Below are 57671 nucleotides of genomic sequence, written 5' to 3' on the forward strand. Positions count from 1 at the left end.
ACTGGCGCAGTTATCACTGTACCGGCTTACTTCAACGACTCTCAGCGTCAAGCTACTAAAGATGCGGGTCGTATCGCAGGTCTTGAAGTTAAGCGTATCATCAACGAGCCAACTGCTGCTGCTCTTGCTTACGGCATGGACAAGAAGCAAGGCGACAACGTTGTTGCGGTATACGACTTAGGTGGTGGTACGTTCGATATCTCTATCATCGAAATTGATGAAGTAGATGGCGAGCACACGTTTGAAGTACTAGCGACTAACGGTGACACACACCTTGGTGGTGAAGACTTCGATAACCGTGTTATCAACTACCTAGTTGAAGAGTTCAAGAAAGATCAAGGCATCGACCTTCGTAAAGATCCGCTAGCTATGCAGCGTCTTAAAGAAGCGGGCGAGAAAGCTAAAATCGAACTTTCTTCTTCACAACAGACAGAAGTTAACCTGCCTTACATCACTGCTGATGCAACAGGTCCTAAGCACTTAGCGATTAAGCTTACTCGTGCGAAGCTTGAGTCTTTGGTTGAAGACCTAGTGAAAAACTCGCTTAACCCGCTTAAGCAAGCACTAGCTGACTCAGACCTATCTGTAGGCGACATTAACGACATCATCCTAGTTGGTGGCCAAACTCGTATGCCGCTAGTACAGAAGTATGTAACTGAGTTCTTCGGCAAAGAGCCGCGTAAAGACGTTAACCCTGATGAAGCGGTAGCAGTAGGTGCGGCTATTCAAGGCGGCGTACTTTCTGGTGACGTTAAAGACGTTCTACTTCTAGACGTTACGCCTCTGTCTCTAGGTATCGAGACAATGGGTGGTGTAATGACTGCGCTTATCGAGAAGAACACGACTATTCCTACTAAGAAGTCGCAAACCTTCTCAACTGCTGAAGACAACCAGTCTGCGGTAACAGTACACGTACTACAGGGTGAGCGTAAGCAATCAAGTGGCAACAAGTCTCTTGGTCAGTTCAACCTTGAAGGCATTCGTCCAGCAGCGCGCGGTGTACCGCAAATCGAAGTTACCTTCGACCTAGATGCTGACGGTATCCTACACGTGTCTGCGAAAGATAAAGACACTGGTAAAGAGCAGAAGATCACCATCAAAGCTTCTTCAGGCCTAAGCGATGAAGAAGTAGAAAGAATGGTAGCAGACGCTGAAGCGAACAAAGAAGCGGATGCGAAGTTTGAAGAACTAATTCAAGCGCGTAACCAAGCTGATGGCATGATCCACGCTACGCGTAAGCAACTTGAAGAAGTTGGCGATGCACTAAGTGCAGAAGACAAAGCGCCAATCGAAGAAGCTCTTACTGCGCTAGAAACAGCGTCTAAAGGCGAAGATAAAGCGGAAATCGAAGCGAAAACGCAAGAGCTTATTCAAGCGTCTAGCAAGCTGATGGAAGCTGCACAGGCACAACAAGCAGCCGCTGGTGGTGCTGAAGGTGCAGAACAACAAGCGTCTTCTGGTAAAGCAGATGATGATGTTGTTGACGCTGAATTCGAAGAAGTGAAAGAAGACGACAAGAAATAAACTGTTGTGTCAGGCCCGTTGCGAAAACGTACGGGCCGTTTAAGCAGTTCAGGCGCATCAGGAATATCTTGTTGCGCCTTTGTTGTGTAAATGACTTGGTACATGCAACATGACGTAAACGAATGTTTAGTCAGGTTATTTTCACAACATTCAGATGTAGATTCGGTAAGTATGAAATGCTTATCGACAAAAAGTAGGATATGTAAACGATATGTCGAAACGAGACTACTACGAAGTACTCGGGGTAGATAAAAGCGCAGGCGAACGCGAAATTAAAAAGGCGTACAAGAAGCTCGCTATGAAGTATCACCCTGATCGTACGCAAGGCGATAAAGGCCTGGAAGATAAGTTTAAAGAAATCCAGGAAGCCTACGAAATTCTGTCAGATTCGCAGAAGCGTGCAGCATACGACCAATACGGCCACGCGGGCGTTGATCCAAACCGTGGTGGCGGCGGCTTCGGTGGTGGTGCCGACTTCGGTGACATATTTGGCGATGTTTTTGGCGATATTTTTGGCGGCGGTGGTCGCGGTGGACGTCAATCACGCGCACGTCAAGGTTCAGACTTACGTTATAACCTAGAGCTTAGTTTAGAAGAAGCGGTTCGCGGTAAAAGCGTTGATATTCGCGTACCAACTTTGGTTGAGTGTGACGTTTGTGACGGTTCTGGTGCGAAAAAAGGTTCTTCACCTAAAACCTGTCCAACCTGTCATGGCAACGGCCAAGTGCAAATGCGACAAGGGTTCTTCGCTGTTCAGCAAACATGCCCAACGTGTTCGGGCAAGGGCAAAATTATTGAAGATCCTTGCAACAGCTGTCACGGTCATGGTCGTAAAGAAAAGACCAAAACTCTTAACGTTAAGATACCTGCAGGTGTTGATACCGGTGATCGCATTCGTTTATCTGGTGAAGGTGAAGCAGGAGAGAATGGAGCGCCAGCAGGAGACCTTTACGTTCAGGTTCACGTTCGCGAGCATGACATATTTAAACGTGATGGCAATAATTTGTACTGCGAAGTACCGCTGAGCTTCTCCACAGCAGCCCTTGGTGGAGAACTGGAAGTACCTACGCTTGATGGAAAGGTTAAGCTTAAGGTCAGTCCAGAAACGCAAACTGGTCGCATGTTCCGCTTGCGTGGAAAAGGCGTTAAGTCAGTGCGAAGCGGCGCTATGGGTGACTTAATGTGTAAAGTGGTCATTGAAACACCTGTAAACTTGTCTTCGCGCCAAAAAGAGCTACTTCAAGAACTTGAAGAGTCGATGGGTAAAGCATCAAGTAAACACAGCCCGAAAGCCCAAGGCTTTTTTGACGGCGTTAAAAAGTTCTTTGATGATTTAACGAATTAATTATTGAAAACCTATTATGTTTCAAAAGCCCTCATTTTGAGGGCTTTTTTGTATCTGTAGTCTCTTCACTGTGCCTCTTAACACAATTATGTTTAGTGTCTGTCCAAACCTGTACTCTATCAGCTTACAGCGACAATAAAGTTGGACTTTCTACAATTGGGGTTTAGTCTCTTGAATGGGGTGTTTCACCGATATATTTGTTGCGCTGGCTCAAACTATTCGTCACGATGACACTATAAGTAAATAATAATGTATCCGCTTGTCGAACGGTGGATAAAACGTATATAAAAAGGGAACAGGCATGAGACTATTCAATAAAGCGATAATCGTAGCAGCAACCGTTGGTGCAGTGATTTCAGGTTCAGCGACAGCTGAGGTAACTGAGGCTTCTTCTGAAAAGCACGCTAAAGCAGCAACGCAGTACCGCCAAGCGGTGTTTCAGTTAGTTCGCAGTAATATGGGGCCACTAGGCGGCATGGCAAAGGGCGCGCTGCCGTTTGATGAAAGTGTAATGCAAACAAACGCGGTACGTTTAGAACAGCTTGCCGATATGATGGGTGATTACTTGTCTGTTGATACACGAAAATTTGATGTTGATACGGGCGCAAAAGACAACATTTGGGAAAACTTTTCTGACGTTGAAAAGAAAGTAATGGCCCTAAAAACCGCGGCCAAAGGCCTACAAGCTGCGGTTGCCTCAGGCGATGAAAGTGCGTATCGAGGAGCTATTGGTAAAATAGGTGCAAGCTGTAAATCTTGTCACGACGACTATAAAAAAGATTGATAATGTTTGTTGGTGGTGTCGCAGTGAAGTGTAAGCCACCGGCGGAAATTTTCTCTTAAAACGATACAGAAAACGGCTGGCGCATTTCGCTCAGCCGTTTTTTGTTGCCACAATAATTTTATTCGACAATTCAATTGCTTGATTCATCTAAGCCTGAAGTCTTATACGTGAAATTACACAATCTAGCGTAGTGTTTTACTGTAAACCTACATTGGATACTGAAATGAATTATAAGAACGAATACTATGCCTCTACACAATCACCCGATGTATTTTGGTTAGATAAGGCCAAAGAAATTAATTGGTTTAAAACACCATCGACTGGCTGTACACGCGCTGATAATGGCTATTACGAGTGGTTTAAAGATGGTGAGCTTAATACCAGTTACCTTGCACTTGATACGCATGTTAATGCAGGTAAGGGTGATAAGGTCGCACTCATTTACGACTCTCCCGTTACCGGTATAACGCAACGCTTTACCTACAGCGAATTGCTAGAATGTGTGGCGAAATTTGCGGGTGCACTGTCGCAACTAGGTGTCAAGAAAGGTGACCGAGTAATTATATACATGCCAATGATACCACAAGCTGCCATCGCAATGCTGGCTTGTGCACGCCTGGGGGCAATTCATTCTGTAGTGTTTGGTGGCTTTGCGGCAAATGAGCTTGCCGTGCGTATAGATGATGCTCAGCCTACGCTTATTGTGACTGCTTCATGTGGTATCGAAGGTACAAAACTATTGCCCTACAAGCCGCTTATCGATGAGGCTATTTCTATTGCTAAATTCAAACCAAAAGGGTGCGTGGTGTTTCAGCGTGAGCAACTGGAAGCCGAGCTTGTGCCAGGTTTCGATTACAATTGGGCAGACATAATTATTAATAGTCAGCCGGCGGTGCCAACCCCTGTCGGTGCGACCGACCCGCTTTATGTACTTTACACGTCAGGAACCACGGGTAAACCAAAAGGCGTAGTGCGAGATAACGGCGGGCATGCTGTTGCGCTGCATTATTCTATGCAAGCTATTTATGGTATTGATGAGCAAGATACCTTTTGGGCAGCGTCTGATGTCGGATGGGTAGTGGGTCATTCATATATTGTATATGGGCCTTTAATCAAAGGCGCGACATCAGTTATGTATGAAGGCAAGCCTGTAGGTACACCGGATGCAGGCGCTTTCTGGCGCATGATAGAAAAGCATAGCATTAATGTATTGTTTGCAGCGCCTACAGCCTTCAGGGCTATCAGGAAGGAAGATCCTGATGCTAAATATTTAACCCAATATGATACATCGAGCCTGCGCACACTGTTTATGGCGGGAGAACGATTAGACCCTCCGACCTACTATTGGGCCGCTGAAAAAGTTGGTGTGCCTGTAGTGGACCATTGGTGGCAAACCGAAACAGGTTGGCCAATTTGTGCTAACCCGATGGGAATAGAGCCCATGGAGGCAAAACCAGGTTCATCAAGCTTACCTACGCCTGGGTTTAATGTTCAGGTTTTGCAAAGTGCTCAAAGTCAGCAGGCAGCAGGCGTACAAGGCGCAATAGCTATCAAATTACCGCTGCCGCCTGGGTGTCTTACCACAATTTGGCGTGACCACGAGCGGTTCGTTAGCGGTTATCTAGAAGAGTTCGATGGCTACTACAGCACCGGTGATAATGGTTATATTGATAACGATGGATATGTTTTTATCATGGGGCGTACTGACGACGTAATAAATGTTGCAGGTCATCGGCTTTCTACAGGCGAAATGGAAGAAGTGTTAGCTGCGCATCCGGCAGTAGCAGAGTGCAGTGTAATTGGCATTCATGACGAGTTAAAGGGACAGCTGCCGGTGGGGTTAGTATTGTTGAAAGACGGCGTTTCTATTGCAGAAAGTGAGCTTGAAGGCGAGTTAATCGAACGAGTAAGGAATACCATTGGCCCAGTAGCGTGCTTCAAGCGCGCTATCGTTGTCGAACGGCTTCCAAAAACACGCTCGGGCAAAATTTTAAGAAAGCTTTTAAGACAGATTGCAGCAAATGAGTCAGTTTCAGTCCCATCAACCATCGACGACCCACAGAGCGTGCATGAAATAACGCATGTTATGCAAAGAAAAGGGTTAGTAGCACAACGGGACGTTCGCTAGCCCTTATTATTTTTAAGCGCGCAGCGATGTGCGCTTTTTACTTGTTTTCCTTTTTCTTATTGCATACTTTAAGCGAGCACCACATAACATAAACGAAGAATAAGGAATAAAAAAATGTGGAAATGGATCGTTGGAGTCATTGCAGTAATATTTGTAGGCCTATCGGTGTTTTGGTTTAACATTGACAAAAATGTACGATATCTCCTTCTAAACCAGCCAGAAAATCAAAACGTTTTGCAGTGGACTACGGCGCAACGTGACGCAGGCTTTCAAGCTATAGAAAAACTTGGCATTTTGCCTTATCGCACTGTAAAAAGTGGACAATCAGGCCCTTCGTTAGAAAAAGGTCCTTTACTAAATGTAGATAAAGACGTAGTTGATACGTTTTTTGACGAACAAAGGCTTGCCAGTGTTGTTGTCCTTCAACATGGTAAATTGCGCTATGAACGTTATGGGTTAGGGTTCAGTCATCAGGGAAAGTGGACAACGTTCTCGGTAGCCAAGTCATTCACTTCAACCTTAGTGGGGGCGGCATTAAAAGATGGCTACATTAAAAGCCTCAACGACAAAGTCACTGATTATATCACCGACATGAAAGGCAGTGCATACGATGATGTCACTATTGAGCAGCTGTTAACTATGACTTCAGGTGTGAAGTGGGATGAAGACTATAGCGACCCAAACTCAGATGTTTCAAAGTTTAATTTTCATGTTGCAGAAGACGGCATAGACGTTACGGCTAGCTATATGCGAACGCTAGAGCGGGCCCATGCGCCGGGAACGCAGTTTTTATACAGTACGGGTGAGACAAACCTTATCGGCTTATTAGTGTCTGAGGCAACGGGTAAGACACTGGCAGAGTATCTTTCAGAAAAGGTATGGCAGCACATTGATGCGCATCAGGACGCGTCTTGGCTATTGGGCCCTACAGGCCATGAGATAAGTGGTTGCTGTATACAAGCAACGACAAGAGATTTTGCATTATTTGGCGACTTTATTTTAAATGGCGCTGTAGTTAACGGAGAATCTATTGTTCCAGATGGTTGGTTTGAAAAGGCGGTTACAGCGCAAGTCAAATTTGACGACAAAGGTTCTGGCTACGGTTATCAATGGTGGGTATCGGCAAATGACATTTATCAAGGTAAAGGGATCTTTGGTCAAGCCATCTATATTGATCCGAACCGTTCGTTAGTAATTGCTGTCAACGCAAACTGGGAGTCGGCCTCGCATCGTGAAAGCGCGAAGTCTCGCGCCCGTATGTTTGACTATATCACTGGTTTAATTGACAAGGAATAAGCTGCATAGCGTCGAGTTAAGCACGCGTTAGCACGTGTGCTTTTCTTCGCATTATACCTTCCCATTTAATACTCGCTGACGTTTTCACAGGAGTGTTTTCCAAAACAGTTTGCAAAGAAAAACTGATGGTGCTAGCTTATGTTGCACAAAAAATGATCAGCTAGGCTTTCGTACGTCATAAAAGGATTGATGGACGCAGTATCTTTATTTTCGCAAAGTTTAGTTAATTCGAACTTATACGTGAGGGATAATGTATGTCGTACGATGTGTTTAAATTTGTAGCGTTGCGCCCGCCTGAAGCCACAGTACCCAAAAATAACAAAAATTCGCTTACGCTTGCTGCTGTTTCTTCATCTGAAGCATTTAGCATATTTTCTCAACTTAATAAGCTAAAACCGCAGTCAGCTGATTTCAAAGCAACTGTAACTGAGATAGGCGCCGAAAAGGTGCTGTCATCGTTGATGATATCAGGGGCTGACGCTGCGCTTATCAATAAAGTAATAACCGTTTCAGAATTAGACCCAGAAAACGTTGTTGTTATGAGCAGCGAACCCTCTGCTGCAAAGCCGAATGATATCAATCCAATAGCCAATAGTTTGCAGCCAAATACTGTACTTTCAGCCTCGTTAAACCCTAATCTAGCGCGATTTTTTCGTAATAATGGCTCACACATTGTTCGTGGTAATGGTAGCCATGCACTGAACGAAGGCGTGAATGAAAACGTGCTAGACGAGGGCGCAGATAGAGTGCTTGTACCAGGTCCGGCAACCCCAGGGATAGATAGCGCATTTAACGAAGGGCCCATTATCGCCGACAAAGTAAGTGAAGAACACATCGACATGACCTCAAGCTTCTTCCGTCCAGTAGGGGTTGGTGACCTTCAGGTTGTTCAACAAGAATTACAACGTTATGAGTTAGGCGAAATTGCCTACATCGAAAACGTACTCGCTAGTGAATTCAGAGAACGTTCGCATTTACAAACAAACGAACAAGAAGTGTCTATCTTCGAAGAGGAAGAATCTGAGCATTATATGGAGACTAATCTTCAAACCTCAGAACGCTTTGAACTGCAGCAAGCTTCAAAAGAAGAGCTAGAAAAGAGAACGAAAAACGAGCTTAGTATGAATATATCAGGCTCGTATGGACCCACTGTGGAAGTAAAAGCAGGAATGCAGTTTTCCCTAGAAAATGCTAAGCGCTTTTCTAGCGAGCGCTCTAGTCAGTTTGCACAAGAGGTAACAGAAAGCGCAGTTCAGAGAACTCAGACTAGAATTAAACAATCTCGCAATGAAATCCAACGTTCAAGAACAGAGCAATCTAATATTCATCGCTTTGATAATACGCAAAGCAGTGAACATATAGCGGGTGTCTATCGATACGTGGATAAAATTTACAAGATGCGAGTGGTAAACCGGGGTGTACGATTTTTTTATGAGTTCTATATTCCATCGCCAGGTGCATATCTACGACAATTGAGTGACATTCAAAGTCGAAAACCACAAGCGAACTTTCCGCGAAAACCGGCGATAAAAATTAGTGACATTACCCCGTCCAACTATCAAACCTTTGTAGAGCGGTGGGGAGTAAGAAACGCGCCCATTCCCCCTGAACCTAAAGGTGAAACGATGACCGAGGCAGCCTCAGATGCTGATTCCGGTTTAAATGGTGCGCAAAAGGTAAGAAAAGAAGGCGCTTTATTGATAGAGCGTGATTACGAAATTTCTTCTGTAAAGGTATCTGTAATAGCGTTCAAACAGCACTCAACCGATCCTGAGGTATGGGTAACTATCGGAAGCGAGACGCAGCAAAAATCGGGCGGATGGCCCAAATTAACCGGTTCTGATGATGCTACTGTGTTTGAGTTCAAAAGTGCCAAACGGCAACGTGGAACACTTGGTTTTTCGCTCTATGCACGACATGATGCCACCGTTCAGTTCTTGATACAGGTGAATACTCAGCCTACTGAGCGAGCCATGACAGCGTGGAAACATAAAGTCTACGACGCCATCATTGAAGCGTATCAGGCGCAACTCTCCGCAGCTAAAGCCGAATATGCTGAAACGTTAGCAAACCAGACTGTAGGAGACTTAGTTGATGCCTCTCCTGATCGATTAAGAGAACTGGAGCGCGACGAATTAAAACGCTTGTGTTTACAACTTATGGGCGGAGAAGCCAAACGTGCGGAAGAGCGAGTAACCAATGAAAGCATAGATGGAACGCCGCTTGTAATGGACCCTAAAGAGGGGCCAATGACAGAGGGACATTTGCCCATTGACAGAAAACGTCTAGACCCACTTGCCGTTGAAGTGCGTTTTGCTGAACAAGCGTTTGAGTGGGCTAATATGTCATTTACCCTATATCCCTATTACTGGAACGAACCAAACCAGTGGGCAAATTTAGTGTCACTCAAGCATGCCGATCCTCTTCATGCAAATTTTTTACGTTCTGGCATTGCAAGAGTACTTGTACCTGTAAGACTTAATTTTGAGGAAAGTGTACGCGATTTCGTTTATCGCGGGCGTCCCGCATTATATTCGACTGAGCCAGCTAACATAACCGACGATAGGTGGTTGCCGTTACATCAAGAAATGAGAGAAGCGACACAACGTCGCCAGAAAGGTGATATTGAAATAGATACGTGGTCGACGCGACTCTCAACGCCCTTAGTTATGCTCGATACGAAGGTTCAGGTTGATGAGCACGGGCAAATGATGAAGCGAGAGAGTGAGTAGCGTGACTCGCTCACTCCCACTTCTAGTGGGTGTAACTGGCACCAATGGGAAAACCTCAGTAACAACGATGTTGGCGTCGTTATTAAATAAAATAGGTGTTCCATCTGCAGCCATTGGACAGCGTGTCGAAACACCTATTGATGTTAGAGACCGTGCAGAGATCCCAGCTGGTGTGAAAGGGTTACCACAATATATTTCATGGCTTACGCAAAAATACAATTTAAGCGTTATAGCTATTGAGGTATACAGTGCGGCACTGGCGAAGGGGTTACACGAGCACGTCAGCTACAACGTGGTGGCATTCACTAACATCACTGAAGACCATATCAATGTGCATGGGTCATTTGATGCTTATGTTCATGCCAAGTTGCGCATATTTTCTCACATGGCAAGAGATGGCAGTGTGGTCTTAGACCCCTCTGCCGAAGGTATGCAACCAGTGCTGTCGCGATGCGACCAACTAAAGCTTACTTACACAACACCTAAAAAGCACAACACACCATTTCATTTGAGCTACCAACAGCGAAATTGCCACCTTGCTGTTGCATTGGCAAAACAGCTCTTTCAATCCAACAACAACAGTGTCTTGACTGAGCGTGTATCTTACGAACATCTATTAGAAAAAGCGATGGAATTGCATTCGCCCCCTGGCCGTTATGAAAGATGGAGAATGCCCAATGGTGTAATAGCCGTGGTTGATTTTGCGCATAACTCAGGTGGTATAACTACAGTGATTGACGACACTCGTAAAGCGCTAAAAAACAATGAAAAAGTGGGTTTTTTGTTAAGTTCTAAAGGTGGGTGGGGAGAGCAAAAGCGAGCGTCAATGGCTTGTGCTGCTCAACGTGCCGATATCGTGATTGTTACCGATGACGATCCAAGACAAGAAGACCCAGCCATTATTCGTTTTCAGCTTGCTTATGCACATGGTTTTCAAGAATATTCACCGCGCAGTCATGCTATCTATCAATTGTGTTCAGCAATGAAAAAAGACGACGTTGCTATTATTGCAGGTAGGGGGGCAGATGAACGTTGGGAGAGCGTTGTAGGAAGGTATGCGTATAGTGACGTTCGCGTTTTGCAACAGTTAGGTGGTGTAAAAATAACATGAGTAAGGACGCTCACTTTTTTAGTGTATCAGGCTACAATTTCAACCTACCTAAGCGAAAAGACAACACGTACAATGTTGATTATAAGCATCGAAATGCGACAAATCACGATGCGCTTGCAATTAATCGGCTTAAAATGCTTTTTCAAAAAGATGGCTTTTTATTTGAGCAAAGTTGCAGAGAAATAAGTAACTCCAGCACCTTTAACGTTCATGCACACATCATATTCTTCGCCGATCGTAGCTTCGATTTTAAACAAGGAAAGAGGTTTAAAAGCCTTCCTAAAGACCTGCCGCCGGCGAACCCAGGTGTCACCCTTAGTTTTAGTGGCGCAGACTTGCACAAAGGTACGGTTCGTATTCCAGATGTTGAGACTTTGCGCCGGGTCGCGTTAATGCAAATTCCTCCTTTCGACCCCACAAGTAAAATGTCTGGTGCCCAGTATTCGCAACAGGTACTTAAATTCATTAAAAAGAAAACGGCCTACTACGACAAAGTTTATAAAGAATTTGGTGTGCGCCCGTCAGACTGTCAGTTTACGCATGGGAAGACGGGTGTGAACCTTTACCACTATTACTACAAAACTAAATATAATCGTTTATACGAAGAATATGGTGGTATATCAGATTTACCTAAAACGTTTGGTGGATTCCTGCGATTGTTCGATTGGTTTGTTGAGGAAAAAGACATCAAGCTTAGTCCGCTGGCTAAAGCGTTTGTGGATGATGTTTCCGCCCACATAGATAGTGGAGCGCTAGCGAAGGTACTGAATGTCCTCTCAATTTCGGACATTTACACGGCTATCGAAACAATAGGGAAAGACAAATCTACGGTTATAGAGCTGTCCATATTCTCTCATGCGTGGTGGGGAGGGCCAGTTTTAGTTAATAGCTTTGATGAGCGTTCAGATAGCGAGGTTGGCGTATGGTTTAAATACGACAGTAACAGTGCTAAACCAAGTCAGTTTGCGAAAACGTTAAGCAATGATGATTTTATTGCTGCACCAATAAGAAGTCCGTATGACAAAGATGCTAGAACAGATTATGATTTTGTGTCATCAGGCACACGCCTGCTTGAGTGGATAAAAAACACTTTTACTAAACACCCTAAAGGTGTTCACGCTACGCTTAACGACGACCAATTAAAATGGTTAATGACCCGCAATTTTGTTAAAAATAACGTTCTCACAGGGCGCAATAAAGAAGCGCAAAGCGGGTTCTCAGAACATGCTAGGGTTTTGTTATGGGGTTGTAGTGCAGTAACCATTTACAAGAAACTAATCGATGCTTTTTTACGAAGTGATGCTAGGTCATACCGGAAATTGCATGCTAATAAAGTTAAAATAAAGCAAAGACTTATAAAATATTGGTCTCAGGAAATCTCACTTTGGTCGGGGGATTCAGATGGCCCGAAAATTGGCGATATCATTGAAAATAAAGCACGTGGTGTAGCAGCGTATCACGCTCATACTAATCAAGTGAAATTGGAAAAGATTCCATATTCTCGAGCGTACCATCAACCCCTGGCTTTACCTACTTCCAGGCTTCGTTTGAAACAAGGTTATGCTTCTCCTTGCGATTCATTTCCTATTCCAAATAACGACCCGAAAAGTAGCGATGAAATGTTTACTTTGGTTTTCAAGCCCAGCGATGCGCCAACAATTTATGATTTACCACACCCACCAAAATATTCAGATTGGCAGGAACTAAAAGATAATTCTGCTTTTATTAAAGCGTTAGGTATATTTGGTCCGTTTCCTGATGATGCGACGCCCCTGAAAAGTACTTCAGATGACAAAGCGTATTGGAAGAGGTACGTTGATGAAAACGAGAATGATGATGACATATTCACCGAAGAGCAAGTGCGTAAAATTCTAAAAGGTGTAGCACAGCGATTTAGGCATTCATGGACCGTGCAGCTATCTCCAAACCTTATTGCTGAATTTATGGAAATTCAGCAGTCATTTAACTGGCTGTTAGCGTTATCTTGGGGAGTAAAGGTTCATTCGGCACCTCCGGGTACCGGTACACTATTTCAGAATCAACGCAGTGATAGTGTTTTTAAATCAAGAAAGGCGAAGGCGAAAAAACAGACGCCACAAAAAACATTTTATCCTCTCAATGATATAGGCTACCAGCATAAAAATTATCGCGGTTATACTGAAAAGAACCACGGTCGAATTAATTTTTACAGAGAGTTATTTGGCGTAGATACCGCGCGAGACGATATACTCGATGAAACAATAGGTTATTTCGTGCTAGACCCTAAAGATACCAGTTTTTGGAATTTTGTGTCGTGGCCTGCTGTGCGTGATGTGCTTAGGCTTGAGTGGTTAGACAGAAGTGAAAGTCTTACTACCCAGAAAAGGGTAACCTAATATCGAGATCGTTGCTCTAGCTGTCTAAACCCATTTTTTTCCTCGCATTCTTTGCCCATCGTGGCCGAGTGAGGGTAATACCTGTCGGCATAGATACTTCCCCACTCAGCGAGAGTTAAAATGTTCGTAATCGCGGCGTGTTACCGCAGGTATAGTGGTTCTACATCAAGGTGACACAACAAAGAGTACGGACCTTTTAAACTCGCCCTTCTGAGTGGGCAATTATCTGTGTGGACTGGTATAAGCCCATATACCCTCGGGCAGTTCAATTTTACTGTTAGCTTTTTTAAGTGCATCGAACATGGCACGTCTATCGACATTGAAGTTTTGATACATTAATTCGTGGACGCTGCCATCTTTCAATCGCAATAAATTGCGCGATGTTCCATTGGTTGCACTTCGTATTTGTTCAAGAGCGATGATCTCGTTCACAGAAAACGTAAGCGCTTTGCCACCAAATAAAGGGTCATGATAGTAAAATTCATTGGGTGAGATTCGAATTTCTACCTGTTCATTAAGTTTCCACAAATAAATGGCAACGCTAACAAGAGCAATCTCTACGAGGATAACGGCCGCAAACACAAATACGTTGACCTCACCGTCCAGAAAATAAACCTGACACGCCCAGTATATAAAAGGAAGCAAACATGCATTCATTAATACTATTAAGCTAAAGCGACGTGTCTTGCGCACGAAGTGGTAGTAACTCACCATAAAGCATCCCTTCTTGTTTCGGCTGTGTTTGGCGTTTGCTGCACAAGCGGTCTGAAACCGCCAACCCGTTTATATAGTTATAGCATTTCTTTGGCTACATCCGTCCTTTTGGCTTGTTACCGTTCGGATGCCAATATTGAATTTTATTACGTAGCCTACGTTTGTTTCGTCAACCACGCAGCTTTTTCATCAAAATTGGAATGAAATAATGTAAATATCGTCCATCGTAAAATAACACTGATTATAGTGTGAGCGATTAATAGTACATTTCCCCAATATCTGGCGACGGCGGAACGATTTCAATTGCTACGTATACTATGCCAGCTGCGACAATGGCAATAATCAGTGCTCGTAGTAGTAAAGAACTCGTTATACCTTCGTTGCTCAGACCTTCCTTTTTTCCATGGAGCATGGCAGGTACGAGTTTTTGCTTTTTGTAAACCGTGTAGAAAACCATTGCCACAATGTGCATTGCGATAACATACAGCAAAATTTCAAAAGCCCAATGATGGATAGTATTCATGATGGCTAGTGTGTCTTCATTTGCCATAGCGCGAAATGGTCCATCCAGAAATATGTCGTCGGTAAGAAATAGGCCAGAAACGGCTTGAGCACCTACTAAAATAAGCATGATGAGAACAAACCATCCTCCCAACGCATTGTGCCCTGCTGCTGGCGGCGTGTTGCGCTTAAAAAGTGACTTTAAATATTCAAAAACGGCGGCGGGACCTTTCACAAAACTGTTAAATTGCGCATATTTGGTACCAAAAATTCCCCACATCAAACGAAAAACAATGAGAAAAAGCGTGAAATACCCTAGATAAAAATGCCACTGAACAGCATTGTCGAGCCACTCGGCGGTAGCGTATTGGCCGATTAGGCTAATCACTAAAAGCCAGTGAAACAGGCGTGTAGGAAGATCCCAAACTAAGGTCTTTTTCATAATGCAGTTCTTCTAGTATCGTGCGTAGATACGCATCAAAGTGTTATTAAAAAATAATGAGCAAATATACTATCGAAGTGTTTTTGATAAATCGATGTGGGTAAACGGTTTTTTCGATAAGCTCCCCGCATTTTTAATACAAGATAGAAAACACCCATAAACCGCTTGTAGCGTGTTAAGTAGCGCATTTGAGAATATTAAATACCACAATCGCATTGCATTAGCGCAGGCATTTGGCAAAATGCCCGACAAGTAATAGGTTTATAGCTAAGAAGGCCAAAATGAAAGTAGGGTTGTTTGGTGCGAACGGGCGCATGGGAAGGGTGCTTATAGAAGCACTGGATATAAGTGAAAATGCAGAGTTAAGCGTTGCAACTGTGCGTGACGATTCACCATGGGTGGGAATGAATGTGGGTGAACTGGCGGGTATCGGTAAAAAGCCAGTAAATTGCTCGCCAATGTCAGCGCTTGAAGCAGCGGATGCTGATGTAATGATTGACTTTACATTGCCTTCAATCATTGAAAATAATTTGGCGTGGTGCGTAGCGCATAAAATGCCAGTTGTTATCGGAACGACTGGGCTAAACGATGCTCAAACAGCGGCACTTAACAACGCAGCAAAGCACATTCCTATCGTGTTCGCAGCAAATTATAGTGTAGGCGTTAATTTGATGCTGTCGCTGGTTCGCCAAGCTGCAAGTGTTCTTGGACATACCGCAGATATCGAAATTACTGAAGCTCACCACCGATTTAAACAAGACGCGCCATCGGGTACAGCAATGGCTATCGGTGAGGCTATTGCAGATGAACTGGGACGCGACTTAAAAAGTTGTGCAGTTTATGGAAGAGAAGGCAAAGAACCTGAACGTGATCAAGGAACAATAGGTTTTGCAACCGTTCGAGCGGGCGATATTGTTGGTGAACACACGGCATTGTTTGCCGATATAGGCGAGCGCTTGGAAATCACTCACAAAGCGTCTAGTCGTCTTACTTTTGCGAAAGGTGCGGTGCATGCGGCTGAATGGTTGTACACAAAGGAACCTGGACTATACTCCATGGTAGACGTTCTTAATCTTAAGCTGTAGGCACGTTGAAACGTTCTGCTGATTAGCATTTAGGCGTTGAAGTTAGTCGAGTTATCAATACGTTAATCAAAAGTAGCATTTTTCATGAGCAATAAATCGTACTTTCGATAGTTCTGAGCAAAAAACATGACCAAACGGTTATTTTAGTAAATTATTGCAAATAAATTTGCCATTTTCGGCCAGTGATGTATACTCGCCGGAATTTGCCAGAATTTCGTATTCTGAAGCCACTAAAATGGCTGAAGAGTGCGGTTTTATTAGCTGCAAAGATCGTAAAGCGGGATGTATTGTTATCAATAACTCCCGTTTTTTGTGGGGTTTGTGCAGAAAACTGCACAAACACATAGTTATCCTTAATCTGGAGGTTGACTTGGCTAATTCTGCCCTTTTGGTGTTAGAGGATGGTTCTGTTTTTAAAGGTACGGCGATAGGCGCTACAGGCTCCGCCGTTGGGGAAGTCGTTTTTAATACTTCCATGACCGGCTATCAAGAAATTCTCACCGACCCATCCTACGCTGAACAACTCATCACCCTTACTTATCCACACATTGGCAACACCGGCACTAACGAAGAAGACGTCGAAGCAGATAAAATCTGGTCGAAAGGTCTAATCATTCGTGACCTACCTCTTGTTGCTAGTAACTTTCGTCAACAGCAAACTTTGTCTGAATACCTTAAAGCGAAAGGCGTTGTGGGTATTGCCGACATTGATACACGTCGCTTAACGCGTATCTTGCGAGACAAAGGTGCACAAAACGGCTGCATTATTTGCTCTGATGAATTAGACGAGTCTAGCGCACTGGCGCAAGCAAAAGCTTTCCCTGGCCTTAAAGGCATGGATTTGGCAAAAGTAGTGAGCATTACTGAGCCTAAAACATGGACTGAAGGCAGTTGGGAGCTTGGCAAAGGCTACGTAACACCGAGCGAGTTCAAGTATCACGTTGTTGCTTACGACTACGGTGTTAAAAACAACATTCTTCGCATGCTTGCTGATCGCGGTTGTAAAGTTACGTTAGTACCAGCGCAAACGCCTGCAGAAGATGTGCTTGCCATGAATCCAGACGGTGTCTTTTTGTCAAATGGCCCGGGCGACCCAGAGCCATGTGACTACGCGGTAACCGCCATTAAAACTATCGTCGAAACGGGCACGCCAGTATTTGGTATTTGTCTTGGTCACCAGCTGCTTGCAACTGCAAGTGGTGCAAAGACAGTGAAGATGAAGTTTGGTCACCACGGTGCAAACCACCCGGTGAAAGACCTTAAGCGCAATGTAGTTATGATCACCAGCCAAAACCACGGTTTCGCTGTAGATGAGTCTAGCTTGCCAGATAACCTAGAAGTAACTCACATTTCGTTGTTCGACAAGTCGTTGCAGGGTATTCACCGCACCGACAAGCCTGCGTTCAGCTTCCAGGGTCACCCTGAAGCCAGTCCAGGTCCTCATGAAGCGGCGCCGTTATTCGACCACTTCATCGAACTTATTGAACAACACAAGCAGTAGGAATTAGCCAACTATGCCAAAACGTACCGACATACAAAGTATTCTTATCATTGGTGCTGGCCCTATTGTTATCGGCCAGGCTTGTGAATTCGATTATTCAGGCGCGCAAGCGTGTAAAGCCCTTCGTGAAGAAGGCTACCGTGTTATTTTGGTTAACTCTAACCCAGCAACCATTATGACCGACCCAGAAATGGCAGATGCAACTTACATCGAGCCTATTCACTGGGAAGTGGTTCGCAAGATCATCGAAAAAGAACGTCCAGATGCCATCTTACCTACAATGGGTGGACAAACTGCACTTAACTGTGCGCTAGAGCTAGACAAGCACGGCGTACTTGAAGAGTTCGGTTGTGAGCTCATCGGTGCAACGGCAGATGCAATCGATAAAGCAGAAAACCGCGAGCGCTTTGACAAAGCAATGAAAAACATCGGCCTTGAATGTCCACGTGCGGAAATCGCGCACAGCATGGATGAAGCGCACGATGTACTAAGCCGCATCGGCTTCCCTTGTATCATTCGTCCGTCTTTCACCATGGGTGGAACTGGCGGCGGTATCGCGTACAACATTGATGAATTTAATGAAATTTGTCACCGTGGCTTAGACCTTTCTCCTACCAACGAGCTTCTTATCGACGAGTCGCTTCTAGGTTGGAAAGAGTACGAAATGGAAGTAGTACGCGATAAAGCAGATAACTGCATTATTGTATGTACTATCGAAAACTTCGACCCTATGGGCGTGCATACTGGCGACTCAATCACAGTAGCTCCAGCACAAACCCTGACTGACAAAGAATTCCAGCTAATGCGTAATGCAGCAATGGCTGTACTGCGTGAGATTGGTGTTGAAACTGGTGGTTCAAACGTACAGTTCGGTGTAGACCCGAAAACTGGCCGTATGGTTATCATCGAGATGAATCCGCGTGTATCGCGTTCATCAGCACTTGCGTCGAAAGCAACAGGTTTCCCAATTGCGAAAGTAGCAGCGAAACTTGCGGTAGGTTATACGCTAGATGAATTAGCAAACGACATTACAGGTGGCCTAACGCCAGCGTCTTTCGAGCCGTCTATCGACTACGTAGTGACTAAGATCCCACGCTTTAACTTTGAGAAGTTTGCCGGTGCTAACGACCGACTGACTACCCAAATGAAGTCGGTAGGTGAAGTGATGGCCATTGGCCGTAACCAGCAAGAATCACTGCAAAAAGCCCTTCGCGGTCTTGAAGTAGGTGCGACAGGCCTTAACCCTATGGTTGACCTTGAAGACCCTGAATCACGAAACAAAGTGGTTTATGAACTTCGTCAGCCTGGTGCAGAGCGTATTTGGTACATCGGTGATGCATTCCGTATGGGCATGACGGTTGAAGAGGTGTTTAACCTTACTAATATCGACCGCTGGTACCTTGTACAGCTTGAAGACCTTATTCTTCTTGAAGCAAAAGTAGCTGAACTTGGTTTACCGGGTATTGATGCTGACTTCATGCGTGCACTTAAGCGTAAAGGTTTCTCTGATGCGCGTCTTGCAGAGCTAACCAAAGTGGCAGAAAGCGATATTCGTGAGACTCGTCGCGGTTTTGGTATTTCTCCTGTCTACAAGCGTGTAGACACTTGTGCAGCAGAATTCTCTACCAGCACAGCTTACATGTACTCAACGTATGACGAAGAGTGCGAAGCAGCGCCAACTGACAAAGACAAGATCATGGTATTGGGCGGCGGTCCTAACCGAATTGGTCAAGGTATTGAGTTCGACTACTGCTGTGTTCACGCGGCGCTTTCAATGCGTGAAGACGGTTACGAGACCATTATGGTTAACTGTAACCCTGAGACAGTATCTACCGATTACGACACATCAGACCGTCTGTACTTCGAGCCAGTAACGCTGGAAGATGTACTAGAAATCGTTGCTAAAGAGCAGCCGAAAGGCGTTATCGTGCAATATGGTGGTCAAACGCCACTTAAACTTGCTCGTGCACTAGAGGCGGCGGGTGTACCGGTTATAGGTACCTCACCAGAAGCGATTGACCGTGCTGAAGACCGTGAGCGCTTCCAGCAAATGGTGAACAAGCTTAACCTTAAGCAGCCTGCGAATGCCACGGTAACTAACGTTGAGCAAGCGCTAACTATGGCTGAAGAAATTGGCTTCCCACTGGTTGTTCGCCCAAGCTACGTGCTAGGTGGTCGTGCGATGGAAATCGTCTATGACATCAAAGACCTTAAGCGTTACCTCAACGAAGCGGTTAAAGTGTCTAACGACGCGCCAGTATTGCTAGACAGGTTCTTAGATGATGCTATTGAAGTTGATATCGACGCTATTTGCGACGGTAAAGACGTAGTGATTGGCGGCATCATGGAACACATTGAACAAGCGGGTGTTCACTCGGGTGACTCTGCGTGTTCATTGCCTCCACACTCGCTTTCAAAAGAGATTCAGGATGTCATGCGCGAGCAAGTTAAAGCCATGGCGCTTGAACTTGGCGTAGTCGGTCTGATGAACACACAGTTTGCGATTAAAGATGGTGAAGTATACCTAATCGAGGTGAATCCTCGAGCAGCACGTACCGTTCCATTCGTATCTAAAGCAACGGGTGTACCTCTTGCTAAAGTTGCAGCACGTGCCATGGCTGGTGTGAGCTTAGCCGAGCAGGGCGTAACAGAAGAAGTGATTCCACCTTTCTACTCTGTAAAAGAAGTGGTGCTTCCATTTGCTAAGTTCCAAGGTGTTGACCCACTGCTAGGCCCAGAGATGCGCTCTACGGGTGAAGTAATGGGCGTTGGCGATACCTTCGAAGAAGCTTATGCTAAAGCTAACTTAGGTGCCGGTGCGCCACTACCTAAGCAAGGTAAAGCGCTTATTTCAGTACGTGATACCGATAAACCTCGTATGATTGCACTGGCAAAAGCGTTGGTTGAAGCGGGCTTCAGCATTGAAGCTACCCGCGGTACGGCTACCGAGCTTTACGATGCTGGCATTATGAGCACAGTGGTGAACAAGATGTCTGAGGGCCGCCCTAATATTGTTGATGCAATCAAAAACGGCGAATACGCGTATTTGATTAACACAACGGAAGGTCGTCAAGCCATCACCGACTCAGTGTACATTCGTCGTGAAGCCTTGGTAAACAAGGTAACCTACACTACAACGATGAACGCTGCGTTCGCAACTATCCGTGCTAAGTCTGCCGATGACCGCAATAAAGTGGCGTCAGTTCAAGAACTACACGCTAGACTTAAACACTAATGACATACGCTAGGATACGAGGTATCCTAGCAATATTACATTTGTGTGAACGAATAAAAAGTGCGCCTTCGAGGCGCACTTTTCTGTTTAAATTACTAGCTAAGCGAGACGGTATTCATGAGTCAGTATCCAATGACAGCGCGCGGCGCTCAAATGCTGCGTGACGAATTAAATGAGCTAAAAACAAAAACACGCCCACGTATTATCGAGTCAATTGCCGAAGCACGTGAGCATGGTGACTTGAAAGAAAACGCTGAATATCACGCAGCCCGTGAGCAGCAAAGCTTCTGTGAAGGTCGCATTCAAGATATTGAAGGCAAGCTTTCAAATGCACAGATTATCGATGTTACCAAAATGGAAAATACGGGTAAGGTTATTTTTGGCACTACCGTAACTATTCTAAATGTCGATACCGAAGAAGAAACGACTTATCGTATTGTTGGAGATGACGAAGCTGATATTAAGAACAACTTAATTTCGGTTAATTCACCTATCGCTCGTGGTCTTATAGGCAAAGAACTTGATGATATGGTAACGATTCAAACGCCAGCGGGCGCAGTTGAAGTAGAAATTATCGAAGTTGAGTATATCTAACGACCGACATTACTAAAAGCGCCGAGCACCTGCTCGGCGCTTTTATTTGTGCTGGCTGCTTGGGTATTGTATTAATAATATACAATTTCACTGGCGCGCAATTTCAACAGGTATGTTACAACACGGACGTTTGTACAAAACACATTTTCTATTACCCGCATTATATTTGCTTATAGTGTTAAGCATTAATTGCTATCTTGGTTTCGTCACGTTCGATCACGAGGCTACTTCTCTAGCAGCGCGAGACGCAGCTACTGCATTAACTGCGCCTGTTTTAGTCGCCTTTGCGTGGTGGGCTTCTTGTAGAACACTTCATAGCTCAGCTGTGTATTTGTCTTTTCTGTTGTCTCACCGTAGAAAGAAATCAAGAGCGAGACTTGTAGAAAAGATACGATTTACCTTCTTCTCTCAGATGTTAAAAGCATTGCCCTATATTTTTGTTTGTGCGCTTGTAGTTTCAATTGGGTACGTGTTTTCCCAAGGTATCGCCGATAAGGTGACAGAGCAGCCCAAACGCGTGTTTTTACTTCTACAAGCAGTTCCTATATGGTTAGCGGGATTGTCACTGTTTAGCTCTAACATCATCGTATTACGGTTTATTAAACGTCACTTGCAAAAGCACTTCAGAGTAAGACTGTTTGAAATGGAAGAAATGATGCCACTGTGTAAGTTGGTGCTGCACAATTTTTGCCTCACGTCGATATTACTGGCGATATATTCAGTAACGTTTTTGTTTGTCGACGTTCCCCTTACTGATGCCATGTTGTTATCGGTCATTTCTTTATTAATTGTTCTTCTTTTGCTTCAACCAATTTTGGAGGTACACAGCGTTGTGTCAAAAAGGCGCTCATTGACACTAGCTAGAATCAACGAAAGTTTAAAAATGGAGACGTCACCTGAAATGCGTGTTACTGAAACGAGGCGTTTGGTTGATGATGATACGCGTCTTCAATTCATTTCAGACCTATTAACGGTAAGAACTGAAGTTGAACGAGCACCTAGCTGGCCATTAACGCTACCGTTTACGCTTAAAATACTCGTTCTTATTTTGCTTCCAATGCTGTCGTGGACGGGCGCAGGTCTTATGAGTCAGTTGATAAAGGTCATTTTATGAATGTGACAGCGCAGCGATATTCTACCCTAGTGATATGTATTTTTACGGGTATTGGCATTTTAATAGTAGCATTCTGTTTTGGTGCATTTGAGCTAACGCGTTTAGATACGCCACTTGGGGTAAGACAGCGAAATGCAGCGCTTGCGTTTGGAATAATGATTTCGTTTTTCATTTATATCAATGGGTATTTATATCAGCGTTCAGTTAAGTGCTTCAGCGACTTCCTTAATAAATATCCGGGGGAGATGAACCATGAAACAATGGTTGTGGAATTGCAAACCGGTTTTTCTAAGTGTCGTAAATACAGCTGGATAGGAGGAGGGCTTATCACAGTAGTGTATTTGTTTTCCGAAGGCCTTTTGTCGCTAGAGTCCGATATATTGTCGTGGTATCTAAGTGTTTTAGGCCTTTTCTTTTGGCGTTACGCTATTTGTACGCTTTTTTGTTTATTGTTCGTAACGCGATTTGCGCTATCACGCTTTTTGAATGAAGGCTTAATTGATCTTTTTGGGATAGAGAAATTTAAACATTTGTCTGAATTGGTTATTTCTAATGCAGTTATAAGTGCACTTTCTCTTAGTTTGATCCCTATTTTTTGGCTTGGTATTAACGTGCCAATAATTGATAGGGTTATTGTATCTATTGCATTTTTAATGCTCACTTCCTTTTTGTTTCTTCCAGTGAATAAAGTGCAGCGGTGTATTGCCAAGAAGAAGTCTCTTGCTATTCAACGCATCAATGATTCGATAAAGCAATTGTTTCTACTTAACGAAAAGCATAAAAGGCGCCTAACCGACGATCCTGTCCGTCTGCGCAAATTGAGTTCGTTAATTAATTCAAAACAGCAAATTTCTGCTGTTTCTGAATGGGCAATCGATATTCCGCAGGGTATGAAGACTATCGCAATTGTATTTTCAGTGCCGCTGTCATGGGCAATTGGGGCGTTGGTAGATAAGTACTTGCAAGAAATAATTGAAATTTCAAAGATGGTTTAGTTCATACCGCTTGCCGTGATTTACATGTATTTGCCGAGCAAGGCAATGAACGCAATGTCTGTTTGCGCTTATTTTATTGTTTTCTATACTGAAGTGAGCTGTCTATTTATTAGGCAATAACAGGAGGTGCATCCTTCCTCATCCTCTCTATCGAGCAGTACGGTTTACATGGAGCTCTATCAGTGCGCTTGCTACAACGATTTTCTATACTACAACTGTCTGTGTTTGGTGCAGGCATTCTTTTATTAAGTGTTTCATACCTGTCATTCAAAGATATTAAGCGGTCGTTAGATATAAATCGTTCTGCCGCATACGATGTCGATATGATAACGCTTATCGCTGCTGTGGAGTCAGTTGCGCATCATCATGCGGTGGAGCGAGGGTTAACGGCTGGTTTTTTAGGTAATGGCACAGATAAAATGCTGGCTAATGTACAGGCACAACGAGTTAACGCTGACAAAGCGCAGACAGATCTTACCCGCCTCTTGCAAGACAAAAAAACGTATCCTGAGAATATTCAGCGCCTACTTCTACCTGTGTTTGATATTCTACAAGGTAAGCCAGCATTGCGTCGCGAGGTGGATGATAGAGACGGCAATCGCGCATTTGCTTATTACAGCGAATTGAACGAGGCCGCGCTAAATGCGGGTAGTGCGTTAACTATTTATGTAAGTAATGTACAGTCTAAAGAATTGCTGTCAAATGCGATATTACTGGCACAGTTAAAAGAGCGCTTAGGTCAAATAAGGGGAAAAGTTAACGGTGTTTTATCCCGCCAGAGCATTAACGATATGACACGTGCTCAAATTGAGAGCTATAAGCGCGAGGCTGACTACATTGTTAGTAAACTATCTGCACGCCTAACTGGTTCGAATAGAGCGAGTTTCGAAAGTGCGATTAATCCATCAGACGCATCGATTTTGACAGAGACAACACGTGCGTTACAAACTAGCGGGGTAGACTTTACTGCGCTTCCCACGCCAGCACAGTGGTTTCAAGCCGCCACAGAGCAAATAAAGCAAGTAAAAAGTGTATTAGACGATATCTGGCTTCTTGTAACAGGCAACGCAGAGAACGCCCATAAAACCGCATCAATTTCACTTTTTGTAACGATAGTGATAATCGCTATAGGCATAATCGCAGTTATTATTATCTATCGCACGCTTTTGTTTATTTTAGGCAAACAACTGCGGGAACTTACGAATAATTTGTCTAAAGTTGCAGACAACGGCGATTTAACAATAAACGTTGACGTTCATGCTCAAAACGAATTAGGCGTTGTTTCCAGAGCGATAAATAAAACACTTTACGCGCTTAAAGACCTAATAAAAGGGCTTGAACAATCGATTTCCGCAAGTTCAAGATTATCGAGTGAGTTAGAAGAATCCTGTGCTTCAATGGTTGATGATGCAGGTAAAACGCAGCAGCGCTCACTTAGCATTTCGTCAGCATTAGAAGAAATTTCCGTAACCAGCAGTGATATCGCTAAATCTGCTTTCGATACACTTTCGGCAAGTAAGTCTTTGGACGAATTGGCTAATCAAGCATTTACGTTAAACGAAACGATACGAGGTGAAATGAAGCAATTGGAGAGTGATATGTTGCAGGTGCAAGGTAATGCAGCAACCATGGAGCAACAAGTAACTGAGATTAGCGGAATATTAGAAACGATAAATACGCTCTCTGATCAAACTAATTTATTGGCGCTAAATGCGGCAATAGAAGCCGCGAGAGCCGGTGAACACGGAAGAGGGTTTGCTGTGGTTGCAGATGAAGTAAGAAAGCTTGCACAAAATAGTCGTGATGCATCTGCTCAAATATCGACTTTACTCGGGGCCTTGCAACAGGCCAGTTTAGTCGTGGTGCAAAACGTTACAAAAAACGCAGAAAAGGTGAACAAGTCTGTTGAAATAACGGGAATAGGCCGAGAAACGGCCAAAAAGGTGAAAGATGCTGCTTCGAATGTAGAACTTATGGCGAACAGTATGTCAGCAGCCGCAGAACAGCAGTCGGTAACGACAAGAGAAGTAGCAAAAGATATTGTAGAAGTTGAAGAGGCGGCAAAACACGAGGTCGATTTAGCAAAAGATTTATCTAATTTGTCTCACTCTATGAAAGAAAATAATCTAGTGCTGAGCCGCACAATCGCAAATTTCACAATAGATTAAGGGGTAATGGTAATCAGTATTTGTTGCATCGTGCTTGGTTTGAAGCAAATGCATTTACGAATTGTTACACACTTTACCGTGTAAAAGTGCGTTTTATGACGTTACGATACCAAGAAAAAGGAGGCAATTATGGAACACCAAGGAAGTTTTAGCATTCAAAAATGGGATGAAGACGTGTTAACCGAGCGCGGCGAGGGTGTTAAAACAACCCAAGCAATCATTAAGCAAGCGTATGAAGGCGCTATGGCCGGTGGATCAGAAGTCGCTTTCCTCATGTCGTACCAATCATCTGCACAGGCTGTGTTTACAGGGTTTGAATCATTCGTTGGGGCGATTAACGGCTTGAGAGGGTCGGTAACATTTCAGCACTCAGGGCGGTTTGACAACGGCATTGCGTCAAGTGAATTTGTGTCTATTCCCGCATCAACAACGGGAGAGTTAAGCGGTAAACATATTACCGGGCGTTTTACTTCTGGAGAAGCTGGTATAGCGCGCTATGAAATCTCGGTTTCTTCTTAAGCATAGCCTGATGGCGCTGCTATGCGTATATCGTTAACCACGCTGCGTTAAACAAAAAACGGCGCCCAGAGGCGCCGCATAAAAAATGGGAAACAAACCAAGAAAAACAGTGATTTAGTTTTCGATTAAACGAGATCCTATTTCAATCTGACGAGGCTTCTTGGCTTCAGGAATGACTCGCTCCATATCGATGTGTAACAGGCCATTTTCCATATCGGCAGCCAATACTTTTACATGGTCCCCAAGCTGGAATTTTCGCTCAAAGTTACGTTCAGATATCCCTTTGTGTAAGAACTTACGTTCTTTACTGTCTTTATTCTCTGCTTCTGACTTTTTGGTACCCGTAATGGTCAACGTATTTTCTTCAACTTGAATAGAAACGTCGTCTTTACTGAAGCCTGCAATAGCCATAGTTACGCGATATTTGTCGTCACCCAGTAACTCTATGTTGTAAGGTGGGTATGTGCTTTGCTTCTCTGCGCGAGATGCTGCATCAATCAGTGACGCTAGGTGGTCTGAACCAATGAAAGAACGGTAAAGTGGAGATAGATCGATAGTACGCATAGTCATATCCTCAAAATTAAGCAATATGTTTAAAATTTAAATGCCCCGACGTAGCGGCGGCGGTTTTGTCGACCTGACCCTTCAGCGCCGACAATAACTAAGTAGGGACAGCCCTGCTGGTTTTCAACACGAAAAATTAATTATTTTTGCTAATCTATTCAAAAAATCACTCAACTTACTGTTTTTAAATAACTTTATATTTTTAATATTTTGTTTTTTATTTTTCCGGAAAAATAAGCGGCGGGCGTGGTGCATTAGCTGTTGTGCCGCCCCAGAAAAACTTCGTCAAATTTAAAGACCTTAATAAAAACAAGTGTATGCGATAATTTTTATAAAACATTTAGCATTTGTTTAACCAACGCGATTGTTTATAAATGCTACAATTCACAGCATCAACATATAAGATACTTTATTTGAAAAGTCTGAAATGAAAAAAGAAGTTATTGTTTTAAATTGTGGCAGCTCTTCGGTTAAGTTTGCCATTATCGACGCTGAAACCGGCGAAGCTGGATTAACTGGTATTGCTGAAGCGCTAGGCAACAGCGACGCAAGTTTGTCTTATAAGTTAAACGGCAAAAAAGAAAAGCATGTATTACCTGAGAAAGCGGGGCATACCGAAGCGTTAAACGCAATTTCAAATGTTATTGCTAGCACTGGTGTTCAGCCTATTGCCATTGGCCACCGCGTGGTGCACGGAGGCGAAAAGTTTAAAGGCGCAGCTCTTGTTGATGATAGCGTTCTTCAATCAATCGAAGACTACGCGAGCATGGCGCCATTGCACAACATGGCTAACTTAAAAGGCATCGTTACTGCACAAGCGGCTTATCCTGATCTCCCTCACGTTGTAGTTTTTGATACGTCTTTTTTCCAAACTTTACCGAAAAAAGCGTTCATTTATGCTTTGCCCATGTCACTTTACCGCGACCACGGCATAAGACGTTACGGCTTTCACGGAACGAGTCACAAGTTCATACTAGACAGTATGGCAAAAATTCTTGAAAAACCTGTTTCGGATACAAGCATCATTAGTGCGCATTTGGGGAACGGTTGTAGCGTGTCGGCCATAGAAAAGGGTACTGCAGTAGATACAAGTCTGGGCTTTATTCCACTGGAAGGGCTAGTAATGGGCACGCGATGTGGCGATTTAGATCCTAGTTTACCGGGTACGCTACAGAAAAAGCTGGGTAAGACTGCAGATGAGATCAGCGATCTTTTAAACAAACAATCAGGCTTACTTGGCATTTCAGAGTTAAGCAACGATTGCAGAACACTTGAAGATGCTGCGCAAGAAGGGCATGAAGGTGCTTTATTAGCAATAGAAATCTTCTGTTACCGACTAGCGAAGTATATTGCAGGCTATATGGTTGCTGTTCCCACGCTTGACGCAATTGTGTTTACCGGCGGCATTGGCGAAAATTCATCTCTGATCCGTGAAACCACGATGGGTTATTTTAGTCATTTTGGAATAACCCTCGATGAACAAAGAAACCTTGATGCCAGATTTGGTAACGGCGGCCTTATTTCCACCGACAATGCTAACAAAGCGGTCTACGTTGTGCCTACCAATGAAGAATGGGTAATTGCTGCAGAAGCTGCAACCTTCGCTCAGAAGTAAAAAGTCGAAAATTACGCTAATACAATCAGCAGGAGTAACTATGTCTCGCAAAATAATGTTGATCCCAGTGGGCACCAGTGTGGGCTTAACTACGGTCAGCATGGGCCTTGTCCGCGCAATAGAAGAACAGGGTATCAAGCTTAATTTCTTTAAGCCCGTGGCGCAGCCGCGCAAAGGTGACAACGGAGAAGAGCGTTCAACAGCAATTATTTCACATCATGCTAGCGTTTCCCCTATTACGCCATTCGACCTTGATTACGTAGAGCGAATGATAAGTAACGATAACACTGATGAGCTATTAGAAGAAATTATTGAACGCTTTGAAGAAAACAGTGAGCGGGAAGCAGTAACCGTTATTGAAGGTTTGGTAACAACGCGTCATCACCCCTATGCTGAGCGCCTGAACTTAGAAATTAGTCGTGCTCTTGACGCTGATATTGTATTTGTTGCTGTTCCTGGGAACGACACTGTCACTGACATCAACCACCGCCTCGAAATTGTGGTAGACACATACGGTGGCCATAAAAGTCGAAAAGTTGTTGGTTGCATCTTCAACAAAGTCAATGCTCCGTTTGACGAACACGGAAGATTGCGTGCTGACATTGGTGCGATAGAAGCCCCTGAACATGACGAAGAGAGAACTCAGGCGCTACGAGCGCTGCCAATTTTCAAAAAGGGCTTAAGCCTTCTTGGCACGCTAGACTGGAGCGCAGATCTTGTTTCTCCTCGTGCTACGGATGTCGCTAAACATTTAAACGCAACGTTGCTGAATGAAGGTGAGTTGGCCGAGAGAAGGTTAAGCAGTGTAACGTTTTGTGCTCGTGAAATTCAAAACATGACGCATACGTTGAAGCCGGGTGCATTGCTGGTTATGTCTGGTGACAGAGGCGACGTATTTGTGTCGTGCTGTTTAGCCGCGCTGAACGGTACAAAGCTCGGCGCACTGTTACTTACGGGCGGCTATCGACCTGATGAAAATATCATGGCACTTTGCGAACAGGCCATGGAAACGGGCTTACCTGTTATGCTGGTGAATTCAAATACCTGGCAAACTGCACAATCGCTGCATGCCTTCAATCAAGAGGTGCCGGTTGACGATAGTCAGCGTATTGAAAAAGTTATGGTGCATGCGGCTGAAAGTTTAGATGCAAACTGGGTCACATCGTTAACCGAGAAGGTGTCGCGCCAGAGAAAGCTATCGCCTTCGGCGTTTCGCTTTTACCTTACCAACCGTGCCCGACAGGTTAACAAGCGTATTGTACTACCTGAAGGTAATGAGCCTCGCACCGTTGTAGCGGCATCTATTTGCGCCAAACGAGGGTTAGCAAGGCCAGTATTGATAGGGGATGAAACAGAGATCCGTCGTGTGGCCGAGCAGCAAGGGGTTGTTTTAAGCGAAGGCGTGGAAATACTGTCGCCAAGCGAAATTAAAGACGATTACGTAGAAGGGCTAGTCGCACTCCGCGGGCACAAGGGCGTAACGGAGGTCGTCGCTAAGGAATTGCTAGAAGACAACGTTACTTTGGGCACCATGATGTTGCAGCAAGATCATGTTGATGGGTTGGTCTCTGGGGCAGTTAACACTACAGCGAATACCATAAGGCCAGCGCTTCAGTTAATTAAAACTGCTGAAAATGCATCATTGGTGTCGTCGGTATTCTTTATGCTGCTGCCTGACCAAGTATTGGTTTACGGAGACTGCGCAATTAATCCCGACCCGAATGCACAACAGCTGGCCGACATTGCTATTCAGTCAGCCACGTCAGCTCAAATGTTTGGTATAGAGCCACGTGTCGCCATGATCAGCTACAGCACAGGAACATCAGGAGCAGGAAGCGACGTTGAAAAAGTGCGTGAGGCCACAAAAATAGCGCAAAAACTTCGCCCTGATTTACTCATAGACGGGCCGCTTCAATATGATGCTGCGGCGATAGAGAGCGTGGGTAAGAGCAAAGCGCCTAACAGCCCGGTAGCGGGTAGGGCAAATGTATTTGTATTTCCAGACCTGAATACCGGTAATACCACTTACAAAGCGGTACAACGCAGTTTTGACCTTGTGTGCATTGGCCCTATGCTTCAGGGAATGAGAAAACCAGTAAACGATTTGAGTCGCGGTGCACTGGTAGATGATATTGTCTTTACCATCGCACTAACAGCAATACAGGCCGCGGGTAATTAAATCTTCGTCGGTACTTATGTTTAATGTAAACTCAAGGGCGCCCTGTAACGGCGCTCTTGTTTTAATGTTAACTGGATGCTTTTCGAATTTAGGTGTTTACAGATGGACGTTGATAAAAATAAATATAAAGTATGGAAGCTGCCAAACTGGCTGCTGGTGCATTGGATAATCAATCCAGGCTTAGCGTTTAACGAACTCGTTCTTGGCCAGCGCATACCTAAAGTCTCGCTGATTGATAAACAAAGTGATGCCCCCCTAATGGAAAGGCAGTATGTGCCTTGCCCGCACTGCAATACTATTCACAACGGCTTGCTATGGTCGAAAAAAAACGCCTTTGGGAATTGGTTTGGGTATGTTTGCCCGAGTTGTCATAACATCATTCCTTGTTTGTGGAATATCACAAGCATTTTGTTGCTTACCATAACATTTCCAATATGGGGGTGGTTTAAAACTTCGCTCAAAAATAAGTGGTTAAGGAATAGAATCGAACGGCTGCAAGACGTTTCTGGCAATGAACTCCCAACCGCGCAGAAAACGTCGTGGCTAAAAATGGGGCTGCTTTACGCGGCTTTCATGTTCTGCGTAATGGCATTACCCGACATTATAAGAGGGAAGGCAACCTATACCGATATTGGTATTCAAGTAATTATTTGGTTAGTTGCTGGTTTACTTTTTGGTGGCCTAATGCAATTAATCTTAGGGCAAAGCAAGAGTAAAAACGAATAATGTTGTTTAATAAAGAACAGCATACTAAACGGCTCAAAAGGCAAAGTATGGCTTGGTCGATTCTGTCTTCACGGCCCCTGATTAATTAGCTTATTTTTTTAAGATAATGGTTAAGTATAAAAAGCTCTATACCGCATGCTTGTTCCTCAATTTGTTTCTTCTACCTCTATCTACTTATGGGATGTTGGTAGGTATAGCGTCTTATTTTTTTACTGAAACTGAAGGGGTAGTGTTGTCGTCTGACAGAGTTAAAGTGAGGACTGGAAATAGCTATGTTGATGAAGCACAAATAGCGTTCACTTACAGCGTTGACGATACTCAGTATGTTTCAGATATCGTTTCACTCAATTCGAGGCTCCAATTTAAAAACAGAACGTTTAGCGTGGAAAAGCTACAGAAATACGGGACTGGCAAGAAGGTGAAAATTTTTTACCCGGCTGTTTATCCAAGTTATGGAGTATTAGAAAAAGGTGTTAAGCCAAGCACCCTTTTGATGTTCTTTATTTCGCTACTATTACTATTTGCCGGGAGAACATTTAAAAGCAAATTAAGTGTCTAGAGCATTCTGGTCGATTCAATTTAGAAAATACCTCTATTATCACAAAGCCTAACTGCCTATTTTTTCGTAAATTTCTGCAATTAATGTATATAAAAAAATACTTATTGGTCTGCTGTTATACCTTTCGCATTACGTAAATTTCGAATTTAACGTCATTATTAGTAATACTTTTGTCTAATGTTGCAAGCAAAAAATGACAAGTTCCGTTCTAGTTGTATTGCTACTTTCGCTTGCTATTAATGCAGTGGTAGGTGGGTATTTTCGCATATTGGCGAAAAATCAATACGAACCTGTTGCGTTCAATTTTTGGGCTGCATCGTGTTCTGTGTATTGCCTAGGGCTACTCGGCAGCGCACTTGCTACGTCGATACCCAGTATAAGTGCTCTTGGTACATTTTCTGGGCTTCTTTATTTAACAGCAAGCTATTTGCTACTTCATGGCTTTCTTAGCTTTAATATTCAATGTGTACATTCAACCGTTAAGCACACGGCAAACCGCGTTTTTGTGTTCGCAATTCTTCTCATACTTGGGCTGTCATGGAACCATGAATTGGTTGACGTGGCTACTTCGTTGTTTATTGCGTTAATGTTTTTATTTTCTTTTCAAAGCTTTCAATCTCAGCAGTGGAAAACGATAAAGGGCATTTCCGTCCTTTTACGCGGCATACTGTTTATTCATTTTATTATTATGATGGCACGAGCAGGGCTTACCGCTGGTGCAACCTACTATGGTTTAGCATCTAATTTACAGGTTTTAATAACGTTAACTGTTGGTCTTCACGTGCTGCTTTGCGTTGCAACGTCTGCACTTCTTCCATTTATTATCCTATCTAAAGAAAAAGGCGAATGGGAAGCAATGGCAAACTTCGACGAGCTAACGGGCGTGTTCGGACGTCGCGCTTTTATTCGCAAAGTATTGAAAAGGTTAAAGTCTAAAAGCAGAAGGCCTTTCACTTTACTCGTCATTGATATCGATTTTTTTAAAGCCATTAACGACAACTATGGTCACCCTGAAGGCGATAAAGTATTAAAAAGCGTGGCACAGTGTCTGCAAGAACAGCTGCGCGAGGGTGACATCGTGGGGCGATTAGGCGGAGAGGAGTTTGGAGTTATTATTTCACATCAGCAAACTCATCATGCCTACGCTATCGCCGATAGACTTCGCGAATCAGTGGCATCGCTATCGATCTACAGTGGCTCACAGCCTATTAAGGTAACCATTAGCATTGGTATGTCTTCTTCAAAAAACGTGGAAGATACGTGGAATACGTTGTTTTATCGGGCAGATATGGAGTTGTACAAAGCGAAAAAAACAGGGAGAAACAAGGTGTCGCCAGAGATCATGGCAGAAGCAACACTGGTATAGCGAACAAAAAGGCAAAACATAAAAAAACACTGCCAAACGGCAGCGTTTTAGTTTTATTCACTGTCCAAATTATTCGCGCGTCGACTTTTCAAAACTACTGCCGCAGCCAGAAGCATAATAACAATTATCCATACCCCTAAATCTTGTAGGTGATAGTACGGCGTAAACCCGGTTGTGGCCATTACCGGGGCGGTTATGCTTGCCGCTTCGAATTGTGGTAGCGCCGAAATAACTTCACCTTTGTGATCAATAAAAGCTGTTATGCCGTTGTTGGTTGCGCGCAATACCGGCTTTCCTAGCTCAAGCGCACGCATCTGGGCAATTTGTAAATGTTGAGCAGGGCCGTGTGAACGCCCAAACCAGGCGTCGTTGCTAACGGTAATTATCATGTCGGTGTGGCCATAAACGTTTGCCAACACTTGCCGTGGAAAGGCAATTTCAAAACAAATTGCAGGGGCTAAATGTATGCCGTTAGCTTCTAAATTGGGCTGCTGAAAGTCACCACGAGAAAATGACGACATAGGTAAATCAAACAAGGGAGCGAGCGGGCGTAGCCAGTCTTCGAAGGGCACAAACTCGCCTACGGGTAGAAGGTGATGTTTAGAAAATCGATTATTGTGGAAGTACTGATAATCGGGGTATGCCGCATCTGTTTTACGCTTTCCGAGAACAATCAAGTTGTTCCATGCTTCGTCTGTTTCCCAGTTGTAGTTAACAATACCGGTTATGAGAGCTGAACCCTCGTTAAAAGCACGTTCGTTTACCCGCGCTAAATAGCCTTGTGCTAGTGGTTCTAATTTTGGAACAGCAGCCTCGGGCCACACAATTAAGTCGTTATCCCACAAGCTTTCTGTTAACCCCCAGTACGTTTGCATTGTGGGCTCATCTTGCTCTGGCACCCATCGCAGGCTTTGCGCGATATTTCCCTGAACCATACCCACCGAATAGGCCTGCTTAGGTTGCACCCACGTGTGCTGCTTGAGTATGTAACCACTAACAAACATACAGAGTGTGACTAACGCAGCATTGGCAAATGTACGCTTACTATTCACTATGGCAAAAAGCGCTGCGCTAATTATCAAAAGTGCTGTAATGCCAGTTTCTCCGATAATTGGCGCAAATCCAGACAAGGGGCTGTCAATCTGGCTGTAGCCCAATGACAACCAAGGGAAACCAGATAGCATCCAGCTGCGTAACCATTCGGCCACTACCCAAAAAAATGGAAGTGCCATTGGCCACAAGTTGATATTGAAATATTTGACGGTTAATTTTGTTGCAAGCGCCGGGTATAAAGCTAAGTAACCGCAAAGTAATGCCATGAGTGCTATTGAAGCAATGAGCGGCATGCCGCCGTAGTCAGCAATACTTACATGCACCCAGCTTACACCTGCACCAAACCAACCGGCACCGAACAGCCATCCGGCTAGAAATGGTTTATGCCGCAATTTTATTATTTGGCGGAATGCCAATGCGAGCACCGGTATTGTAATTAGCCACATATTAAACGGGGCAAATGCGAGCGTTAAGCTTGCGCCGCTTAAAATTAGAAGAAGGTAAGGGGTGTACCGTTTCAGCATAGGGTTAGTCTGATAAGGGTTAACGTGTTATGCCTAACGAGGTGCTATGCGTGCACCTCGTTAGGCGAGGTTTTGTTTATTCATTACTCTAAAGAGGGAACAGACACTTTGAGTTGAATTAAGCGGCGTTTATCGGAGTTTGTTACCTTAAACTGAATATCGCCGATGCTGATTTCATCGTTTGTTTCAGGCATATGACCAAATGCCTTAAGCACTATGCCGCCTATTGTGTCGGCTTCTTCTTCACTGAATTTTGTTTCGAAAAATTCGTTAAAGTCGTCAACTGGTGTTAGCGCTTTTACTGAGTAAGTTGACTTGTTCAGTGGTCGAATATCATCGGTACCGTCATCCTCGGTATCGTATTCATCTTCTATCTCGCCAACAATTAACTCAAGAATATCTTCAATGGTAACCAAACCAGATACGCCACCGTATTCGTCAACGACAATGGCCATATGGTAACGCTGTTGACGGAATTCTTTTAGCAGCACGTCAACGCGCTTGCTTTCCGGTACAATAACCGCTGGGCGAAGAATATCGCGAAGGTTAAACTCCTTTTCCGCATTAAACGCGAAGGCAAGAAGATCTTTAGCAAGTAAGATACCCTCGATATGGTCTTTGTCTTCACTAATTACGGGAAAGCGGGAGTGCGCTGATTCAAGCATGACAGGTAAAAACTCTTCTACCTTTTGCTCAACGTCTATGGTGGTCATTTGAGCGCGAGGGATCATGATATCCCTTACTCGCAGTTCATTTACCCCTATTACCCCTTCAATCATTTCGCGGGTTTGCGGGTCAATTATTTCATTCTGTTCGGCATCGGTAATTACCGATACTAACTCTTCTTTACTTCTCGGCTCGCCAGAAATCGAATTTTTTAGTTTATCTAACCAACTCTTGCCTGATGAGCCGTTGGTAGAGTGAGGGTTGTCGTCGCTCATAATGTCCATTTTGTAGTTAATACACTCGCAAAGGTAAATCGCTCTGCGAGCAAGGTCAACAGTTTGTTGAATCGAATTTTAATGTTGTTTTAAATGCGGCGCGTATTAACGCGGCATTACTTTTATTTATAGAACAATCGTAAACTTGCCCCAAAAGGATTGTTCAATACGCGTTTTGGTCTTTAAAGACCAATATTGCGGTTTTAAAGATAATTTTCAAATCTAGCCAAATAGACCAGTTATGCATGTAGTCAAGGTCGTATTCTACGCGCTTTTTCATTTTATCTACGGTTTCTGTTTCGCCGCGAAACCCGTTCACTTGTGCCCAACCGGTGATACCTGGTTTTACTTTGTGACGAAGCATGTAGCCCGAGATGATTTTTCGGTACTGTTCGTTGTGTGCAATAGCGTGAGGCCTTGGGCCAACAATAGACATTCTGCCTTGTAAAACGTTGATAAATTGGGGCAGCTCGTCAAGCGATGTTTTTCTAAGTACAGCGCCCACTTTGGTTATGCGCTGATCATTTTTCTGCGCTTGCTTTACTTCTTCGCCATTATCAAGGGTTGTCATAGTTCGGAATTTATAAACAGAAATCGGCTTGCCGTCCAAGCCATAGCGTTTCTGTTTAAAAATAATGGGGCCTTTAGAGCTAAGCTTAACTAAAACAGCGATAAGCGCCATTGGAACGATGGCGATTGTCGTAAGTATTAACCCTAGAATAAAGTCTTCTACTCTTTTTGTTACTTCGCTTGCGCCACTGAAAGGTGTGTCGTACACGCTTAAGGCCTGCAATGAGCCAATGCTATGCCACTTTGAATTAATAAGGTTATATACAAAGAAGTTGGGTACCATATAAACACTAGCAGTGGTATCGGAACAAAGCGCTAAAATGTCTCGTATTCTATCTTCGGCACACATGGGTAATGCCAAGTAGATGTAATCTATTTCGTTTTTCTTTGCTAATTCAATGGCATCAGAAATAGACCCTTTCAAGTCGCTATGGGTTGCGTTCGGCAGTCTTGACGGTGCTCTGTCGTCAAATATCCCTTTAAAGCGTATGCCAAGCTCTTCATGAGACTTTATCTGTAATGCAAGTTGTTCACCGGTTTCGGTTGCACCAATAACGATGGCTTGTCTTGAGTTGAACCCTTTTTTTCTTATTTCAAATAAGAAAAGCCTTGTGACAAGTCGCCACAGAGATAGGGCTACTAAGGAGGTGACAAACCAGCCTATTACCGTGCTGCTCTTATTCGAAATTCCCTCTGTTAGCAAGTAATCCAAAACAATTGTTGCGGTACAGGATATCGCCCAGCATATGGCTGCTTGTTTAACAATACGCATTGTTGGCGCACCCCGCCAAGAGCGATATAGGGTAAAAGCTTCTGACGTGAGTTGAAATACAGCGCAAAACGCTAAAAGAAGCAGAACCGATTCACTTGAAATTGCCAGTTCTGTCACAAAAAAACTGACATACCATGTTGCGGCGATAAAAAAGAGGTCAGAGAGACGATAAAGTGTTGAAAAGCTGCTCTGATTTCGTACTAAAAAACCGCCGTTACTGCTGGAGGAAGTCACGTTAAATCTCTGATCAATAGTGTTTTAAGATGGATGATATAGATAGCCTAGCAGCAAATAAATGTAAAATATCGCTGCGTTGTATTCGAAATATAGCATGTTTCATATTTTTACCTAAATACTTTGATGGTCAATGCGTGATTTTTTCTTTACTATTCCATTAGGTACATAATAACGATAACACTAAAAATATCGTGACGTTAGTTTTGTGATTGTAAAGGAAGATTGTGGTGTATAAAAAATATTCAACAATAGCCACCGGGCTTTTGATTAGCCTGTCGAGTTTTGCGCAAACCCCAGCGAGCGTAGACATGGGAGGATTTGACTTATTTCCTTCCTTTAATGCAACGTTTGGCCATGATGACAACCTTTTGCGTTCAGAAGACAGCGAAGTGGAAAGCTGGATGTCAGTGCTTTCTCCAGAATTTATTTTAGTGAATTCGTATGGACTTAATGAATTCCAATTTGGATACCGATTAGAACGCGGTGACTATTATTCTAGTCAAGCCGATGACTACACCGACCATTTGTTAAACGCCTCAGCTAATTTAGAATTTGACGTGCGTAATCGTTTAGAAATTCTAGCTATTTACATGGACGATCACGACGAGCGAGGCACTAACTTTACCATTGGAAGAGGCGATTCAATAGAAACGCCAGACCAGTTCAAGCAATCTCGTATTGAAGCAACATATAGCTACGGCGCGCCGTCTGCTACGGGGCGTCTAGACCTAAAAGCGGGCTACAGTTCGGTGGATTACGACATTAATACTGATCTCTATCGAACGCGAGATAGAAAAACTAACACCTTGGCGGGTACGTTTTTTTACAACATTTTTCCGGCTACTGATTTGACGCTAGATGTTATATTTAACGATATAGACTACGACTTTGCGATTGACCCTACGGCTCCATTAGACAGTGAAGAAGTAAGAACGCTGGTGGGTGTAGAATGGGATACAACGGCGAAAACATCTGGTTACGTGAAAATTGGTCACCGCAAGAAAGAGTTTGACGATGGAGACAGGGCAGACTTTAGCGGGCTAGATTGGTTGATTGGCGTGACATGGAACCCACGTACCTATTCAACGCTAGACTTTACCACCTTTACTACAACCAACGAGACGAATGGTGAAGGTGACTTTATAGATAGACAAACTTTTCAGTTAACATGGGATCACAAGTGGCAAGATAGAGTGTCGACCTCGTTTGAAGCCGTTTATTCGGAAGACGAATATACTGGGGCGAACTCTACACGTGTTGATGACAATACCACCATTAGCTTTCGCGTTAATTACACTGCGCGCCGTTACCTTACGTTTAACGCAGGCTATACGTTTGATCAACGCGACAGCAACCAAAGTGTAATTGATTTTAGTCGAAATGTCGTTAGCGTAGGGCTAACGGTAACACTGTAGTATTTTAAATATGTTGAGAGCGATATCTGCACTTTTATTTTATGTGATAGCGTCTTTTCCGCTGTTTGCTCAGTCGGTTCAGTTTAACCAGTACACATTGGGGTCGGGAGACACGGTAAAAATTACCGTGTATGGTCAAGATGACCTTTCTCTTGAAACGCGCCTTAATGATGTAGGCGTTATCAACTACCCTTATCTTGGCGAGATAACGGTAATTGGCATGACGGTAGGAGGGCTAGAAACCTATATTTACGAAGGATTAAAAGGGGATTATTTGATTAATCCTTCGGTCTCAGTAAGCATAGTTGAATATCGCCCTTTCTTTATTAATGGCGAGGTTAAAAACCCTGGGGGATATGCTTTTCAGCCAGGGCTGACCATTGATAAAGCTGCAGCACTTGCCGGAGGCTATACAGAGCGTGCGTCAAAAACTAAGATTTTTGTAGACAGAATAGTTAATGGTGAACAGCAAACGCTCAGCGCAGATAGGTACATGCAAGTACTCCCAGGCGACATCATCAACATAGAACAAAGCTTCTTCTAATAAGTACTGGATTAATATGCTTTCCGAGAAAAATGACTTTCGTGCAGCGTCGCATGACGATGCTGACGAGGATATTATCGACCTGTCGCATTATTTTCGCGTTATTAACCAAAGTAAATGGCGCATTTTAAGCCTAGCGCTAATTGTTACGTTCTTAGTTGCGCTTATTGTGCTTTCACTTACGCCGGTTTACAAAGCAACTTCGTCTTTGTTAATAGAGTCAGAAGAAACTAATATCGTTTCTATAGAGCAAGTTTACGGATTAGACGCGTCGAAAAAAGAGTACTTTGAAACTCAATACGAAATATTGAAGTCGAGGTATATCGCCGAAAAGGTGGTGAACAAACTCGCGTTAGACTCGCATCCTGTTTTTATTGAAAAGCTTGAAGAGAGTAATACATCAGCATTTGATGGTATAAAATCTACCGTTAAATCGTTACTTACATTTCTACCACAGAAAGCGCGAGAGCCCTTGAGTGAAGATGAGCAGGCACAGTTGCGTAAAGAGCTGCTTATAACGCTGTTTTCTGAAAACTTAACGATATCGCCAGTACCTAATACACAGGTGGTTAAAATAGCGTACACCAGCGAGTCTCCAAGACTGGCGGCTGAAGTAGCGAATGCCGTTGCTGAAGTTTACATAGAAAGTTATCTCGAAGCGAAATTCGATATGACAAGTAAAGCAACGTCTTGGCTGAACGATAGTTTAGCAGGGCTGAGAAATAAGCTAGAAGTCTCAGAAAAAAAGTTAGCTGAGTTTTATCAGCGAGAGCAGCTAGTTAACCTGGACGGCGTAGTAGGGCTTGCATCGGAAGAGCTTCAGGGTTTAAGCGAGCAGTTGCTTCAAGCTGAAAATCGTTTAAAGCAAAGCGAAATAATCTTCGAACAAGTTCAAAACTTTAATGGCGACCCAACTGAGCTTGCATCGATGCCAGCGGTGCAAAACCACCCGTCTATTCAAAATGTTAAAGAAGCCGAACTCAAAGCGCAGAGCAATGTATCTGAGTTAAGTAAAGTGTATGGCCCGAAACACCTTAAAATGATTTCAGCACAAGCGGAATTGGCTTCAGTTAAACAGACATTAGACAACCAAGTTGCTTCACTAATTTCGGGGATTACGAGTGAGTACAGGCAAGCCCAGTCTCAGGTAAATCGATTACGTGTAGCAGTTGCATCAGCAAAGGATGAATACAGAAAGCTGACTACATTAGAGTCGAAGCGCAGAGTGCTGCAGCGAGAAGTGGACACAAACCAGCAGCTTTACGATTCATTCTTTACTCGATTACAGGAAACAAGCGAGGTGGAAGGTTTTGAAAGCGCAAATGCACGAGTGCTTGACCGTGCGACGCTTCCTGTTGAGCCTTTCAAGCCGAAGAAAAGTTTGATCCTGATTGCGACATTGGTAATGAGTGCTGGATTTGGTGTGTTTATCGCGTTAGTGCTAGATTTTTTAAATAGCGGTATACGCTCGGTTGAAGATGTTGAACGTAAATTAGGGCAACGCATGATGGGATTAATTCCTTGGCAGCCCCATAGAAAGAAAGATGACCTTCCGCTGCGGGAGTTCTTTGATACATCTAATCATGTTTTCAGTGAGGCTATACGAACGCTTCGAACCAGTATTCAGCTGTTGGATTTAACCGGTGATAAAAAAGTGGTTATGGTGACATCGAGTGTACCTAAAGAAGGGAAAACCACTGTGTCGATTAATTTGGCGTTTGCTATGGGGCAAATTGGCAAAACACTGCTTATTGATACCGACTTGCGCAAGCCAGCGATAGCAAAGCGTTTTGGTATGCCAGGGTTTCAGCCAGGTATAGCTAATCTTGTTGCAGGAACGCATTCTTTAGATGAGTGTTTGTGTAACGATGTTGCTTCGAATATTGACGTAATTACTGCGGGTTCTGCTACACCGAACCCTCAAGAGCTACTAATGAGCGATAACTTTAAAAAGGTTATTAGTGATTTGGCAGAGCAATACGAACATATCATTATAGATACAGCGCCTATACAAGCGGTGAGCGACGCCATTATTGTTAGTGAAAGTGCTGACATGTTATTCCATGTTGTTAAAGCTGATGCAACAAACGAGAAAATTGTATCTAGCGGCCTAGAGCGGTTCATGCGGGTAGGTAAGCGTATAGACGGTGTTATTCTTAACCAGGTAGATGTTAAAAAAGCAGGCAATGGTTATGCATATACGGGGTATTACGATAAATATGGCTATGGTAGTGAAACCAATTAGTACGCCTGAAAACGTTGAGTGCTGTTGTGATTGATTTACACTGCCACCTACTTCCCGGCATTGATGACGGGGCGAAGACAATAGAAGATTCGGTTGAACTTGCGCGTGCAGCAAGTAATTCGGGAATAACGCACATTGTTTGCACGCCACATATTCACGAAGGCTACTTTGACAACGACATAGAAACCATAAAACAAGCACACGACGTGTTTGTTGCGGCACTCAAGAAAGAAAACATCCCGTTAAAAAGTTACTATGCCGCTGAAGTGCGTATTAGCCCGACAATATTAAAGCTTGTTTCTAGCGAGCGGTTACCATTTTTGGGTTATATTGATGATAAACCGGTGCTGTTGCTAGAGCTTCCGCACAGCCATATCCCGCCAGGAACCGAGCAAGTTATCAATTGGCTTAAAGCTCAGGAGATCACTGTGATGATTGCGCATCCAGAGCGCAATAGAGATATTCTAGCCAATTACAATAAAGCCGCGTGGCTTCGAGGCAAGGGCGTACTCTTTCAACTTACGGCTGGTTCAATAACTGGGACATTTGGCACCAAAGTTCAAGCATGCGTGCAACGTTTGTTAGACGACGGGTTTGCCGATGTCATTGCTACAGACGCACACAATATACATAAGCGCCCACCTGAGCTTCATAAAGCGTTTGAAATTGTGCATCAGCAGTTTGGCGAGGCCATGGCTAATAAGCTTTGTAAAGACATGCCGATGAAAATTGCAGGTTGCTGGTTTGAACAATCAAAATAGAGCTCAAAATGGGCTGTTAGTTTTGCTGTTTGTCATTTTGACGTATTGCGGATATCACTCTGTGAGTGCCTTTGTCGCAAACCTAAATTTTTACGCAGCAAAAAACGTTATTGAGCCGTTACAATCTGGAGAAAGTACGGTAGAAACTGCAGAACTCTCAGCAGCGAAATCCGCCGCAGAAGCAGCGATAGCCTTACACAGTGGTTTAGCGCTTTATACCGACATGCTTAGCACAGTGAAACAGTGGCAGGCGCTAAAGTCAGATAACCGTGATGCTGCATTGAAATTGCTTGATGAAGCAGAGTTACTTAATCTTACCTCGTTAGAAACAAGACCCTCCTGGCCTGTTACCTGGGCTAACTTAGTGTATATAAAATGGGAAAAGGGAGAGTTTGATGACGACTTTCTTCGCTACCTTAACAATGCAACACACTATGGACCTAATACGCCGGAAGTGCATCAGGTTATTGCTGCCTTAGGTGTATATCTTTACCGCAATGATATACGCATGTTTTTGAGCAATAAAGACGTGTTAAAAACACATATTATCAAAGGTATTATTCACCCAAAAACGCGGCGTACTGTGCTTAATACTGTGAAGGCTGCTGGTGTACAGCAACTTGTTTGTTCATGGTCACAAGGTCGTTTTTCGGCGGCCAGAAAGCCGTTGTCCTGCGACAAAAGCTAAAGCGTGTTGGTTGTTTCTGCCCAATAAGTTCAGCTTAACGCGTTATGGCCTTTGTTTCGCCTCATCAATTCAGGTTATAAAACCACATTTTGCTCGCCTCAATAAAAGCGTATTTATTTCGAATAAAATTCGTAAAGCAAAAAGCAGCACGCTCTAATAAATTGATTGCAAATACAGATTTATCTAAGCCGCTTGTTAGACACCACAAAGCCTATGGCTAAAATAACAATGAAATAGGTTGCATTAGCAGGGGCCTGAAGAGGGAAGTCTACCGAGATATGTATAGCCATGCCTACTATACCCATAAGAGCGCCAAACGCGGCCCCTCTGGCAATGCTGCTTCTTCTGTTCTTAAGTACTTTCACACATTGCCACAATGCGATTAACGGTAAGCTAAAAATTACAAGGGTTGCGGGAATGCCAAGCTCTATAGCGAATTGTAAGTAATCATTATGAGCGTGATCATAAAATGCATACACCTCGTCACCGGTGTGCTGCGGAAACGCGGTATAATAAGTGCCTAGCCCCGACCCGGTTAGCGCAAAATCTTGCAGAAGGGGAATTGAATCTATTACTACCTCATCACGGGTTTCGGTAGACAGGCTAGTTTGCTCAATCCTATCTTTTACTTTATCTAGGCCAAACCACGCACTTAATATAAACATATCGATAATAAACATGCTGATAATAAGCAAGGTAAGCCCCTTAGTGCGCTTTTTAATTAGAAAAAGGCTTAACAGGCCCACAACCGTCATCGACAAGAAAAAAGCCGTGTTGCCCATTCTGGAGCGAGACATAACTAAAGCGATTACCATAATAGCCAAGGCAATTCGCACAAAAGCTTTTCCATTTAAAAACATACTTAAAAAATTGCGAAGCTTTTGATGACCACCGCCAGTTGGTTTGCTAGTTAACAATGTGCTTACCAAATAACCCACACCTACGCTAAGGCAAAGCATTAAAAAATTGGCGAAATGATTTTTATAAACAAAAGTGCCCGTAGCATTTTGCTTTACAGGTAACTGGAATATCCAACTTGTTTCTGCACCGAACAAAATTTCTAGTGCGCCATACATGGCTTGAAAAAGACCCGCGAAAATAATCAGCAGCATAAGTAGTTTTATCTTTTTCAATTCATCACAAAGTAATAGCGTGGTTAGAAATACACAAAAATACGCGACAGATTTATAAAGCGATATAGAGGTTTGTGGCGCATCTATAGATATTGGTGCCGTACTAACACCTGCCGTAAGGTACATATTTGCAGATTCTGGGCTAAGCAAAGACAGTAGCGCGCTAGGTAGGGGAATAGTTTGTACAACGACATAAAATAAAAAGCCGGTAAATAGGGCTATTGGCAGCTTGTAAACGGACAAACGCGGAAATAACGTTTGACGGTATTTATACGCTGCAAAAGCAAATAGCGCATAGCTGGCTAATTCAAATATGCTCCACGCCCACGGACGGTTGCTTCCAAGCGGTATCGGCAGCCAGGCTAACAGGGCTAAAAGGCAATAGAAAAGCGTTTTATTTTTATGTATTTGTTTATCGCTGAACTTCATTTTTTAATAGGGTAGGTTATTACACTAGTAATGATTAGTTTTACTCGCAATAACAAAAAAGGCCTCGTAAGAGACCTTAATCGTATGGGTAATTCGCAACTAGAATTACATTTTAGTTGTTAGAGGCTACGACGCCACCGCCGCCACTACCGCCAGAACCTGAGCCAACCCCAACGGGGCCTGACGAACCTGGGCCTGCGGCCGTTTCTGTAGCGTTAGCTTCTCTGTCTTCTTCATCAAAGTCAACTAACTGTGGAGAGAACGCGTCTACAAGGTTTTCACCCATCTCTGTGGTAACGCCATCTTGTGTTGAAGTGATTAATGCAGAATCTATCGTATCAGTTCCGTCTACTACCGTAGACAAAAAGAGCACCCGCGCAGTATCTGGTAACGCTGCCAGCGCTTTCTTTTGAGCATCGCTAAGCGTGGTATCTTCTTCAGAAAGCAACTGTTCGATAGCAAGCTCGATAGAGCCGGCGCTTTGTGCGACAGCCACTAGTTTAGCTTCTACGCTGTTTTTGTCTGCTGATTCTTCCTGAGCATTCGCAAAAAGCGAAACGCTTAGTAATAAAGCGGCAACCAATTTGATGTAATTGCGCATATAAACTCCGTAAAACACGATATTTGCTTGCACCCTGAAAAAGACCAACGCGCAAGACATGTCATATCGACGATAATAGCACTTTATAAAATGTTTATATAGTTTATTTTGTGCCCATTTTTAACTTTGTTATATCGTTGTTTTTATTCACTAACAAAGCCACGCGCATGGCCTGCATACGGCATATCCTTGCTGGTGATCAACAAATAGTTCCTTAAGCGTGTTTGCTTCGCTTTCGTCCTCAACGAGCTCTGCAATTACCGCTATGTTTAAGCCGTGAGCAATGTTTACGAGTGAACGCACAAAAAATTGATTATCTTCAGTTTTATGGATATTTCTCGTAAAGCTTCCATCAAGTTTAATGTAATGAGGGCGTAGTTTCTGTAGGTGGCTAAATGCAGCTATACTAGAACCAACGCGCTCGATAGTTAATTTAGTATTGAGCTTTCTCAGCTTATCGGCAAGGTAGTGAACATTGTCTGCTGCATTCTGAACACTTATTTCCTGAATTTCGATTACTACGTGTTTAGCTTGCTGTGGGTGCTGTTCTAATACTGATATCACTTTGTCGATATACACTCGCTCTGCAAGCGTTAACGGAGATAAATTGACGGCAACGGTTTCATTTGGCGTTTGCGTAAGTAACGTAATAATTTTCTTAAGAATAATAGTATCGAGCGCTCCCGCATAATGAAGGTGCTCCGATTCCGCTATGAGTTCTGACATTGGAAGATAGTTGTCATCATCCGGCGCCTTAAATCTTGCAAAACACTCGTAGTACACTGTGGTGCTGTCAAAATTCTTTACAGGTTGGCGCACTATATCGACGGCATTATCTCTGATAATACGATCGAAATGTGCTCGCCATTCGCTTTGAGTAATATTGGCCTTTAAATGGCTTGCTAATTGCCAACGTTTGGGCGTTTGCTTCGCGGTTGTTAACGCTGCATCAGCGTTTTCTAAAAGCTGCTTTTTATTCGACAATTCATTGAATTTGGCTGCACCTACATGGGCAAACCCATTAGTGTAGATAGGTAGCGTTTGCGCTGTAAATTCGTCAGACAATTCATTGAGAAATTTACAGCATCGTTCTTCATTAATATTTTCAAGTAATATAACGAAGTCGCCGCCACGAACTCTATACGTTTCGGCAGATACTTCACTTCCCTTTGTTTTAAGAATATGGGCGAGTGTATTGATATATATATCAGCGGTTTGAGCACCTTCAGACTCGTTAACGTGGCCAAGGCTAGACAGTCTTATGATGACAAGGTAGCCCGTTGGCATCATTTCTTTGTTTGCAAACAATCTAGCAAGCTTATTATCTAAGGCAAGTTTATTACCAAGTTTAGTTAGCGTATCTTGATACGCGCTTTGATAATAGCTTTGCGCTTGAGCGGTAAGTTCACTGTGCTGTTTGTTTAGAATGGCGGCCATTTTGTTAATCGCCCGCACCATTAAGTTAAGTTCTTTGGTATTCGGAATGTCTTTAATTTCGGAGAAGTCTCTGGCACTAATTCGCTCAGATGCAGTAACCACTGCCGTTACCGGGTTTAAGATAGCGCGTAAAACCACGTAAAGCAGGGCGCTCCCTATAATGAAAAGTAGCAGCGTTAGCGTGAATGTACTTTCTGCGTTCTCCCAAAGCTGTTGGTACCCTTTACCAGGATGTGACGTTACTTCAAGCGTTCCAGCCATGTTCCAGCCAGAATTAATTTCTGTTTCGCTGGTAGGCGGATTAAGCGGAAACATATCTCTGAACCAATTCGGCACGCCTTCGGGTGTTGGAGGGTTTTGTTTAGATAAAACAACGTTACCGTCTGTGCTAAGCAGGGTAATGCTTTGGTAATAACCGCTATCAAAAATAGCATTCACCATAGTTTCGACAATAGGCAATGAATTTTCGTCTGCCACATAGGGAGAAATAGAAAGGCCAAGTGATGTTGCGGTATCTTGTGAGTGGGATGACAGTTGGCTTTCTATGTAGTCTCTGGTGCTATTAACATTTATGTAAATGGTGCCAACAAACACGAGTAGTAAAACGAATAAAAAACCTAAACTAAATTGTTTTGTGAGTGACATTGTTATACCTATTATTCTTAGAATTCGCGTTCTATTCTGCTTGTTAAATCGTCCCACATCTTGTGACGAGAATTGCCCAATTTTGTTCCACGGCCTTCTGCTTTTGCCTTGTACAAGCCTTCACCATTAAAGCTGTATACCGGCCTCAAGTCAGGCCGTTTGTTTGCAGGGAGGATCCGCGGATTTATATTATCAAGAATTAATGGAATTGCGTTTGGCTCAGGATAGTATGCTAAAACCATATGGGCCTGATTTTGACGAAGCGCCGTAACAAACATCATGCGCATTTTACTGTCAGGAATTCCCAATGCCCGTAAGCTGAAGTATTTTGCAATAACGTAATCTTCGCAGTCGCCGCCGTTGGTGCCTAGCATTTCGACGGGTGTTGCCCAATAGTCTGATTGGCCCCAATGTTCTTTGTCTGTATAATATGGGATTTCGTTAAAGAAGTTGTTGATTTCGTAGAGCTGATCGTCGATTGGTTCATAGTTTGTGGAGGCAAGCAACATCTCAAGCGATGTTGCTCTGTTAAATGCTTTAACTCCGTATTCTATTCGAACGAAGTTCATCAATTTTTCGTTGATAAGTAGTGCGCTTTGCGACGCATTAACAAATAAAAGCACAAAAATCGAACTAAGTATTCTAAACATCCAGACTTCTAAAACGGTTTATATTTTTCTGAAGTGGAAGTAAAGTAACACGTATAAAAAGATAAAAAAATGCAAACTGAAATTTTCAAAAAAAGTAAAAGGCCAAATGCTTTTATCGTTGGTGCTGCGAAGTCCGGTACAACCTCGCTTTCGGAATATTTGAAATTATATAGCGACGTTTTTGTACCTGAATACAAGGAACCTTTCTTTTTTATTGACGGCTTCGGTGTTCGTGATATCAAAGAATACCAAGAGGTGTTTTCTGGGCACAATGATGAGAAGGTCATTGTTGATGCAAGTACTGGTTATCTTTTTGACAAGAGCGTTCCCCAAAAAATTCTCGAATTTAACAGTGACGCTAAAGTCATTATTCTCTTGAGAAATCCGATAGACGTTACATTTTCGTATTGGAAATATAAGCGAGTAAATGGTCATGAAAGACTACCTTTTCGAGACGCCATATCACCCGCGGTCCAAAAATTTAGACGAACTACGAATTTCTATAAGACGGTTACAGATTGGCCTCCTAGCTACTGGTATGCGGCAAGAGCAATGTATTACGGACAGGTAGCTGAATACATGCGGCTTTTTGGTGAAGAAAAAGTAAAAGTCTACATATTTGAGGATTTTATCAAAAGTGATTTTCTCAAGCAGGATTTGTTATCGTTCTTAGGCGTAGCGTATGACCCCAGTATAAGATTTTTAAATGAGAATGCTTCTGGCGATGTATCAAGGTTTTTTCATTTTTTGCGTTATTCGCGGGTACTTCGTGGGGTCAAGTCTGTTAGCAAAAAGTTCGTTTCAAAGGAGAAGCAAATTAAAATAAGAAAGTGGATGATCAAAAAATCCACAAAAAGAAAGAGTTCGCATGTTCTTTCAGTAACAGATAGAAACCATCTGAAGGATATATTTATTAAGGATGTGAAAAAACTTGAATCGTTATTGGGTCGTCCAATTAATTGGAAAGATTTCAATGAAACTTCGTAAAATCCCGTATATCACATGGCTTTTTTACTTTAATGTAGCATTAGAGCTGATTAAGACATTGTTTCCAAAAGATCATGTTGTATTCACAGGGAAAGTTAGTTTGATTAGTATTTTTTTTTTCTGCTATTTAGTTTTATTCACTAATCGCTGGCGCATAGTTTCATTCAAATATTATCGTGCGCCTTTCATATTCTTCGGCCTTTTTTTGCTGAGTGCCATATTATCATCTTTAAACCAATCGATTTTGTTAGTCTTGGGACAGTTGCTTTTGCATCTAAAGCTCCCATTATTACTCTTCGCTTGTTACCAATACAAATTTCCATCGTTTACACTGAAAAACATAGAAAGTGGACTAGTAGTATTTTTGGGAGCAAATCTAGTTACCTGTATTTACTCGGTTTTATCTCCTGCTAGTTATCAGGGAGTCTTTGAAGGTGCGTTCGTCGGCACTGTTGTTCAAGGTACCCAATTCTCTCGAGCAAGTGGGCTTTTTTATCATCCCGGACCGATGGGGGTTTTTGTTTGCTTTACAGCGGTCATATTTTTCTGTCGTTGGCTTTATGACAAAAAATACATGTATGCTTTAGGTTTCTTGTTTTCTAGTGCTGCTTTGCTATTGTCAGGGCAACGTTTGGAGCTTTCAGCTTTGGTTTTTATATTAATTTCAGCATGGTTTTTGAAGAGGAGCCCGAAGCTACTAATCACCAAATACTATTTCATAGGTTTGATAGCTTTTTCGTTTTTCAGCTTTACCCTCATATTCATTGAAGGCGATTTACTAAGTGGTTCTGCGATGGAAAACAACGTGCGCGTTATTCTGTATCAGTCGTCTATCACTCTCGCCAATTACAACTTTCCATTTGGTAACGGCTTAGGAAGTTTCGGGAGTAGTATGTCGCTCGGCAACCCAAATGCTGCGTATAATCAATTAGGTTTTGGTGCTTATTGGTGGTTCTCAGCTGGAAAATCCTATTTAACTGATACCTATTGGGCTATGATAATTGGCGAATCTGGGTATATAGGATTCTTTTTCAATTTATTATTTATCTTTTCTTTGCTATTTCAGCGATATTTGAGGGTTAGGTTCAGCCCAAAGCCAGAAAATCTGATAAGTGTTATGTTATTAATATTGACATTGCCGATAAGTATAAATGCACCAGTCTATACCGGGTCTGTTATTCCGCTCCTTTTAGTAGCGATGTATACAGGAAGACATTTTAAAAGTAAGAGCATGTTTAATGAAGTTAAATGAAAATGAGCCAAGGTCATTTCTTATTATAGGGGGGACTGAGAAGGCTGGTACGTCATCTTTATTTCAGTATTTTTCCGCAAGTGACCAAATAATCCCTTCAAAGGTTAAGGAGACTGATTACTTCCGTAATCCAGTCGTTGATATAAATGGATATCTTAAGAATTTCGAACGTCGTTCGGGAAAATACTACATGGAGGCTTCACCAGCCTACCTTGGTTTGGCAAGAAAAGTGGGAAAAAAAATAAAGGATACTGTTGGTCCTGAGAATGTTCATTTTGTCTTTATTCTTCGAGACCCTGTCGATAGAGTTAAGTCAAGTTTTTGCTTTCACAAAAGCAAATATTATATTCCCAAAAGTCTGAGTTTCGAAGATTATATAAAGATGTGCTTATCTTACTCCAGCGGCGAATTATCTTTAAATGAAACACCGTTTGACAATGATTGGTTTTTGAAAGTGCTAGATGCTGGCAAGTATTCTAAACATGTCAATTATTATCGGCGCCTTTTTCCGAATGTAACACTGGTAGACTTTGCGAATTTTAAGCGCTCGCCAAAAGATACTGTTAAAATGATATGTGATTTGATTGATATTGACTCGAGGCGTTACGACAATTTTAACTTTCACGTAACAAATAAAACAACGCAACCAAAGTTTGAGCACTTTCATAGAGCGGCGATGAAGTTGAACTCTAATTTTGAAAAGTTTTTCCTGAGAAACCCCAATTTGAAGAGGTTATTGGTTAACTTCTATTTTCTTCTAAATAAAGATGATACAAGCATAGACACTCAGCTATCTAAGGAAACTTATGAACTCTTGAAATCTTATTATACTGAAGATTACGTTTTTCTGAAAAAGGAGTTTGGTAGTGCACAACAAAGTTAAAGGCTTGATCGTAACGATTTCAACTTCTGAAAAAGGCGGCATACGAAGCGTTGTAGAAAATTACTATGAAGCTGGTTTGTTCGATTCTTATGAATCACGCTGGATAAAGTCACACTCTAATTCAAAGGCTTTAATAAAGATTGTTCGTTTTCTGTACGTGCTTTTTTTTGTCCTGTTCTACAGCGTAAGACGAAACACTGTGTTTCATATGCACATGTCTATGAATGGAAGCTTTTATCGCAAGTTTATTTATACAAACATCGCTAAATTTTTGGGCTCGAAGGTCATATTGCATTTACATGGTTCTGAGTTTAAAACGTTTTATCTAGAAAGTGGAAAATTCACCAAATACCTCATAAAAAAACTGTTTACTCAAGTTTGTGTTGTGATCGCACTATCGAATACTTGGCGTGACTTTATAAATCGCGTTGCTCCTTTGGCTAGAGTTGAAGTAATAAATAACTTCTGTATGCCGGTTGAAAATAAGATGTTTTCTAAAACAGAAAGCGTTGTGAAATTTGTTTTCTTGGGAGCAGTGATTCACAGAAAAGGGATTTTCGACCTAATCGAAGCCTTCGCAATGTTTAAGAGTGAATATCGTAATCATAACGTAAAGTTAATAGTGTGTGGAGACGGTCTCTTAACTGAAGCTGTTTTCTTAGCTAAAGAGTTAGGACTTGAAGAAGAGATCGAGTTTTTAGGGTGGATAGACCGTGACAAAAAGACTCAAGTTTTAAACGATGCGAGTGCAATTGTTCTTCCATCTTACAACGAAGGTCTCCCTATGGTTATTGTCGAAGCGCTTAGTTTGGGTAAACCAGTAATAACCACTCCGGTTGGAGGGATCGGTGAGATTATTATTGATAATGAAAATGGTTTTTTAGTAGAACCAGGAAACATATTACAGATTCGACAAAAGCTAAGGGAAATCTTAAACGGAAAGAACACGCTTAATGTTAAGGTATCGGCAAATGCTGCAGCGACATATAAAGCGAAGTTTTCGCCTGGCAAAATTGTACCGAAAGTTGATGCGCTTTATAAGGAGCTACTAAATGGGTAAAAAACTTTTGGCAGTTGCATCAGCTGGTGGTCACCTCGTTCAATTACTCCGGCTAGCGCCAGCTTTTGGCTCCGAATTTCTCTTGGTCTCTACCTCACTGTGCCCTCCTAAGACAATAGATAAAAGTCGCTATCTTTACGTAGAGGACTGCAACGCAGACGAATATCTTAAGGTCGTCAAGTGCTTCGTGAGCTGTTTGAAAATCGTACTTAAACACAAGCCGAAAATAGTAATTACAACAGGTGCCGCACCAGGTTTACTAATTTTAATTGCAGCAAAACTTGTCGGTGCTAAATGTATTTGGTTTGACAGTATTGCTAATACAGAGGAATTATCACTCGGGGGGAAAGTGGCAAAGTATTTTACGAAAGACTGTTTCTCCCAATGGGAGCACGTTGCTAAAGCCGAGAACGTACGATTTATTGGAAGTGTTTTGTGATTTTTCTTACAACCGGCACACAACTACCCTTTGACAGGCTTGTGTATTGGATGGACCATTTTTGTAAAGAAAACCCGGAAGTTAAATGTTTTGGGCAGATAGGAAATTCTAACTACGTTCCTAATCATTTTCGCTGGGTTGAGAACTTAGACTTTTTCGAGTTTGATAGAGCCTTTGAGAAAGCGGAATTAGTAGTAGCTCACGCAGGCATGGGAACAATTTTAACTAGCCTTTGTGAAGGGAAAAATCTTCTAGTAGTTCCAAGGAAGTCGACATTACGTGAGCACAGAAACAATCATCAAGAGGGGACTGCTAAAAAGTTTTCCGTTTTCGAAAATTGCGCTAAAGCTGAAACTTACCAAGAATTTTCTAAGTATATAGCAGCTTTCTTGAATGCCAAATCTTCGCAAAAAACTGAATTACTACCTAAATTTGCACCAGCCTCTACTCTAAACGCACTCGCCGAAATATTGAAAAGTTAGCTTATGAAAGGAGGACTAGTAAGCTTATCTCTCACAGCTATCCAATCTGCTATTCAGTTTTTGACAATAGTAGTGATAGCCAAATATTTTACAGCAGAATTGCTTGGGGTATATACATTCATTAATACTTTATTATTAGTGACAGGAATTGTTTGCTCATTTGGTATGAGGCAGTCATACCTTTTGAATAAGGATACCTATCGTCTCAAAACTTACTTATATGCACGACTTCTTTTAAGTTTTCCTTACTGTGCTTTCGCCCTTATATATTACTGCTTTGTATTTGACAGTGTTACGCTTCTTTATGTAAGTATATTTTTCTATCGGCTTGTTACATTCTTCACAGAGATTCTATGGTCACACTTTATCTCTTGCCATTCGTATAAGAAGCTTATGCTCTCACAAGGTGTGAAAAGTACGTTGTGCTTTCTTGTTTTTTTGTATTCAGCGCACTCTGGCATGAGTATAGAACGTTGCTTTTTTTATCAAGTTCTCACAGTCGCTTTTTTATTCGTAATATTTGATTCTAAAGTGATGTATTTGAGCATTGCTGGTACTCACTCCAAACTTAGTGAGGTTAAAGCATGCATTATTAATTCTGCTCCGTATTTTGTTGGCCAGAGTTCTATAGCTTTTCAAAATAACAGCCCTAGGCTTATATTGGGATTCTTAAGCTCTAGTACCGCTCTAGGCTTGTTTTCGGTTGCGCATCAACTGTATAACGTCATATTTTTTGCTTTTTCCTCAATGTTAAATTTTTATCTCAAGAAACGAGTGGGTCGAAAAAGTATATTGCTGCCAACCTTTATCGTGTTTCTTTTTTGTCTGGCATTAAATATTGTTTGGTGGTTATTTGGGCGAGAGTTTTTAAAAATGTTTCTATCTGAGGAATATCTCGTCATATTTTATCCCACACAATTTATTTTTGGATTTCTTTTTTTTAAATTATGTGGGTACTTGATATATTGGCGAATGCTTAGTCAGGGATTCATATTCAAAGTAGTTTCTCACCAAGTTATCTTAGCTGCTTGTACAAGTCTTATTGCTGTGATTTTTATCTATGTTATCCCTAAAAGTGGTGTTTATTTTTCAATAGTAGTTAGTTTTGTTTTTTATTTCTTTTATATGCTTTTCCTCGATCGAAAAATTAATACTCAAAAATAAAGGTAGGTTATCAATCTCTTTTCGTTATATCTTTTGCGGGAACGCCTGCAAAAGTTGCTCCATCTGGAATGTTAGAAGTTACTACTGAGTTAGCACCTACAGTAACTGAGTTTCCAATTGTGACAGGCCCCAATATTTTTGCGCCAGTAGCTATGTAACAATTATTACCAATTATTGGTGCACCCGGCTGGTTTTTCCCTTTTCCTCCTATAGTCACAGATGTGCCAATGACGGTATTGCGGCCTATGATAGCATTTTTATGAATTACAACTGACATTCCCCTGTGTGAACAAAAGCTTCCTTCACCGATTTTGGCAGAAGCTGGCACAGAGCAATTAAATAGAAAATAATTTAGCATTTCAAACAAGGCATTGAGCTTAAATCGTCTTACAATTTTTTTTGAATACAGGCGGTGGAGCGTAAAAGCATTAATATACATCATCAAAAATTCTCACAATTACTACGTTAGTAAATTCTCGAAGCAGTATACTAACTGAAAACGTTTAATAAAAAAAAGATGAAACTTATTACAAAAGGGGGGTGAACTGAAATTTTCAGTTTTTTATAACAGCAAGGACTACTGAACTGAGAGCATCGATACAAAAACAATGATATAGGAATTAAAAAACACCCCCTATTCAAGAGGGTGTTGAGATACTGCGTTAACTATTAAGAACGTCGTTTGCGAATCGCGAAAATCATCAGTGCAAGTGAAAAAAGACCTAACGTAGAGGGCGAGGCCACCTCAACGCTTTGTAATGTATCCACGCTGTTTAACGAAAATTGGAGAGATGTTAATGACATCCCAAGGTCGATATATTCACTGTTACCATTTTCGAAAGAAACGAAATAAGCACCACGAGCTGATCCACTGTTAAAAACAGAACTGACGTCTAGCGATGTGTAGCCACCGTCGCCTAGCAAATATACGAAGCCGTCACCTCTACCGGGTCGATCTCTCATGTTGTATTCAAAAAGCCAGTTGCCTGGTGAAGTAGATGAGAAACTGTCAGATGTAGGGTCATCTTTAAATATCAAATTTCCAAGAGAGTTTGATGAGTCACTAAGAGCAACATCAAATAAGACGTCGTCACCGTTATTTGTACCATCTAGCAAGCCGAAAAGAGCTGATTGCCCGTTGAATTGCGCCAAGAAAAAGACAAAGGAGTCTTCAACTTCCAGCCCTGTATCTGAAGCAAACCTAGAACCATTGTTATAATCATAAAAAGAACGAAAACTCTCATTGATGCTAATAGCTTCAACTTCTTGAGTGTTGTTCAAAATCATTGCTGCGTCTGCATTACTGATGCTTGAAGCAAGCATAAACGTTGCGAACAAGAGCTTTTTTATACTTATTGACATTAGATACCTCATTTATCTTTCAATCTTTCTTTGTTAAGCAAGTAGCGGGCCATAATTCAAAATACCTTAATTTACAACGGGTTACTCTCTCGCCTTCACAGCTTTAACTAATGAGTGTAAAAAATATTGACGTCTCTACTGATTGGTAACTATTCAGTGCCATTTTGAAACCGTATATAGAAGTATTACAACAATTCTTTAAACCAAGTCCAAAGCCCTAAGCTCCAGCCGTCAATCAAGTTTATCCCCAATGCTGACTTTATCAGATAAATAACAATTAGCCCTAGCAACACGGCAAAGGTTATAAAAGTAGCAACAATACTTGCCGTTAGAACACGCGCTACTTTCACTTCTTTTTCAGATAACGAGCGGCGGTTTCGTCCCGCGAGTATTACGTAATAATAACGCCATTTTAAGAACTTAACCGTGCCTCGTACATCCAATTTATGTTTACCCCATTCCCTTGCGCCAATTGCGTTTCTCAAATGTGAAAGCTGCTCTTCGTTAAATGAAGATGCCACTTTTTTTGGCATTTTTTCCAATAGGCGGGTGATAACGGGATCTTGGTGAATATCGTCTATTTTCGTGGCCATGCTTTACATCTTTGCGCATTTACATAGCTTTTAGCATAAAGTTATTGGTACGGATCGTCTATGCCTAATTGGGCTAAGATTTCGATTTCCTTGCTTTCCATTTCTTCTGCGTCTGCGTCTTCTATATGGTCGTAACCCATTAAATGAAGCAAGCCGTGAACCGTCATGTGAGCATAGTGGTCGACTACCGCTTTTTGTTGCTCCTTGGCTTCACGGCTTATCACGGGGGCACAAATTACCAAATCGCCAAGCAAGTTCATTTCTATACCTGGCGGAGCTTCGAATGGAAAAGAAAGTACGTTTGTGGGCTTTTCTTTACCACGGTATTCAAAATTAAGCGCTTGGCTTTCCACTTCATCAGTAAAGCGCACGGTAATTTCTTGTTCGCTCACCCCTTCGTAAGCTAAAACGACATTTGCCCAACGCTCAAGTTCTGAAGATGTTGGAATATCTGCTAAGATAACATCTTCACCTTCATAGGCCTGCTGGTAATCTATAATCGCCGTCACTACGCGTTTTCACCCTTATCTGTAGAAGTAGGCGTTTCATTTTGTTGCGCTGCTTGTTCACGCTGAAGGCGCAGTGCTTCTTCTTTGCGGGCTTTGCGCAGTCGCTCTTGTTCAGCGTCGTGCACTTCGTAGGCTCTTACAATACGAGCAACCACAGGGTGGCGAACCACGTCTTCGGCATTAAAGAAGTTGAAGGAAATGTCATCCACTTCGCTTAATACTTCGATGGCATGGCGTAGGCCTGATTTTGCGCCTCGAGGTAAATCTACTTGCGTAATGTCTCCGGTTATCACTGCTTTTGAATTAAAACCAATACGGGTTAAGAACATTTTCATTTGCTCTACCGTGGTGTTTTGGCTTTCATCCAAAATGATAAAGGCGTCGTTCAGCGTCCGACCACGCATATAAGCTAGCGGCGCAACTTCAATCACGTTGCGTTCCATTAGCTTTTCTACTTTTTCGAACCCCAGCATTTCAAACAGGGCGTCGTAAAGCGGGCGCAAATACGGGTCAACTTTTTGTGAAAGGTCGCCCGGTAAGAAACCGAGTTTTTCACCCGCTTCTACCGCAGGGCGGGTAAGCAATATACGACGAATTTCTTGTCGCTCAAGCGCATCTACAGCAGCGGCAACAGCAAGATAGGTTTTACCTGTTCCAGCAGGGCCAATTCCAAACGTAATATCGTGGTTAACAATGTTTGCCACATATTGCGCTTGGTTAGGGTTACGCGGCTTGATAACACCACGCTTGGTTTTGATATTTACTTCTTTGCCGTAGCCGCCGGTTGCGTCTTTTTCAATAACGCGGGCTTCTTGAATGGCAAGATGAACTTGTTCTGCTTCTAAATCAGGAATACGGCCCTTGATGGGCTGTGTTTCTATATAAAGAAGCTTAAGTAATTCGCTAGCACTTTTTATTTGCTGCGGTTCACCCAACACCTTGAATGCATTGTTGCGGTAGGTAATCTCTACGCCTAACCTGCGCTCAATTTGTTTAATGTTGTCATCAAAGGGGCCACATAAACTCGACAAACGTTTGCTATCTGCCGGTTCTAATTCAAATTCGTTACTAACCAATGTACTCAAGCTACTTTTTTCCTCGCTATATAATATGTTTAGGCTGG

General features: G+C 42.8%; 49 protein-coding genes (2 of these 49 running past the window's edge). 33 read left to right on the forward strand and 16 right to left on the reverse strand.

Features of this window, described 5'->3' with window-relative positions; all coding sequences use genetic code 11:
• The 8 genes from dnaK to BK026_RS02095 form a co-directional block, all read left to right on the forward strand.
• Nucleotides 1-1524: the 3' portion of a molecular chaperone DnaK gene (gene dnaK / locus BK026_RS02060; protein ID WP_071814322.1), read on the forward strand. 405 nt of this gene lie to the left of the window's left edge; only the last 1524 of its 1929 coding nucleotides appear in the window; the start codon falls outside the window, past its left edge; it ends in the stop codon at nucleotides 1522-1524.
• A gap of 211 nt (nucleotides 1525-1735) precedes the next feature.
• The gene (dnaJ, locus tag BK026_RS02065) at nucleotides 1736-2869 is read left to right on the forward strand and encodes a molecular chaperone DnaJ (RefSeq protein ID WP_071814323.1); all 1134 of its coding nucleotides are present in this window, start codon (nucleotides 1736-1738) and stop codon (nucleotides 2867-2869) included.
• A gap of 301 nt (nucleotides 2870-3170) precedes the next feature.
• Entirely contained in the window at nucleotides 3171-3653 is a 483-nt protein-coding gene (locus BK026_RS02070) for a cytochrome c (protein ID WP_071814324.1), read from the forward strand.
• 223 nt (nucleotides 3654-3876) lie between these two features.
• The gene (locus tag BK026_RS02075; protein WP_071814325.1) at nucleotides 3877-5781 is read left to right on the forward strand and encodes a propionyl-CoA synthetase; all 1905 of its coding nucleotides are present in this window, start codon (nucleotides 3877-3879) and stop codon (nucleotides 5779-5781) included.
• Between the two features lie 114 nt (nucleotides 5782-5895).
• Entirely contained in the window at nucleotides 5896-7077 is a 1182-nt protein-coding gene (locus BK026_RS02080; RefSeq protein WP_071814326.1) for a serine hydrolase, read from the forward strand.
• Between the two features lie 254 nt (nucleotides 7078-7331).
• Nucleotides 7332-9809, forward strand: coding sequence for a hypothetical protein (locus BK026_RS02085; RefSeq protein ID WP_071814327.1), 2478 nt, complete (start codon nucleotides 7332-7334; stop codon nucleotides 9807-9809).
• Between the two features lies 1 nt (nucleotide 9810).
• Nucleotides 9811-10920 carry a Mur ligase family protein gene (locus tag BK026_RS02090; protein WP_071814328.1) on the forward strand — a complete coding sequence of 370 codons (1110 nt, stop codon included), beginning with the start codon at nucleotides 9811-9813 and terminating at the stop codon, nucleotides 10918-10920.
• Complete coding sequence (locus BK026_RS02095) at nucleotides 10917-13295, forward strand: hypothetical protein (RefSeq protein WP_071814329.1); 2379 nt, start codon at nucleotides 10917-10919, stop codon at nucleotides 13293-13295. The genes BK026_RS02090 and BK026_RS02095 overlap by 4 nt, the downstream gene beginning before the upstream one ends.
• Before the next feature lie 222 nt (nucleotides 13296-13517).
• On the opposite strand, the gene BK026_RS02100 is transcribed toward BK026_RS02095, so the two are convergent.
• Both BK026_RS02100 and BK026_RS02105 read right to left on the reverse strand, forming a co-directional pair.
• The gene (locus tag BK026_RS02100) at nucleotides 13518-14009 is read right to left on the reverse strand and encodes a hypothetical protein (RefSeq protein ID WP_071814330.1); all 492 of its coding nucleotides are present in this window, start codon (nucleotides 14007-14009) and stop codon (nucleotides 13518-13520) included.
• A 256-nt stretch (nucleotides 14010-14265) separates the two neighbouring features.
• Entirely contained in the window at nucleotides 14266-14952 is a 687-nt protein-coding gene (locus tag BK026_RS02105) for a cytochrome b/b6 domain-containing protein (RefSeq protein ID WP_071814331.1), read from the reverse strand.
• A gap of 281 nt (nucleotides 14953-15233) precedes the next feature.
• Between BK026_RS02105 and dapB the strand changes: the two genes are divergently transcribed.
• From dapB to BK026_RS02145, 8 genes are all read left to right on the forward strand, one after another.
• Nucleotides 15234-16037, forward strand: a complete 804-nt coding sequence (dapB, locus tag BK026_RS02110) for a 4-hydroxy-tetrahydrodipicolinate reductase (RefSeq protein ID WP_071814332.1) — start codon at nucleotides 15234-15236, stop codon at nucleotides 16035-16037.
• 370 nt (nucleotides 16038-16407) lie between these two features.
• A complete protein-coding gene (gene carA / locus BK026_RS02115; protein WP_071817446.1) occupies nucleotides 16408-17538 on the forward strand; it encodes a glutamine-hydrolyzing carbamoyl-phosphate synthase small subunit in 1131 nt (376 codons plus the stop codon).
• Between the two features lie 13 nt (nucleotides 17539-17551).
• Nucleotides 17552-20773, forward strand: a complete 3222-nt coding sequence (gene carB / locus BK026_RS02120; protein ID WP_071814333.1) for a carbamoyl-phosphate synthase large subunit — start codon at nucleotides 17552-17554, stop codon at nucleotides 20771-20773.
• 117 nt (nucleotides 20774-20890) lie between these two features.
• On the forward strand, nucleotides 20891-21367 hold the full coding sequence (gene greA / locus BK026_RS02125) for a transcription elongation factor GreA (protein ID WP_071814334.1): 477 nt from the start codon (nucleotides 20891-20893) through the stop codon (nucleotides 21365-21367).
• 112 nt (nucleotides 21368-21479) lie between these two features.
• The gene (locus tag BK026_RS02130; RefSeq protein ID WP_143142072.1) at nucleotides 21480-22481 is read left to right on the forward strand and encodes a hypothetical protein; all 1002 of its coding nucleotides are present in this window, start codon (nucleotides 21480-21482) and stop codon (nucleotides 22479-22481) included.
• Nucleotides 22478-23476 (forward strand): hypothetical protein, encoded by a 999-nt coding sequence (locus tag BK026_RS02135; RefSeq protein WP_071814336.1) that lies wholly within the window; start codon nucleotides 22478-22480, stop codon nucleotides 23474-23476. The genes BK026_RS02130 and BK026_RS02135 overlap by 4 nt, the downstream gene beginning before the upstream one ends.
• 182 nt (nucleotides 23477-23658) lie before the next feature.
• Nucleotides 23659-25644: a methyl-accepting chemotaxis protein gene (locus BK026_RS02140; RefSeq protein ID WP_071814337.1), complete on the forward strand. Its 1986-nt coding sequence runs from the start codon at nucleotides 23659-23661 to the stop codon at nucleotides 25642-25644.
• A 129-nt stretch (nucleotides 25645-25773) separates the two neighbouring features.
• On the forward strand, nucleotides 25774-26163 hold the full coding sequence (locus BK026_RS02145; RefSeq protein WP_071814338.1) for a DUF3224 domain-containing protein: 390 nt from the start codon (nucleotides 25774-25776) through the stop codon (nucleotides 26161-26163).
• 114 nt (nucleotides 26164-26277) lie between these two features.
• Here BK026_RS02145 and BK026_RS02150 read toward each other — a convergent pair whose 3' ends face one another.
• Nucleotides 26278-26727: an Hsp20 family protein gene (locus BK026_RS02150; RefSeq protein WP_071817447.1), complete on the reverse strand. Its 450-nt coding sequence runs from the start codon at nucleotides 26725-26727 to the stop codon at nucleotides 26278-26280.
• A gap of 427 nt (nucleotides 26728-27154) precedes the next feature.
• Here BK026_RS02150 and BK026_RS02155 point away from each other — a divergent pair, with 427 nt between their 5' ends.
• From BK026_RS02155 to BK026_RS02175, 5 genes are all read left to right on the forward strand, one after another.
• The gene (locus BK026_RS02155; RefSeq protein ID WP_071814339.1) at nucleotides 27155-28342 is read left to right on the forward strand and encodes an acetate kinase; all 1188 of its coding nucleotides are present in this window, start codon (nucleotides 27155-27157) and stop codon (nucleotides 28340-28342) included.
• A gap of 40 nt (nucleotides 28343-28382) precedes the next feature.
• Nucleotides 28383-30521: a phosphate acetyltransferase gene (gene pta / locus BK026_RS02160; RefSeq protein WP_071814340.1), complete on the forward strand. Its 2139-nt coding sequence runs from the start codon at nucleotides 28383-28385 to the stop codon at nucleotides 30519-30521.
• A 102-nt stretch (nucleotides 30522-30623) separates the two neighbouring features.
• Nucleotides 30624-31247, forward strand: a complete 624-nt coding sequence (locus BK026_RS02165; RefSeq protein ID WP_071814341.1) for a hypothetical protein — start codon at nucleotides 30624-30626, stop codon at nucleotides 31245-31247.
• A 106-nt stretch (nucleotides 31248-31353) separates the two neighbouring features.
• On the forward strand, nucleotides 31354-31806 hold the full coding sequence (locus tag BK026_RS02170) for a DUF3592 domain-containing protein (protein ID WP_071814342.1): 453 nt from the start codon (nucleotides 31354-31356) through the stop codon (nucleotides 31804-31806).
• Between the two features lie 193 nt (nucleotides 31807-31999).
• Nucleotides 32000-33172, forward strand: a complete 1173-nt coding sequence (locus BK026_RS02175) for a GGDEF domain-containing protein (RefSeq protein ID WP_071814343.1) — start codon at nucleotides 32000-32002, stop codon at nucleotides 33170-33172.
• A 53-nt stretch (nucleotides 33173-33225) separates the two neighbouring features.
• On the opposite strand, the gene lnt is transcribed toward BK026_RS02175, so the two are convergent.
• The 3 genes from lnt to BK026_RS02190 form a co-directional block, all read right to left on the reverse strand.
• Nucleotides 33226-34749, reverse strand: coding sequence for an apolipoprotein N-acyltransferase (lnt, locus tag BK026_RS02180; protein WP_071814344.1), 1524 nt, complete (start codon nucleotides 34747-34749; stop codon nucleotides 33226-33228).
• 83 nt (nucleotides 34750-34832) lie between these two features.
• Complete coding sequence (gene corC / locus BK026_RS02185) at nucleotides 34833-35690, reverse strand: CNNM family magnesium/cobalt transport protein CorC (RefSeq protein WP_071817448.1); 858 nt, start codon at nucleotides 35688-35690, stop codon at nucleotides 34833-34835.
• A gap of 163 nt (nucleotides 35691-35853) precedes the next feature.
• Entirely contained in the window at nucleotides 35854-37266 is a 1413-nt protein-coding gene (locus BK026_RS02190) for an undecaprenyl-phosphate glucose phosphotransferase (protein ID WP_071814345.1), read from the reverse strand.
• 230 nt (nucleotides 37267-37496) lie between these two features.
• Between BK026_RS02190 and BK026_RS02195 the strand changes: the two genes are divergently transcribed.
• Genes BK026_RS02195 through BK026_RS02215 form a run of 5 tightly spaced genes read left to right on the forward strand, consistent with a single transcriptional unit; the run spans nucleotide 37497 to nucleotide 42922 of the window.
• Entirely contained in the window at nucleotides 37497-38684 is a 1188-nt protein-coding gene (locus tag BK026_RS02195) for an outer membrane beta-barrel protein (RefSeq protein ID WP_083574974.1), read from the forward strand.
• Nucleotides 38685-38694: 10 nt separating this feature from the next.
• Nucleotides 38695-39228 carry a polysaccharide biosynthesis/export family protein gene (locus BK026_RS02200; RefSeq protein ID WP_177247868.1) on the forward strand — a complete coding sequence of 178 codons (534 nt, stop codon included), beginning with the start codon at nucleotides 38695-38697 and terminating at the stop codon, nucleotides 39226-39228.
• Between the two features lie 16 nt (nucleotides 39229-39244).
• Nucleotides 39245-41473, forward strand: a complete 2229-nt coding sequence (locus BK026_RS02205) for a polysaccharide biosynthesis tyrosine autokinase (RefSeq protein ID WP_071814347.1) — start codon at nucleotides 39245-39247, stop codon at nucleotides 41471-41473.
• A gap of 26 nt (nucleotides 41474-41499) precedes the next feature.
• Entirely contained in the window at nucleotides 41500-42234 is a 735-nt protein-coding gene (locus tag BK026_RS02210) for a tyrosine-protein phosphatase (RefSeq protein ID WP_071814348.1), read from the forward strand.
• Between the two features lie 22 nt (nucleotides 42235-42256).
• Nucleotides 42257-42922, forward strand: coding sequence for a VpsP family polysaccharide biosynthesis protein (locus BK026_RS02215; protein WP_256253924.1), 666 nt, complete (start codon nucleotides 42257-42259; stop codon nucleotides 42920-42922).
• Between the two features lie 179 nt (nucleotides 42923-43101).
• On the opposite strand, the gene BK026_RS02220 is transcribed toward BK026_RS02215, so the two are convergent.
• From BK026_RS02220 to BK026_RS02235, 4 genes are all read right to left on the reverse strand, one after another.
• A complete protein-coding gene (locus BK026_RS02220; RefSeq protein WP_071814350.1) occupies nucleotides 43102-44484 on the reverse strand; it encodes an O-antigen ligase in 1383 nt (460 codons plus the stop codon).
• Nucleotides 44485-44596: 112 nt separating this feature from the next.
• On the reverse strand, nucleotides 44597-45085 hold the full coding sequence (locus BK026_RS19595; RefSeq protein ID WP_177247869.1) for a hypothetical protein: 489 nt from the start codon (nucleotides 45083-45085) through the stop codon (nucleotides 44597-44599).
• A 150-nt stretch (nucleotides 45086-45235) separates the two neighbouring features.
• Nucleotides 45236-47167 carry an EAL domain-containing protein gene (locus tag BK026_RS02230; protein WP_071814352.1) on the reverse strand — a complete coding sequence of 644 codons (1932 nt, stop codon included), beginning with the start codon at nucleotides 47165-47167 and terminating at the stop codon, nucleotides 45236-45238.
• Nucleotides 47168-47184: 17 nt separating this feature from the next.
• A complete protein-coding gene (locus tag BK026_RS02235; RefSeq protein WP_071814353.1) occupies nucleotides 47185-47817 on the reverse strand; it encodes a transglutaminase-like cysteine peptidase in 633 nt (210 codons plus the stop codon).
• A gap of 69 nt (nucleotides 47818-47886) precedes the next feature.
• On the opposite strand from BK026_RS02235, the gene BK026_RS02240 reads away from it, so the two are divergent.
• Genes BK026_RS02240 through BK026_RS02270 form a run of 7 tightly spaced genes read left to right on the forward strand, consistent with a single transcriptional unit; the run spans nucleotide 47887 to nucleotide 54084 of the window.
• A complete protein-coding gene (locus BK026_RS02240; protein WP_071814354.1) occupies nucleotides 47887-48804 on the forward strand; it encodes a sulfotransferase in 918 nt (305 codons plus the stop codon).
• A complete protein-coding gene (locus BK026_RS02245; RefSeq protein WP_071814355.1) occupies nucleotides 48791-50056 on the forward strand; it encodes a hypothetical protein in 1266 nt (421 codons plus the stop codon). The genes BK026_RS02240 and BK026_RS02245 overlap by 14 nt, the downstream gene beginning before the upstream one ends.
• A complete protein-coding gene (locus BK026_RS02250; protein ID WP_071814356.1) occupies nucleotides 50043-50939 on the forward strand; it encodes a sulfotransferase domain-containing protein in 897 nt (298 codons plus the stop codon). Before BK026_RS02245 ends, BK026_RS02250 begins: the two co-directional genes overlap by 14 nt.
• Nucleotides 50923-51999, forward strand: a complete 1077-nt coding sequence (locus tag BK026_RS02255) for a glycosyltransferase family 4 protein (RefSeq protein ID WP_071814357.1) — start codon at nucleotides 50923-50925, stop codon at nucleotides 51997-51999. Before BK026_RS02250 ends, BK026_RS02255 begins: the two co-directional genes overlap by 17 nt.
• Nucleotides 51992-52438 carry a hypothetical protein gene (locus BK026_RS02260; RefSeq protein WP_071814358.1) on the forward strand — a complete coding sequence of 149 codons (447 nt, stop codon included), beginning with the start codon at nucleotides 51992-51994 and terminating at the stop codon, nucleotides 52436-52438. Before BK026_RS02255 ends, BK026_RS02260 begins: the two co-directional genes overlap by 8 nt.
• Complete coding sequence (locus tag BK026_RS02265; protein ID WP_071814359.1) at nucleotides 52435-52920, forward strand: glycosyltransferase; 486 nt, start codon at nucleotides 52435-52437, stop codon at nucleotides 52918-52920. The genes BK026_RS02260 and BK026_RS02265 overlap by 4 nt, the downstream gene beginning before the upstream one ends.
• 3 nt (nucleotides 52921-52923) lie before the next feature.
• A complete protein-coding gene (locus BK026_RS02270; RefSeq protein WP_071814360.1) occupies nucleotides 52924-54084 on the forward strand; it encodes a lipopolysaccharide biosynthesis protein in 1161 nt (386 codons plus the stop codon).
• A gap of 10 nt (nucleotides 54085-54094) precedes the next feature.
• Here the strand turns inward: BK026_RS02270 and BK026_RS02275 are convergent, their stop codons facing one another.
• From BK026_RS02275 to miaB, 6 genes are all read right to left on the reverse strand, one after another.
• A complete protein-coding gene (locus BK026_RS02275; RefSeq protein WP_083574976.1) occupies nucleotides 54095-54526 on the reverse strand; it encodes a serine O-acetyltransferase in 432 nt (143 codons plus the stop codon).
• A gap of 227 nt (nucleotides 54527-54753) precedes the next feature.
• The gene (locus BK026_RS02280) at nucleotides 54754-55446 is read right to left on the reverse strand and encodes a hypothetical protein (protein WP_071814361.1); all 693 of its coding nucleotides are present in this window, start codon (nucleotides 55444-55446) and stop codon (nucleotides 54754-54756) included.
• Between the two features lie 185 nt (nucleotides 55447-55631).
• A complete protein-coding gene (locus BK026_RS02285; RefSeq protein ID WP_071814362.1) occupies nucleotides 55632-56039 on the reverse strand; it encodes a 3-phosphoshikimate 1-carboxyvinyltransferase in 408 nt (135 codons plus the stop codon).
• 41 nt (nucleotides 56040-56080) lie between these two features.
• Nucleotides 56081-56548, reverse strand: coding sequence for an rRNA maturation RNase YbeY (gene ybeY, locus BK026_RS02290; RefSeq protein WP_071814363.1), 468 nt, complete (start codon nucleotides 56546-56548; stop codon nucleotides 56081-56083).
• On the reverse strand, nucleotides 56548-57633 hold the full coding sequence (locus BK026_RS02295; protein WP_071814364.1) for a PhoH family protein: 1086 nt from the start codon (nucleotides 57631-57633) through the stop codon (nucleotides 56548-56550). Before BK026_RS02295 ends, ybeY begins: the two co-directional genes overlap by 1 nt.
• Nucleotides 57634-57662: 29 nt before the next feature.
• A protein-coding gene (miaB, locus tag BK026_RS02300) for a tRNA (N6-isopentenyl adenosine(37)-C2)-methylthiotransferase MiaB (RefSeq protein WP_071814365.1) crosses the window boundary here: on the reverse strand, nucleotides 57663-57671 show its final stretch. The gene runs 1425 nt beyond the window's last position; 9 of the gene's 1434 nt are visible here — the last part of the coding sequence; its start codon lies off the right edge, out of view; it ends in the stop codon at nucleotides 57663-57665.

The sequence above is a fragment of the Alteromonas sp. V450 genome, from assembly GCF_001885075.1.
In the GTDB taxonomy this organism is placed as follows: domain Bacteria; phylum Pseudomonadota; class Gammaproteobacteria; order Enterobacterales; family Alteromonadaceae; genus Alteromonas.

Coding starts and splice junctions, on each gene's coding strand:
- dnaJ (WP_071814323.1), top strand. CDS start 1,736: ATGTCGAAACGAGACTACTACGAAGTACTCGGGGTAGATAAAAGCGCA.
- BK026_RS02070 (WP_071814324.1), top strand. CDS start 3,171: ATGAGACTATTCAATAAAGCGATAATCGTAGCAGCAACCGTTGGTGCA.
- BK026_RS02075 (WP_071814325.1), top strand. CDS start 3,877: ATGAATTATAAGAACGAATACTATGCCTCTACACAATCACCCGATGTA.
- BK026_RS02080 (WP_071814326.1), top strand. CDS start 5,896: ATGTGGAAATGGATCGTTGGAGTCATTGCAGTAATATTTGTAGGCCTA.
- BK026_RS02085 (WP_071814327.1), top strand. CDS start 7,332: ATGTCGTACGATGTGTTTAAATTTGTAGCGTTGCGCCCGCCTGAAGCC.
- BK026_RS02095 (WP_071814329.1), top strand. CDS start 10,917: ATGAGTAAGGACGCTCACTTTTTTAGTGTATCAGGCTACAATTTCAAC.
- BK026_RS02100 (WP_071814330.1), bottom strand. CDS start 14,009: ATGGTGAGTTACTACCACTTCGTGCGCAAGACACGTCGCTTTAGCTTA.
- BK026_RS02105 (WP_071814331.1), bottom strand. CDS start 14,952: ATGAAAAAGACCTTAGTTTGGGATCTTCCTACACGCCTGTTTCACTGG.
- dapB (WP_071814332.1), top strand. CDS start 15,234: ATGAAAGTAGGGTTGTTTGGTGCGAACGGGCGCATGGGAAGGGTGCTT.
- carB (WP_071814333.1), top strand. CDS start 17,552: ATGCCAAAACGTACCGACATACAAAGTATTCTTATCATTGGTGCTGGC.
- greA (WP_071814334.1), top strand. CDS start 20,891: ATGAGTCAGTATCCAATGACAGCGCGCGGCGCTCAAATGCTGCGTGAC.
- BK026_RS02130 (WP_143142072.1), top strand. CDS start 21,480: ATGTTACAACACGGACGTTTGTACAAAACACATTTTCTATTACCCGCA.
- BK026_RS02135 (WP_071814336.1), top strand. CDS start 22,478: ATGAATGTGACAGCGCAGCGATATTCTACCCTAGTGATATGTATTTTT.
- BK026_RS02145 (WP_071814338.1), top strand. CDS start 25,774: ATGGAACACCAAGGAAGTTTTAGCATTCAAAAATGGGATGAAGACGTG.
- BK026_RS02150 (WP_071817447.1), bottom strand. CDS start 26,727: ATGCGTACTATCGATCTATCTCCACTTTACCGTTCTTTCATTGGTTCA.
- BK026_RS02155 (WP_071814339.1), top strand. CDS start 27,155: ATGAAAAAAGAAGTTATTGTTTTAAATTGTGGCAGCTCTTCGGTTAAG.
- pta (WP_071814340.1), top strand. CDS start 28,383: ATGTCTCGCAAAATAATGTTGATCCCAGTGGGCACCAGTGTGGGCTTA.
- BK026_RS02165 (WP_071814341.1), top strand. CDS start 30,624: ATGGACGTTGATAAAAATAAATATAAAGTATGGAAGCTGCCAAACTGG.
- BK026_RS02170 (WP_071814342.1), top strand. CDS start 31,354: ATGGTTAAGTATAAAAAGCTCTATACCGCATGCTTGTTCCTCAATTTG.
- BK026_RS02175 (WP_071814343.1), top strand. CDS start 32,000: ATGACAAGTTCCGTTCTAGTTGTATTGCTACTTTCGCTTGCTATTAAT.
- lnt (WP_071814344.1), bottom strand. CDS start 34,749: ATGCTGAAACGGTACACCCCTTACCTTCTTCTAATTTTAAGCGGCGCA.
- corC (WP_071817448.1), bottom strand. CDS start 35,690: ATGAGCGACGACAACCCTCACTCTACCAACGGCTCATCAGGCAAGAGT.
- BK026_RS02200 (WP_177247868.1), top strand. CDS start 38,695: ATGTTGAGAGCGATATCTGCACTTTTATTTTATGTGATAGCGTCTTTT.
- BK026_RS02205 (WP_071814347.1), top strand. CDS start 39,245: ATGCTTTCCGAGAAAAATGACTTTCGTGCAGCGTCGCATGACGATGCT.
- BK026_RS02220 (WP_071814350.1), bottom strand. CDS start 44,484: ATGAAGTTCAGCGATAAACAAATACATAAAAATAAAACGCTTTTCTAT.
- BK026_RS19595 (WP_177247869.1), bottom strand. CDS start 45,085: ATGCGCAATTACATCAAATTGGTTGCCGCTTTATTACTAAGCGTTTCG.
- BK026_RS02230 (WP_071814352.1), bottom strand. CDS start 47,167: ATGTCACTCACAAAACAATTTAGTTTAGGTTTTTTATTCGTTTTACTA.
- BK026_RS02235 (WP_071814353.1), bottom strand. CDS start 47,817: ATGTTTAGAATACTTAGTTCGATTTTTGTGCTTTTATTTGTTAATGCG.
- BK026_RS02240 (WP_071814354.1), top strand. CDS start 47,887: ATGCAAACTGAAATTTTCAAAAAAAGTAAAAGGCCAAATGCTTTTATC.
- BK026_RS02245 (WP_071814355.1), top strand. CDS start 48,791: ATGAAACTTCGTAAAATCCCGTATATCACATGGCTTTTTTACTTTAAT.
- BK026_RS02250 (WP_071814356.1), top strand. CDS start 50,043: ATGAAGTTAAATGAAAATGAGCCAAGGTCATTTCTTATTATAGGGGGG.
- BK026_RS02260 (WP_071814358.1), top strand. CDS start 51,992: ATGGGTAAAAAACTTTTGGCAGTTGCATCAGCTGGTGGTCACCTCGTT.
- BK026_RS02270 (WP_071814360.1), top strand. CDS start 52,924: ATGAAAGGAGGACTAGTAAGCTTATCTCTCACAGCTATCCAATCTGCT.
- BK026_RS02275 (WP_083574976.1), bottom strand. CDS start 54,526: ATGATGTATATTAATGCTTTTACGCTCCACCGCCTGTATTCAAAAAAA.
- BK026_RS02280 (WP_071814361.1), bottom strand. CDS start 55,446: ATGTCAATAAGTATAAAAAAGCTCTTGTTCGCAACGTTTATGCTTGCT.
- BK026_RS02285 (WP_071814362.1), bottom strand. CDS start 56,039: ATGGCCACGAAAATAGACGATATTCACCAAGATCCCGTTATCACCCGC.